Source organism: Streptomyces roseolilacinus (genome assembly GCF_014649335.1).
GTDB lineage: Bacteria > Actinomycetota > Actinomycetes > Streptomycetales > Streptomycetaceae > Streptomyces > Streptomyces roseolilacinus.
On sequence record NZ_BMSV01000007.1, the window covers coordinates 273,765 to 331,435 of the forward strand.

Annotated in this window: 46 protein-coding genes and 1 pseudogene (2 of these 47 cut by a window edge); 22 read left to right on the forward strand and 25 right to left on the reverse strand. The window is 74.6% G+C overall.

The genetic code is table 11. The features are described from left to right. Window positions 1-110, reverse strand: partial view of an SCO2278 family lipoprotein gene (locus tag IE106_RS18995; RefSeq protein ID WP_229840587.1) — the start only. It extends 808 nt beyond the left edge of the window; 110 of the gene's 918 nt are visible here — the first part of the coding sequence; its start codon is at window positions 108-110; its stop codon lies off the left edge, out of view. After that, a complete protein-coding gene (locus IE106_RS19000) occupies window positions 61-1,041 on the reverse strand; it encodes an FTR1 family protein (protein ID WP_189535583.1) in 981 nt (326 codons plus the stop codon). The genes IE106_RS18995 and IE106_RS19000 overlap by 50 nt, the downstream gene beginning before the upstream one ends. Window positions 1,042-1,173: 132 nt before the next feature. On the opposite strand from IE106_RS19000, the gene IE106_RS19005 reads away from it, so the two are divergent. Then, complete coding sequence (locus IE106_RS19005; protein WP_229840588.1) at window positions 1,174-1,839, forward strand: PhzF family phenazine biosynthesis protein; 666 nt, start codon at window positions 1,174-1,176, stop codon at window positions 1,837-1,839. Here the strand turns inward: IE106_RS19005 and IE106_RS19010 are convergent. Further along, complete coding sequence (locus tag IE106_RS19010) at window positions 1,829-2,500, reverse strand: biliverdin-producing heme oxygenase (RefSeq protein ID WP_189535587.1); 672 nt, start codon at window positions 2,498-2,500, stop codon at window positions 1,829-1,831. The two genes, IE106_RS19005 and IE106_RS19010, sit on opposite strands and share 11 nt — an antisense overlap. A gap of 151 nt (window positions 2,501-2,651) precedes the next feature. Next, window positions 2,652-3,509, reverse strand: a complete 858-nt coding sequence (gene map / locus IE106_RS19015) for a type I methionyl aminopeptidase (protein ID WP_189535590.1) — start codon at window positions 3,507-3,509, stop codon at window positions 2,652-2,654. Between the two features lie 58 nt (window positions 3,510-3,567). On the opposite strand from map, the gene IE106_RS19020 reads away from it, so the two are divergent. Then, window positions 3,568-3,804, forward strand: coding sequence for a hypothetical protein (locus tag IE106_RS19020; RefSeq protein ID WP_189535592.1), 237 nt, complete (start codon window positions 3,568-3,570; stop codon window positions 3,802-3,804). A 76-nt stretch (window positions 3,805-3,880) separates the two neighbouring features. On the opposite strand, the gene IE106_RS19025 is transcribed toward IE106_RS19020, so the two are convergent. Both IE106_RS19025 and IE106_RS19030 read right to left on the reverse strand, forming a co-directional pair. Next, window positions 3,881-5,149, reverse strand: a complete 1,269-nt coding sequence (locus tag IE106_RS19025; protein ID WP_189535594.1) for an MFS transporter — start codon at window positions 5,147-5,149, stop codon at window positions 3,881-3,883. Between the two features lie 44 nt (window positions 5,150-5,193). Then, the gene (locus IE106_RS19030) at window positions 5,194-5,802 is read right to left on the reverse strand and encodes a hypothetical protein (RefSeq protein WP_189535596.1); all 609 of its coding nucleotides are present in this window, start codon (window positions 5,800-5,802) and stop codon (window positions 5,194-5,196) included. 91 nt (window positions 5,803-5,893) lie between these two features. Between IE106_RS19030 and npdG the strand changes: the two genes are divergently transcribed. After that, window positions 5,894-6,610: an NADPH-dependent F420 reductase gene (npdG, locus tag IE106_RS19035; RefSeq protein WP_189535598.1), complete on the forward strand. Its 717-nt coding sequence runs from the start codon at window positions 5,894-5,896 to the stop codon at window positions 6,608-6,610. A gap of 69 nt (window positions 6,611-6,679) precedes the next feature. Further along, on the forward strand, window positions 6,680-6,850 hold the full coding sequence (locus IE106_RS19040) for a hypothetical protein (protein ID WP_189535599.1): 171 nt from the start codon (window positions 6,680-6,682) through the stop codon (window positions 6,848-6,850). Here IE106_RS19040 and IE106_RS19045 read toward each other — a convergent pair. After that, window positions 6,840-7,646, reverse strand: coding sequence for a site-2 protease family protein (locus IE106_RS19045; RefSeq protein ID WP_189535600.1), 807 nt, complete (start codon window positions 7,644-7,646; stop codon window positions 6,840-6,842). The genes IE106_RS19040 and IE106_RS19045 overlap by 11 nt on opposite strands. A gap of 248 nt (window positions 7,647-7,894) precedes the next feature. Then, window positions 7,895-8,782 (reverse strand): 3-methyl-2-oxobutanoate hydroxymethyltransferase, encoded by an 888-nt coding sequence (gene panB, locus IE106_RS19050; RefSeq protein ID WP_189535601.1) that lies wholly within the window; start codon window positions 8,780-8,782, stop codon window positions 7,895-7,897. Between the two features lie 142 nt (window positions 8,783-8,924). Between panB and IE106_RS19055 the strand changes: the two genes are divergently transcribed. The 3 genes from IE106_RS19055 (at window position 8,925) to IE106_RS19065 (ending at window position 12,579) form a co-directional block, all read left to right on the forward strand. Further along, window positions 8,925-10,565: an MFS transporter gene (locus tag IE106_RS19055; protein WP_373295961.1), complete on the forward strand. Its 1,641-nt coding sequence runs from the start codon at window positions 8,925-8,927 to the stop codon at window positions 10,563-10,565. 80 nt (window positions 10,566-10,645) lie between these two features. Then, a complete protein-coding gene (locus IE106_RS19060) occupies window positions 10,646-11,356 on the forward strand; it encodes a TetR/AcrR family transcriptional regulator (RefSeq protein WP_189535602.1) in 711 nt (236 codons plus the stop codon). Between the two features lie 275 nt (window positions 11,357-11,631). After that, entirely contained in the window at window positions 11,632-12,579 is a 948-nt protein-coding gene (locus IE106_RS19065; RefSeq protein ID WP_373295965.1) for an endonuclease/exonuclease/phosphatase family protein, read from the forward strand. A gap of 80 nt (window positions 12,580-12,659) precedes the next feature. Here the strand turns inward: IE106_RS19065 and IE106_RS19070 are convergent, their stop codons facing one another. Next, window positions 12,660-14,426 (reverse strand): NAD+ synthase, encoded by a 1,767-nt coding sequence (locus tag IE106_RS19070; protein WP_189535604.1) that lies wholly within the window; start codon window positions 14,424-14,426, stop codon window positions 12,660-12,662. Window positions 14,427-14,966: 540 nt separating this feature from the next. On the opposite strand from IE106_RS19070, the gene IE106_RS19075 reads away from it, so the two are divergent. Both IE106_RS19075 and IE106_RS19080 read left to right on the forward strand, forming a co-directional pair. Next, complete coding sequence (locus IE106_RS19075) at window positions 14,967-15,602, forward strand: DUF998 domain-containing protein (RefSeq protein ID WP_189535920.1); 636 nt, start codon at window positions 14,967-14,969, stop codon at window positions 15,600-15,602. 14 nt (window positions 15,603-15,616) lie between these two features. Further along, window positions 15,617-16,453, forward strand: a complete 837-nt coding sequence (locus IE106_RS19080) for an alpha/beta fold hydrolase (RefSeq protein ID WP_229840604.1) — start codon at window positions 15,617-15,619, stop codon at window positions 16,451-16,453. Window positions 16,454-16,481: 28 nt separating this feature from the next. Here IE106_RS19080 and IE106_RS19085 read toward each other — a convergent pair whose 3' ends face one another. The 5 genes from IE106_RS19085 to IE106_RS19105 form a co-directional block, all read right to left on the reverse strand. Then, on the reverse strand, window positions 16,482-16,901 hold the full coding sequence (locus IE106_RS19085; protein ID WP_189535606.1) for a CBS domain-containing protein: 420 nt from the start codon (window positions 16,899-16,901) through the stop codon (window positions 16,482-16,484). A 129-nt stretch (window positions 16,902-17,030) separates the two neighbouring features. Continuing rightward, the gene (locus IE106_RS19090; RefSeq protein ID WP_229840605.1) at window positions 17,031-17,726 is read right to left on the reverse strand and encodes a DUF305 domain-containing protein; all 696 of its coding nucleotides are present in this window, start codon (window positions 17,724-17,726) and stop codon (window positions 17,031-17,033) included. A 71-nt stretch (window positions 17,727-17,797) separates the two neighbouring features. Then, window positions 17,798-18,457 carry a thioredoxin-like domain-containing protein gene (locus tag IE106_RS19095; RefSeq protein ID WP_189535607.1) on the reverse strand — a complete coding sequence of 220 codons (660 nt, stop codon included), beginning with the start codon at window positions 18,455-18,457 and terminating at the stop codon, window positions 17,798-17,800. 92 nt (window positions 18,458-18,549) lie between these two features. After that, entirely contained in the window at window positions 18,550-18,990 is a 441-nt protein-coding gene (locus tag IE106_RS19100; RefSeq protein WP_189535608.1) for a hypothetical protein, read from the reverse strand. A 52-nt stretch (window positions 18,991-19,042) separates the two neighbouring features. Continuing rightward, the gene (locus IE106_RS19105; protein ID WP_189535609.1) at window positions 19,043-20,161 is read right to left on the reverse strand and encodes a PP2C family protein-serine/threonine phosphatase; all 1,119 of its coding nucleotides are present in this window, start codon (window positions 20,159-20,161) and stop codon (window positions 19,043-19,045) included. A gap of 148 nt (window positions 20,162-20,309) precedes the next feature. Here IE106_RS19105 and glnA2 point away from each other — a divergent pair, with 148 nt between their 5' ends. From glnA2 to IE106_RS19120, 3 genes are all read left to right on the forward strand, one after another. Beyond that, entirely contained in the window at window positions 20,310-21,671 is a 1,362-nt protein-coding gene (glnA2, locus tag IE106_RS19110; protein ID WP_189535610.1) for a gamma-glutamylpolyamine synthetase GlnA2, read from the forward strand. Window positions 21,672-21,796: 125 nt separating this feature from the next. Continuing rightward, window positions 21,797-22,342 (forward strand): dihydrofolate reductase family protein, encoded by a 546-nt coding sequence (locus IE106_RS19115; RefSeq protein ID WP_189535611.1) that lies wholly within the window; start codon window positions 21,797-21,799, stop codon window positions 22,340-22,342. An 88-nt stretch (window positions 22,343-22,430) separates the two neighbouring features. Then, window positions 22,431-25,418 carry a bifunctional [glutamine synthetase] adenylyltransferase/[glutamine synthetase]-adenylyl-L-tyrosine phosphorylase gene (locus tag IE106_RS19120; RefSeq protein ID WP_189535612.1) on the forward strand — a complete coding sequence of 996 codons (2,988 nt, stop codon included), beginning with the start codon at window positions 22,431-22,433 and terminating at the stop codon, window positions 25,416-25,418. An 18-nt stretch (window positions 25,419-25,436) separates the two neighbouring features. Here IE106_RS19120 and IE106_RS19125 read toward each other — a convergent pair whose 3' ends face one another. Genes IE106_RS19125 through IE106_RS19135 form a run of 3 tightly spaced genes read right to left on the reverse strand, consistent with a single transcriptional unit; the run spans window position 25,437 to window position 29,130 of the window. Next, window positions 25,437-26,342, reverse strand: a complete 906-nt coding sequence (locus IE106_RS19125) for a phosphatase PAP2 family protein (protein WP_189535613.1) — start codon at window positions 26,340-26,342, stop codon at window positions 25,437-25,439. 36 nt (window positions 26,343-26,378) lie between these two features. Continuing rightward, window positions 26,379-27,449, reverse strand: coding sequence for a LacI family DNA-binding transcriptional regulator (locus IE106_RS19130; protein WP_189535615.1), 1,071 nt, complete (start codon window positions 27,447-27,449; stop codon window positions 26,379-26,381). Window positions 27,450-27,474: 25 nt separating this feature from the next. Continuing rightward, window positions 27,475-29,130 carry a glycoside hydrolase family 13 protein gene (locus IE106_RS19135; RefSeq protein WP_189535617.1) on the reverse strand — a complete coding sequence of 552 codons (1,656 nt, stop codon included), beginning with the start codon at window positions 29,128-29,130 and terminating at the stop codon, window positions 27,475-27,477. Between the two features lie 341 nt (window positions 29,131-29,471). Here IE106_RS19135 and IE106_RS19140 point away from each other — a divergent pair, with 341 nt between their 5' ends. The 8 genes from IE106_RS19140 (at window position 29,472) to IE106_RS19175 (ending at window position 44,513) form a co-directional block, all read left to right on the forward strand. Continuing rightward, window positions 29,472-30,752, forward strand: a complete 1,281-nt coding sequence (locus IE106_RS19140) for an extracellular solute-binding protein (protein ID WP_189535619.1) — start codon at window positions 29,472-29,474, stop codon at window positions 30,750-30,752. An 83-nt stretch (window positions 30,753-30,835) separates the two neighbouring features. Then, window positions 30,836-31,822 (forward strand): carbohydrate ABC transporter permease, encoded by a 987-nt coding sequence (locus IE106_RS19145; protein WP_189535620.1) that lies wholly within the window; start codon window positions 30,836-30,838, stop codon window positions 31,820-31,822. Continuing rightward, window positions 31,819-32,766 (forward strand): sugar ABC transporter permease, encoded by a 948-nt coding sequence (locus tag IE106_RS19150; RefSeq protein WP_189535621.1) that lies wholly within the window; start codon window positions 31,819-31,821, stop codon window positions 32,764-32,766. The genes IE106_RS19145 and IE106_RS19150 overlap by 4 nt, the downstream gene beginning before the upstream one ends. Before the next feature lie 132 nt (window positions 32,767-32,898). After that, a complete protein-coding gene (locus IE106_RS19155) occupies window positions 32,899-34,551 on the forward strand; it encodes a glycoside hydrolase family 13 protein (protein ID WP_189535622.1) in 1,653 nt (550 codons plus the stop codon). Beyond that, window positions 34,539-35,606 carry a LacI family DNA-binding transcriptional regulator gene (locus tag IE106_RS19160; RefSeq protein WP_189535623.1) on the forward strand — a complete coding sequence of 356 codons (1,068 nt, stop codon included), beginning with the start codon at window positions 34,539-34,541 and terminating at the stop codon, window positions 35,604-35,606. Before IE106_RS19155 ends, IE106_RS19160 begins: the two co-directional genes overlap by 13 nt. 783 nt (window positions 35,607-36,389) lie before the next feature. Further along, window positions 36,390-38,093: a carbohydrate-binding module family 20 domain-containing protein gene (locus IE106_RS19165; protein WP_189535624.1), complete on the forward strand. Its 1,704-nt coding sequence runs from the start codon at window positions 36,390-36,392 to the stop codon at window positions 38,091-38,093. A 137-nt stretch (window positions 38,094-38,230) separates the two neighbouring features. Continuing rightward, complete coding sequence (pulA, locus tag IE106_RS19170) at window positions 38,231-43,600, forward strand: pullulanase-type alpha-1,6-glucosidase (protein ID WP_229840589.1); 5,370 nt, start codon at window positions 38,231-38,233, stop codon at window positions 43,598-43,600. A 562-nt stretch (window positions 43,601-44,162) separates the two neighbouring features. Continuing rightward, window positions 44,163-44,513: a 5-carboxymethyl-2-hydroxymuconate Delta-isomerase gene (locus IE106_RS19175; protein ID WP_189535625.1), complete on the forward strand. Its 351-nt coding sequence runs from the start codon at window positions 44,163-44,165 to the stop codon at window positions 44,511-44,513. Here the strand turns inward: IE106_RS19175 and IE106_RS19180 are convergent. Next, on the reverse strand, window positions 44,498-45,250 hold the full coding sequence (locus IE106_RS19180; RefSeq protein ID WP_189535627.1) for a TetR/AcrR family transcriptional regulator: 753 nt from the start codon (window positions 45,248-45,250) through the stop codon (window positions 44,498-44,500). The two genes, IE106_RS19175 and IE106_RS19180, sit on opposite strands and share 16 nt — an antisense overlap. A gap of 63 nt (window positions 45,251-45,313) precedes the next feature. Between IE106_RS19180 and IE106_RS19185 the strand changes: the two genes are divergently transcribed. Further along, window positions 45,314-45,685, forward strand: a complete 372-nt coding sequence (locus IE106_RS19185) for a hypothetical protein (protein ID WP_189535629.1) — start codon at window positions 45,314-45,316, stop codon at window positions 45,683-45,685. Between the two features lie 82 nt (window positions 45,686-45,767). Here the strand turns inward: IE106_RS19185 and IE106_RS19190 are convergent, their stop codons facing one another. Together IE106_RS19190 and IE106_RS19195 are read right to left on the reverse strand one after the other, a co-directional pair. Beyond that, window positions 45,768-46,769 carry a sensor histidine kinase gene (locus IE106_RS19190; protein ID WP_229840590.1) on the reverse strand — a complete coding sequence of 334 codons (1,002 nt, stop codon included), beginning with the start codon at window positions 46,767-46,769 and terminating at the stop codon, window positions 45,768-45,770. 128 nt (window positions 46,770-46,897) lie between these two features. Further along, window positions 46,898-47,629: a response regulator transcription factor gene (locus tag IE106_RS19195; protein ID WP_189535631.1), complete on the reverse strand. Its 732-nt coding sequence runs from the start codon at window positions 47,627-47,629 to the stop codon at window positions 46,898-46,900. A 234-nt stretch (window positions 47,630-47,863) separates the two neighbouring features. Between IE106_RS19195 and IE106_RS19200 the strand changes: the two genes are divergently transcribed. After that, window positions 47,864-50,104: an MMPL family transporter gene (locus IE106_RS19200; protein ID WP_189535633.1), complete on the forward strand. Its 2,241-nt coding sequence runs from the start codon at window positions 47,864-47,866 to the stop codon at window positions 50,102-50,104. Between the two features lie 22 nt (window positions 50,105-50,126). Here the strand turns inward: IE106_RS19200 and IE106_RS19205 are convergent. The 5 genes and pseudogenes from IE106_RS19205 to IE106_RS19225 form a co-directional block, all read right to left on the reverse strand. Continuing rightward, window positions 50,127-50,560, reverse strand: a pseudogene (locus IE106_RS19205) (transposase); the annotation flags it as partial. Between the two features lie 56 nt (window positions 50,561-50,616). Further along, window positions 50,617-52,608 carry a hypothetical protein gene (locus tag IE106_RS19210; protein WP_373295962.1) on the reverse strand — a complete coding sequence of 664 codons (1,992 nt, stop codon included), beginning with the start codon at window positions 52,606-52,608 and terminating at the stop codon, window positions 50,617-50,619. A gap of 2 nt (window positions 52,609-52,610) precedes the next feature. Continuing rightward, window positions 52,611-55,718, reverse strand: coding sequence for an alpha-N-acetylglucosaminidase (locus IE106_RS19215; protein WP_189535634.1), 3,108 nt, complete (start codon window positions 55,716-55,718; stop codon window positions 52,611-52,613). Window positions 55,719-55,905: 187 nt separating this feature from the next. Next, on the reverse strand, window positions 55,906-56,556 hold the full coding sequence (locus IE106_RS19220; RefSeq protein ID WP_189535636.1) for a response regulator transcription factor: 651 nt from the start codon (window positions 56,554-56,556) through the stop codon (window positions 55,906-55,908). Further along, window positions 56,541-57,671, reverse strand: partial view of a sensor histidine kinase gene (locus tag IE106_RS19225; protein ID WP_189535930.1) — the 3' portion only. The gene runs 120 nt beyond the window's last position; only the last 1,131 of its 1,251 coding nucleotides appear in the window; the start codon falls outside the window, past its right edge; its stop codon occupies window positions 56,541-56,543. The genes IE106_RS19220 and IE106_RS19225 overlap by 16 nt, the downstream gene beginning before the upstream one ends.

The window sequence follows — 57,671 nt, forward strand, 5'->3', positions numbered from 1 at the left end:
TCGTACGCCTTGTCGGCGGCGTTGTACGCCTCGGTGAAGTCCTTCAGCGCCTGCCGGGCCTCATCGCGGGTCGCCGTCGGTACGACCGCCAGCTCCCCGTGGACCGTCATGCAGCCGCTCGCCGCCAGCGTCAGCGCCGTCACCACCGCGACCGCCGCCAGCGGACGCCGCCCCCCGCGGACCCGCGCCCGACCCCGCTCCCTCACCAGTCCTCGCATCGGTTTTCTTCTGCTCCTCGACCCCGACCGGCACTGACCGACCGAACCCTACCGGGGCCAGGAGGAGCGTGAGCGCCGGGACCAGGTACAGGGCCCACGCCGCGACCTGGAGGACCGACGGGTCGGGCCGTACGTTGAGGACGCCCTCCAGCAGCGCCCCCGGCCAGCGGTCCGGCGACACCGCCCCGCCCAGGTCGGCCGCCCGCCCCGCGAGCACCCCGCCCAGCGGGCCCGCGTCCTGCAGGTCGCGCACGCCCTGCGCCAGCACCCCCGCCGCGACGACGAGCAGCGCACCGCCCGCCCAGGCGCGGAACCGGGCCGGAGGCAGCCGCCGCACGCCGAGGTGGGCGGCCCAGCCGAGGAGCGCGGCGACGGCGAGCCCCAGCAGCACCATCCCCAGCGGGCCCGCCGACCCGGCCTCGTCGCGCGCCGCCGACACGGCCGCCCACACGAACAGCGCCGTCGCCAGGCCCTCCCGCGCCACCACCAGGAACCCCGCCGCGCCCACGAGCCCGCCGCGCCTGCCGTGCGGCCCGAGCACCGTCAGGGCGACGCACCCGGCCGCCGCCACCGACAGGACGCCCCCGGCCGCCCTGCCCGCCTCCGGCGTCAACTCCCGCGCCCCGTACGTGAACGACCACCCGAGGAGCAGGGCCAGGGCCGCCGCCGCGGCCGCCCCGCCCCACAACGCCCGCCCGCCGCCCGCCCGGACGGGCGCCGCGCCGGCGGCGGCCCGGGCGCGACCGAGCCACGCGGCGAGCAGTCCGAGGAGCAGGGCGGCCTCCAAGCCGCCGCGCAGCCCTGCCAGATGGGAGCCGAGCACGGGGGAGCCTTTCGATCGGTCCGGCGGGCCGCCCGCCGGCTGCGTGCCTCGCGGCGGGCCCGCCCACCGTACCGACCGGTCCCCGCCCGCGGTCGGCCGCCCCGCGGCCCGGCGCCGTGCTTGAATGCCCCGGTGAACACTGCATACGACGTCCTGGCGGTCTTCTGCGGCCCCGACGGGCGGCACGGCAACCGGCTCGGCGTCGTACGCGAGGGGCGCGCCTGCCCCGACGAGGCGTCCCGGCAGGCACTCGCGAAGGAACTCGGCTACAGCGAGACGGTGTTCGTCGACGACCCCGAACGCGGCGCCCTCGACATCTACACGCCCGGCGTCCGCCTGCCCTTCGCCGGCCACCCCGTCGTCGGCGCCGCCTGGCTGCTCGACCTGGAGGTGCTCGACCTCTCGGTCGGCGAGGTGTGGGTGCGCCACGACGGGGAGTTCACCTGGATCGAGGCGCGCCCCGAGTGGGCGCCGCCGCGCACCCTGCGCCAGTACGGCTCCGCCGCGGAGGTGGAGGCGCTCGACGTGCCGCCGCCGGGGGAGTGGCTGTACGCCTGGGCGTGGGAGGAGGAGGCCGCGGGCAGGGTCCGCGCCCGCGCGTTCCCCGGACGCGGCGACGGCGTGGACGAGGACGAGGCGACGGGCGCGGCGGCGCTGCTGCTGACGGCGCTGCTGGGCCGGGCGCTGAACATCACGCAGGGCCGGGGCTCGCAGATCATGACGGCCCCGGGCCCCGACGGCGTGATCGAACTGGGCGGACGGGTCCGCGCCCTCGGCGCCGGACCGCTCACGCGCTGAGCGGGTACTCCTCGCCCAGCTCGCGGAAGACGGCCGTGTTGAACGCGAAGGCGCGCCGGCACTCGTCGACGATCCGCTGCCGCTCCAGGTCGTCGGCGTTCACCGAGTCCAGCAGCTCGCGGTAGGCGCGCTTGAACGCCGCCGGGTTGGTGATGGTGTCGAAGACGTAGAAGCGGACGCCGTCGCCCTTGCGCGCGAAGCCCCACTGGCGCTCCGCCCGGTCGCGGATGACCTGGCCGCCGGAGAGGTCGCCGAGGTAGCGCGTGTAGTGGTGGGCGACGTACCCCGCCGGCCAGGTGCGGGCGCACTCCTCGACGCGGGCGGCGTACGCGGCGGTCGACGGCAGCGGCGAGACGCCCGCCCGCCAGCCGGGGCCCAGCAGGTGGGCGAGGTCGCGCTCCAGCTCCCGGGTGCGGAACAGCTCGGGCCGTATGAAGGGGCCGGCGACCGGGTCGTCGGCCAGCCCGCCCGCGGTCTCCTCCAGCGCCCGGTACACGAACCACAGCTGCTCGGTGTAGCGGGTGAAGGCGTCCACCCCGAGGCGTCCGCCGAGCAGGTCGCTCATGAAGGTCGAGGTCTCGGCCTCCGTGTGCGCCTCGTGGGAGGCGGTGCGGATGAGCGTCGAGAAGGGGGTGGCGCTGGTGGTGGCGCTGACGTCCAAGGCGGGCCTCCGGGGACCGATGGGGCGGAAAGGCGCGTGGCGGACGGGCGGGCGGCGCCGGGGCGCCACCGCACCCGATCCCCCTGCTCGGGCTTGCCTGAGCCACTCGCTTTCCGACGGCCTGTCGGTAAAACGGTACCCCGCGGTGGCGTCAGGGCAACGTGAGGATCTCGGCCCCGGTGTCCGTCACCACGAGCGTGTGCTCGAACTGAGCGGTCCGCTTGCGGTCCTTCGTCACGACGGTCCAGCCGTCCTCCCACATGTCGTACTCGTGGGTGCCGAGCGTCAGCATCGGCTCGATCGTGAAGGTCATGCCGGGCTGCATCACGGTCGTGGCGTGCGGCGAGTCGTAGTGCGGGATGACCAGGCCGGAGTGGAACGACGAGTTGATCCCGTGCCCGGTGAAGTCCCGCACGACGCCGTAGCCGAAGCGCTTGGCGTACGACTCGATGACGCGCCCGATCACGTTGACCTGCCGGCCCGGCCTGACGGCCTTGACGGCCCGGTTGAGCGCCTCGCGGGTCCGCTCGACGAGCAGCCGCGACTCCTCGTCGACGTCGCCGCACAGGTAGGTGGCGTTGTTGTCGCCGTGGACGCCGTGGATGTACGCCGTGACGTCCAGGTTGACGATGTCGCCGTCCCGCAGGACGGTCGAGTCCGGGATGCCGTGGCAGATGACCTCGTTGACCGACGCGCACAGCGACTTGGGGAAGCCCCGGTAGCCCAGCGTCGAGGGGTAGGCCCCGTGGTCGCACATGTACTCGTGGGCGACGCGGTCCAGCTCGTCGGTGGTGACGCCGGGCGCGATGTGCCGGGCGGCCTCCTCCATCGCCCGCGCGGCGATGCGGCCCGCGACGCGCATCCGCTCGATCGTGTCGGAGTCCTGGACCTCGGGGCCGTCGTACGGCTTCGGCGCCGGCTTCCCCACGTACTCGGGACGCCGGATGGATCCGGGGACGGAACGGAGGGGGGACAGCTCCCCCGGGACGAGCAGCGACTGGCCAGACATGCAGCGAGTCTAACCAGGGCGGGCGGGGGCACCATGGCGGCAGAGGAAGGAGCGGGACATGGCCCTGTTCAAGAGGCGCACAGCGGGCAAACCGGGCGAATGGTACTACTGCCTGGAGCACCGGAAGGTGGAGGAGGGGCCGGAGTGCCCCGCGAAGGACCGGTTCGGCCCCTATCCGTCGCCGGAGGCGGCGGGGCACGCGATGGAGACCGCGCACGAGCGGAACGCCCGCTGGGAGAACGACCCCCGCTGGCACGACGCCCCCGGGGCGGGGCCGCGGTCCCCGGAGGACTAGCCCCCGCCCGCCTCCCCGCCCCCCGTCCGGCCGGGGCGGGGAGGCGGGCCGGTCCCGGGGCCGCGCGGGCGGCGGCCTACGGGGCCCCGGCCGCCCGCCGGCGCCGGGCGTCGGGGTCGGTCGTCGCGTCGTACGCCACGAGCCGCGGCAGCGCGGCGGCCAGCAGCCCCACCGCCGCGACGCACGCCAGCCCGCCGCCCCACACGGCCCCGCGGGTGCCGGTCCACCCGGCCATGGCCCCCGAGCGCACCTGCCCCAGTTGCGGGCCCACGCTGTACGACAGCACCTCGATCCCGGCCAGCCGCCCCCGCAGCCCGTCGGGGATCGTCTGGTTCCAGATCGTCGACCGGCCGAGGCCGCTGAGCATGTCGCCCGCGCCCGCGACCGCCAGGCACAGCAGCACCGCCCACACGTCGTCGAACCAGCCCGCCCCCGCGACGGCCAGCCCCCACCCGGCGGCGCCGAACACCACCATCAGCCCGTGCCGCCGCACCCGCGACGTCCACCCGCTCGTCAACGTGAGCACCACCGACCCCACGGACCCCGCCGCGTACATCAGCCCCAGCGACCACTTCGCGTCCAGCTCGTCCGCCAGGAACGGGAACAGCGTCGGCGGGTACGCCAGCAGCATCGCGGCGAGGTCGATCGCGTACGTGCCGAGCAGGACGGGCCGCGACCAGGCGTACCGCGCGCCCTCCGCGATGCCCCGCAGCGACGGCCGGCCCGCCCCGCCCGCGGGCGGGGCGGGGGAGAGGCGCAGGCACAGCGCCACGGACACGGCGAAGCAGCACACGGTCGTGGCGTACGCCGGGCCGTGGCCCGCGTACGCCACGACGAGCCCCGCCAGCGCGGGCCCGGCGACGGCCCCCAGCTGCCAGCGCAGCGCGTTGAGCGCGGCCGCCGCCAGGAGCTGGTCGTGCGGCACGATCCGGGCGATCAGCGCGTCCAGCGCGGGCCGCTGGAGCCCGGCCATCGCGGAGACGCCGGCCGCGACGACGTACAGCGGCCACAGCATCGGCCGCGGCAGCAGCGCGTTCAGCAGCAGGACGGCGGCGAGCAGCGCGAGCCCGGCCTCCGTGGCGAGGATCATCCGGCGCCGGTCGACCGCGTCGGCGAGCGCGCCCCCGTACAGGCCGAACACGACCAGCGGGACCAGCTCGACCGCGCCCATGGCGCCCACCGCGAACGGCGAGCCGGTGAGCTCCTTGATCTGCAGCGGCAGCGCGACCATCGCCGTGAAGCTGCCGAAGTAGGCGATGAGCCCCTGGACCCACAGCAGGCGGAAGTCGCGCGAGGACCGCCAGGGGGAGAGGTCGGGCAGCAGCGCGGACGGCTTCCATGTCACGAGGCGCCATGCTGCGCGCGGACCGGTGGCCCGGGCAACCGGTTTTACCAGCGCGCGGGCGGCGGCGACGTCAGGTGGTCGGCGAGCCGGGACAACCGGTCGCGCAGCCGGCCGCGGCCGCGCGGCGCGGGCAGGCTGTTCTCACCGGCCGCCGCGCTCACCAGGTGCTGCACCGTGTCCAGGTCGACGCCCTCGTCGCGCGCCGGGTCGACCGTGAGCGACTCGTGCGCCAGGCCGTGGACCTCCCGGTCGCCGCCGTCCAGCGACAGCACCGTCGCCCCGGCCCGCCGCGCCCCGTGCACCCGCTCCAGCAGGCCGCCGTCCGGCCGCCGGGGCGCCACGACCAGCAGCGTCGCGCCCCGCCCGGCCGCCTCCAGCCGGCCCAGCCCCACCGCCAGGTGCGCCGGGTCGGAGGGCTCCACCCGGTGCCGCACGAGGGTGGGCGACAGCTCCGGGAGGCCCGCCCACATCGCCTCGTCCACCAGGTGCGCGGCCAGGTGCCACGGCTCGTACTCCGCGGTGCCCACCAGCAGCAGCCCGCCGCCGTGCCGCACGACGGAGGACCGCAGCGCCCCGGCGAAGCCGCGTGCCGCCGCCGGCCACGCGGTCCCGGCGAGCACGTCACGGAGCAGGGCGACCCGTACCGCATCCATGACGCCGCATCCTGCCCGCCCCGGCCCGCCCGGCGCGGCGCTTCGCGGTCCCGTCACCCGTACGGGGGCGGTGGCACGTAGTGTCGGCACCATGAGTGAGACGGAGACCAAGAAGGCCGCCCGGGACCCCTGGGACCTGCCCGACGTGTCGGGCCTCGTCGTCGGCGTCCTCGGCGGCACCGGCGACCAGGGGCGCGGCCTCGCCTACCGGCTGGCCCGCGCCGGCCAGAAGGTGATCATCGGGTCGCGCGCCGCCGAGCGGGCCCGCGCGGCCGCCGCCGAGCTGGGCCTCGGCGTGGAGGGCGCCGACAACGCCGAGTGCGCCCGCCGCAGCGACGTCGTGATCGTCGCCGTGCCGTGGGAGGGCCACGCCGCGACGCTGCGGGCGCTGCGCGAGGACCTGCGCGGCAAGCTCGTCGTCGACTGCGTGAACCCGCTCGGCTTCGACAAGCAGGGCGCGTACGCGCTCAGGCCGGAGGAGGGCAGCGCCGCCCAGCAGGCCGCCGCGCTGCTCCCCGAGTCGCGGGTGACGGCGGCGTTCCACCACCTGTCGGCCGTGCTGCTCCAGGACGAGACGATCGACGAGATCGACACGGACGTGATGGTCCTCGGCGAGAAGCGCGCCGACACCGACCTCGTGCAGGCCCTCGCCGCCCGCATCCCCGGCATGCGGGGCGTCTTCGCCGGGCGGCTGCGGGGCGCCCACCAGGTCGAGTCGCTCGTCGCGAACCTGATCTCCGTCAACCGCCGCTACCGGGCCCACGCCGGCCTGCGCCTCACCGACGTCGAGGAGTCACCGGGCCGCTGAGCGGGCCACCGGGGCGCATGGGGGACACTGGACGGGCACCGCCCCCGCACCGGACAGGAGCCGACCCCCATGCCCCGCCTCGCCCTCTACACGCTCGCCGTGTGCGTCCTGGCCACCGTCGCGGCCGTGGTCTCGTTCGTCCAGGGCAGCCGGCTCGGCATCGTGTGGGTGCTGCTCGCCGGCGTCTCCTCCAACATGACCTGGTACTACTGGCGGCGCTCCCGCCAGGTCACCCCGTGACACCCGACAGGAACGCGCAGGCCGGATCGGTCTCCCGCCAGAAGCGGTAGAGGTCCCGCCCGCAGGACGACTCCGCCCCGGTGACGCCCAGCGCGCCGAGCACCCCGTCGACCAGGCCGAAGAACACCCCGTTGACCTCCGGGGCGAGCAGCAGCACGAACACGGCGAGCAGCCCGTACGGCGCGAACGGCTCGACCCGCCGCCGGGCCCGCTCCGACAGCCACGGCTCCACCACCCCGTACCCGTCGAGCCCCGGCACCGGCAGGGCGTTCAAGGCCGCCGCCGTCACCTGGAGCAGCGCCGTGAACGCCAGCGCGAACCGGAAGCCCGGCGGCACGCCGTCGAGGGCGCCCAGCCAGAACGGCGCCGTGCACACGAGCGCGAACAGCGCGTTGGTCAGCGGACCCGCCGCCGAGACCAGGCTGTGCCGCCACCGGCCCCGGATGCGGTGCCGCTCGACGAACACGGCCCCGCCCGGCAGCCCGATCCCGCCCGTCACCAGGAACAGCACCGGCAGCAGCACGCTCAGCACGGCGTGGGTGTACCTCAGCGGGTTCAGCGTCAGGTAGCCCTTCGCCGCCACGGACCGGTCGCCGCAGTGCAGCGCGGTCCGGGCGTGCGCGTACTCGTGCAGGCACAGCGACACGACCCACGCCCCGGTGACGAACAGGAACACCGCGACGGCGAGCCCGATCCCGCCGCCGGCGCGGCTCCACACCGCCCACCCGGCGGCCGCGGTGGCGGCGGCGATCCCGAGGAACACGGGGCTGATCCGGCGGGAGACGGCGACGGCCACGGGCGGACCCTCCTCGGTCGGGGACCACGACCGTACCGCCGTACGCCGCCGGGCGGACGGGGCCGGGGGCGCGGCGAGGGCGCGTGGACGGGGCCGAACGTGGGGCCGGGGCCGGACGCGGGGCCGGGGGCGCGGCGACGGTCCGTGGACGGGGCCGGGGGCGCCGTGACGGTCCGCCGGGGGGCCGGGGCGCGGCGGCGGCCCGCCGATGGGGGAAGTCGGCGGGCCGCCGTTCGTGCCGCGGTGGCTCAGTGGAAGGTGTGCTCCTCGGCGGGGAACGCCCCGCCGGCGACGTCCTCGGCGAACGCCTGCGCCGCGTCGCCCAGGGTGCGGCGCAGGTCGGCGTACTGCCGGGTGAAGCGCGGCACCCGGCCGCCGGTCATCCCGGTCATGTCCGTCCACACCAGGACCTGCGCGTCCGTGTCCGGCCCCGCGCCGATGCCGACCGTCGGGATGTGCAGGGAGCGGGTGACCTCGGCGGCCAGCTCGGCCGGCACGAGCTCCAGGACCACCGCGAACGCGCCCGCGTCCTGCGCCGCCTTGGCGTCCCGCAGCAGCCGGTGCGCGTCCTCGTCGGCGCGGCCCTGCACCCGGTAGCCCATGGTGTTCACGGACTGGGGGGTCAGGCCGAGGTGGGACATCACCGGGATGCCGGACTGCACCAGCGCCCGCGTCTGGGGCAGCGAGCGCTCGCCGCCCTCCAGCTTGACCGCGCCGACCCCGGACTCCTTCACCAGCCGCGTCGCCGACCGCAGGGCCTGTACGGGGCCCTCCTGGTACGAGCCGAACGGCAGGTCGCCGACGACGAGGGCGCGCTTGGTGCCCCGGACGACGGCGGCGGACAGGAGGGCCATCTCGTCCATCGTGACGGGCACGGTGGTCTCGTAGCCGAGGTGGCAGTTGCCCATGGAGTCGCCGACGAGGAGGACCGGGATGCCGGCCTCGTCGAAGACCGACGCCGTCATCGCGTCGTACGCGGTCAGCATGGGCCACTTCTCGCCGCGCTCCTTGGCGGCGGCGATGTCGTGGACGGTGATGCGGCGCGCGCCCTTCCCGCCGTACAGCGCCCTGGGGTGCTTGGCGCCCTGCTCCCCGCCGCTGTCGCCGGGCTGTTTCGGGGCAGGCTGAAGCGTCATGTGAAACGGCTCCTTCGTCATCTCGAGGCGCCCTGACGGCGTCCCCGGACCACGACCATGGTGGCACTTCGTGCCGGACGGGGGGAAGTGGGGGGAGCAATACGAGACGGCGCCGTATCGGAATCCGTCCTACGGTGGGTGCATGGACCGGTCCCCGCCCCCGCCGCACCCCCCGCGCCCCGCCCGCGACGGCGTACCGGGGCGGGCGCCGGAGGTGCCGCCGGACGTGCACCGGCGGCGCTGGGTGATCCTCGCGGTGATGATGCTGAGCCTGCTGTTCGTGGTGCTGGACAACTCGATCCTCAACGTGGCGGTGAAGACCGTCGCGAGCCCGCCGCCCGTCGGGATCGGCGCCACCCAGGGCCAGCTGGAGTGGGCCGTCAACGCGTACGCCCTGGTCTTCGCGGGACTGCTGTTCACGGCGGGGCTCCTCGGCGACCGGCTGGGCCGCCGCAGGACGCTGCTGTTCGGCACGGTGGTCTTCGGGATCGCCTCGGCGCTGGCCGCCTTCGCGGACTCGCCGGTGGAGCTGGTCGCGTACCGGGCCGTGATGGGGTTCGGGGCGGCGTTCGTGATGCCGGCGACGCTCGCCATCCTGATGAACGTCTTCGAGCGCGACGAGCAGCCGCGGGCCATCGGCGTGTGGGTCGGCGCGGTGGGCGTGGCGATCGCGGTCGGCCCGGTCCTGGGAGGGCTGCTGCTGGAGCACTTCTGGTGGGGGTCGATCTTCCTGGTGAACGTGCCGGTCGTGGCGGTCTCGCTGGCCGCCGTGGGGCTGCTGGTGCCGGAGTCCCGCGACCCCGCGCCCGGGCGGATCGACCCGGTCGGGGTGGGGCTGTCGATCGTCGGCCTGGTGCTGCTGGTGTTCGGCATCATCCGGGGCGGCGAGCTGGCCGACCTGACCGACCCGACCGTGCTGCTGCCCGTCGTGGGCGGGGTGCTGGTCCTGGCCGGGTTCGTCGTCCACGAACGGCGCAGCCCGCACCCGGCGCTCGACATGGCCTACTTCCGCAAGCCCGTCTTCTCGGCGGCCGTGGGCGGGATCGCGCTGGTCTTCTTCGCCCTGATGGGCGTGACCTTCGTCTCGGTGTTCTACCTGCAGAGCGTGCGCGGCTTCAGCCCGCTCCAGGCCGGGCTGATGCTCCTGCCGCTGGCGGTGACGCAGCTGCTGTTCGCCCCGCGTTCCCGGTTGGTGGTACGGCGGTTCGGGGCGCGCGCGGTGTGCGCGGCGGGGTTGCTGGTGGTGGCCGCGTGCCTGGCCGCGTTCGCCGGTTTCGACACGGGCACGCCGGTGTGGGCGGTGGAGCTGGTGCTGTTCGCCCAGGGCGCGGGCATGGCCCACGTCATGCCGCCCGTGACGGTCGCCGTGATGCAGGCCCTGCCGCGCGAGAAGGCCGGCTCGGGGTCGGCCGTCAACAACACGTTCCGGCAGATCGGCGGGGCGCTCGGGGTGGCCGTGCTCGGCTCGCTGCTGTCGGCCGTCTACCGGAGCCGCATCGAGGGGCACCTCGACGCGGTGCCGCCGGGCGCGCGGGCCGCGGCGGGCGAGTCCGTCGAGGCCACCCTCGCCGCCGCGAGCCGGCTCGGCCCGGCGGGGGAGGCGCTCGTCGCCCCGGCGCACGCGGCGTTCCTGGCGGCGATGCACGTGACGGCCCTGTGCGCGGCCGGTGTCGCCGCGCTGGGGGCGGCGGTGGTCGCCGCGTTCCTGCCGGGCCGCCCCCCGGCGGCGGGGGACCGGGAGCGGACGGCGGAGGGCGGCGCGCGAGAATCGGTCCCCCGATAGCCGTACGCACGCGGCAGCCGTACGCACGCGGCAGCCGTATGACGCGGCAGCCGTACGACCCGGCGAGAGGCGGCGCCACCATGCCCCCGCAGACCCCCGACCGACCCGCCCCGGACGTCGCCCCGGGCACCGCCCCGGGCACCGCCCCGGACGCTGCCCACGGCGACGGCAGCGGCGGCCCTGGCGGCGGCACGGGAGGGCGCGCGGCCGCCCGGCGGGGGCGGCCGCGCAGCGAGGCGGCCGAGCGGGCCGTCCTCGACGCGGTCGTACGCCTGCTGGAGGAGGGCGTCCCGCCGGCCGCGCTGTCCGTCGAGCGGATCGCCCGGACCGCCGGCGTCGGCAAGGCGACCGTCTACCGGCGCTGGTCCGGCAAGGAGGAGCTGCTCGTCGACCTGCTGCGGTCCGCCGGCCCGGCGCGGCCCGAACCGCCCGGCACCTCCGTGCGGGACGACCTGATCGCCCTCCTGGAGGCCGTCCGCCTGCGCGGCACCGCCCGGCGCTCGTCCGCCGCCCTCCACGCCCTCTTCGCCCAGCTCCACGGCTACCCGAAGCTCCGGGAGGCGTACCGCCGCACCGTGGTCGAGCCGCACCGCCGCGCCACCCTGGACGTGCTGCGGCGCGGCGTCGCCACCGGGGAGATCCGCCCGGACGCCGACGTGGAGCTGCTCGTCGACCTGCTCGTCGGGCCCCTCGTCCTGCGCGCCGCCATGGCCCCCGGCGCCGACCTCGACGAGGACCTCCCGGCCCTGGTCGTGGACACCGTCCTGGCCGGCGCCGCCGTCCGCCCCTGACCACCCGTCCGGCCCCCGGCGCCCATCCACGAGTGTGCGCGTTTCGTCACAACCCGCCCGGCGGCCGCGACCCCAGGAACCCGCCCGGGGAGCGCCGTCGTCCCTCAGGCAGTACGGCCGTGCGGTGACCAGCGGACGATCCCCTAGGGTCGGGGTCCGGCACGGGAAGCAACCGACAGGTACGTGAGGACGACGGAATGGTGCGGGTGGACGGCATGACGGAGACGGGGAACGGCGCCGCGGAGGAACGGCGCGCGGGGTCCCGGGTCCGCTCGGTGGTCGCCCGCTGGCGGCGCGACCCCGGCGTCTGGCGGCGCGGCGCCGTGCTGTCCGCGTGCGCGGTCCTCCTCGCGCTGCTGATGGTCCTGCACCGCCACATCCCCAACGACATCGGCAACCTCGGCAGCCTCATCGAGACGTTCCTGCCCTGGTTCGGCCTGCTCGTCCCGCTGCTGGCCGGCCTCGCGCTGCTGCGCCGCTCGGCCACCGCGCTGATCGCCGCCCTCCTCCCGGCCGTCGTGTGGCTGGACCTCTTCGGCGGGCTCGTCACGGACAAGAACGGCTCCGGCGGCGACCTCATGGTCGTCTCGCACAACGTGAACGCCGACAACCCGGACCCCGCGGGCACCGCCCGCGCCGTCGCCGCGTCGGGGGCGGACGTGCTGGCGCTGGTGGAGCTGAAGCCCGCGGTGGTGCCCCTCTACGAGGAGGCGCTGGCCGACGCGTACCCGTACCACTCGGTGCGCGGCACGGTCGGCCTGTGGAGCCGCCACCCGCTCGACGACAGCCGCCCCGTCGACATCCGGCTCGGCTGGACCCGCGCCATGCGCGCCACGGTGGCCGCGCCCGAGGGGCCCGTCGCGGTGTACGTCGCCCACCTGCCGTCCGTGCGGGTCAAGCTGCACGCCGGGTTCACCGCCAACCAGCGCGACCGCAGCGCCGACCGGCTCGGCGAGACCATCGCCGCCGAGCCCAACCGGCGGGTGGTCCTCCTCGGCGACCTCAACGGAACCATGAACGACCGGTCCCTGAACGCCGTCACGTCCCAGCTGCGCTCCACCCAGGGCGCCGCCGGCGACGGCATGGGCTTCAGCTGGCCGGCCGGCTTCCCGATGGCCCGCATCGACCAGATCCTGGTCCGGGGCGTCGAACCGGTCGCCTCCTGGTCCCTGCCGCGCACCGACAGCGACCACCTGCCGATCGCGGCCCGCGTCACGTTCTGACCGGCCGCGGCGCCCGGACGTGCGGAGGGGCCCCACCCGCGGGTGGGGCCCCTCCGCACGTCCGGGCGCCGGCGGCGCCGTCAGCCCCGGGTCGCCGTCGTCTCGTGCCACCGGTTGGTGAGGGGCAGCCGCCGATCCTTGCCGAAGCCCTTCGCGGAGATCTTCGTACCCGGCGGGTACTGGCGCCGCTTGTACTCGGCGGTGTCCACCATCCGCAGCGTCCGCGCCACCAGCTCCTCGTCGAAGCCCGCCGCGACGATCGCGTCCTTGCCCTGGTCCCGGTCCACGTACAGCTCCAGGATCCGGTCGAGCACGTCGTAGTCCGGCAGCGAGTCCGTGTCGACCTGGCCCGGGCGCAGTTCGGCGCTCGGCGGCTTGGAGAGGGAGGACTCCGGGATCGGCGGGGTCCGGCCGCGCTCCTCGGCGGCCCGGTTGCGCCACCTCGCCAGCCGGAACACCGCCGTCTTGTACACGTCCTTGATCGGCCCGTACGCGCCGACCGAGTCGCCGTACAGCGTCGAGTAGCCCACCGCCAGCTCGGACTTGTTGCCCGGCGCGAGGACGATGTGGCCCTCCTGGTTGGACAGGGCCATCAGCAGGGTGCCGCGCAGCCGGGACTGGAGGTTCTCCTCGGCGAGCCCGGTCAGCCCCAGCGATCCCATGTACGCGGCGAACATCGGCTCGATCGGCACGGTGCGGAAGTTCAGCCCGGTGCGGCGCGCCAGGTCGGCCGCGTCGCTCCTGGAGTGCTCCGACGAGTACCGCGACGGCATCGACACGCCGTACACGTTCCGCGCGCCCAGCGCGTCGCAGGCGATCGCGGCGACCAGCGCCGAGTCGATGCCGCCGGACAGCCCGACCAGCGCGGACCGGAAGCCGTTCTTCGCGGCGTACGCGCGCAGGCCCACGACGAGCGCCGTGTAGACCTCCTCGTCGTCGTCGAGGCGGTCCGCGTAACCGCCGGTCAGCTCCGGCTCGTACGCGGGCAGCGGCTCCCCGGACAGCACGACGCGTTCGACGCGCAGGCCGTCGTCGACGACGCCGGTGACCGGTTCGGCGGCCGCGGCCGGCAGGTCGAGGTCGAGGACGACGCTGCCCTCGGCGAACTGCGGGGCGCGGGCGACGACCTCGCCGGCCGCGTCGACGACGATCGAGTCGCCGTCGAAGACCAGCTCGTCCTGGCCGCCGATCATCGCCAGGTACGCGGTGGTGCAGCCGGCCTCCTGGGCGCGCTTGCGCACCAGCTCCAGCCGGGTGTCGTCCTTGTTCCGCTCGTACGGCGAGGCGTTGATCGACACCAGCAGCCCGGCGCCCGCGCTGCGGGCGGCCGGGACGCGGCCGCCGTCCTGCCACAGGTCCTCGCAGATCGCCAGCGCCACGTCCACCCCGCGGACCCGGACGACCGGCAGCGTGTCGCCCGGCACGAAGTAGCGGAACTCGTCGAAGACGCCGTAGTTCGGCAGGTGGTGCTTGGCGAAGGTCAGCGCCACCCCGCCGCCGTGCAGCACGGCGGCGGCGTTCTGCGGCGCGCCGGCGGGCTGCCCGTACCTCGGCTGGGCCCGCTCGCAGCGGTCCAGGTAGCCGACGACCACCGGCAGGTCCCCGAAGCCCTCGGCGGCGAGCCGGGCGGCGAGCGCGCGCAGCCGGGCGCGCGACGCCTCCACGAACGACGACCGCAGGGCGAGGTCCTCGACGGGGTACCCGGTCAGCGCCATCTCGGGGAACACGACGAGGTGCGCCCCCTGCTCGGCGGCGTGCCGGGTCCAGTGCACGATCGTCTCGGCGTTGCCGGCGAGGTCGCCGACGGTCGAGTCGACCTGGTTCAGGGCGAGGCGTAGTTGAGGCACGCCGCCCAGTCTAATCGTCAATTCGACGCGATGTCCTGGCGGGCGCCGCGGGGAGGTCCGCGCCGGAGCGGAGGCGGGCGCTCCGACCCGCCGTGGAAGCGGACGTTCCGCCCGGGCCGCGCCGCCCCGGCCGGGCCGGCCGGCACGAGACGCGCCGCGACCGCATCCAAACCGCCCCGCGGCGCGTCTTCACCGGTGTCAGGCGCCGGGGCACCGTGCGCGAGCCGGACGCCCGCAGGACCGGGGCGCCGGACCGCGGGCGGGCGCCGCCACCGAGCGCGCACCCGCACGCCCCGAAGGATGGCCCACGTGCGCATCGTCACGAGGCCGGGCGGCAGGGCGGCGGGCGGCGGGGACCTCCCGTGCCGCGCCGCCCCGTCCGCCCGCCGCCCGCACCCCCCGGCGGCCGCGTACCGGAGCCCGCCCCCCGGGGGCGCCCGGGCCGCGGGGCCCCGCCGCGGCGACGAGGCCCCGCCGCCCGCCCCCGGCGCGCGGGAGAGGCGCGGCGCGCCCGGGTGGCCGGTCGCCGTCCTCCTCGTCCTGGGCGCCCTCTCCTACAGCGCCTGGGTCGTCGAACTGCCGCTCGCCACCGGCCTGGACCCCACCCGGTCGTACGTCAGCGAACTGGCCGCCACCGACCAGCCGCTGGGCGCCCTGTTCCGCGCCACCGACCTGCTCGCGGGCGTCCTGCTGCTGGCCGCCGCGCTGCCCCCGCTGCTCGCGGCCGGGCGCCGGTTCTGGGCGGTCACCGGATGGGCGGCCCTGGCCGTGTTCGGCGCGGCCACCGCCGCCGACTCCCGGCTGCCGCTCAGCTGCGCGCCCACCGCCGACGCGGTGTGCCGGGCCCGCGAGGACGCCGGCCTGGTGCCGGCCACGCACGCCGCGCACGCCGTGAGCTCCGGCCTCGCGATGGCGGGCGCCGTCACGGCGGTCGTCGCGCTGACCGTCGCCGCCCGCCGCTACGGCTGGTGGCCGCCCCTCGCCCGTACCGGGCCGGTCCTCGTCGCGCTGGAGCTGGCCGCCACGGCCTGGACGCTCGCCGCGGTCGCCGCGTTCGAGGCGGGGCGCGGCCACGGGGCGCTGGGCGCCGGCCAGCGCGTGCAGCTGCTGCTGGTGGCGGTCTGGCTGCTCCTGCTGGCCCGGTCGCTGCCGCGCCGCGCGGGACGGCGCCGGTGAACCGCTTCGTCCGGGTGGGGGGCGTGCCCCACCACGTGGCCGTCGAGGGCTCGGGGCCGGTGTGCGTGCTGAGCGCCGGGCTGGCGCTGTGCTGGTTCGACTGGGACCCGGTGGTACCGCTGCTCGCGCCGCACCGCACGGTCGTCCGCTTCGACCGGCCCGGCCACGGGCTGAGCGGCCCGGCCGGGGCGGCGCCGACCGCGCGGGGCGAGGCGGACCGGATCGCGGCCCTGCTGGACGCGCTGGGGATGGGCGGCGAACGGGTGACCGTGGTCGGGCACTCCCTCGCCGGGTTCCACGCGGAGGCGTTCGCCCGGCTGCACCCGGCGCGGACGGCGGCGCTGGTCCTGGCCGACGCGTCCGTGGAGGAGCACGCGCGCGCCCCGGCCCCGCGCACCGCCGCGCTCCACACCGCCCTGGCCCGCGCCGCGGGAGCCCTGCTCACCGCCGCGGGCGCCCCCGCCGCGCTCGGCCCCCGCGCCCGCCGCGCGCTGGTCCGCCTTTCCCGCGCCGGGTACGCGCCCGACCCGGCCGGCCGCGCACCGGTACGCCGCTGCTACCGCACCCGCCGCGTCCTGGACGGCGCCCTCCTGGAGAACGCGCACTACCGGGCCGTCGCCGCCGGGCTCCTCGCCCTGCGCGCCCGCCACCCGCTGCCCGCCGGGCTCCCCGTCACGGTGCTGGCCGCCCCGGACTCCCCGGACGGCACCGACCGCTGGACGGCCCGCCAACGGGCCCTCGCCGACGCGCTGGATGCCCCCCTGACCCTCGTCCGGGGGGCGGGCCACCTGATGATGCTGGACCGCCCCGGCGCGATCGCCGGGGCGGTCCTCCACCCGCCGGCCCGGTGAGGCCGGGCGGGGCCGTGCACGGTCCGCGTCAGGACCGCGCGTACACGCCCTGGGCGAACTCGGCGACCTTGTCCTGCGGCAGGTGCCGGGCGAGGTCGGCCTCGCTGATGATGCCGACCAGCCGCTTGTTCTCGATGACCGGCAGGCGCTTGATCCGGTGGCTCTGCATCTCGCGCAGCACCTCGTTCACGTCCGCGCCCGCGTCGATCCAGCGGGGGGTGCCCTCCGCCACGTCGCCGCACGTCACACGGGACGGGTCGCGGCCCGCCGCGACGCACTTGAGGACGATGTCGCGGTCCGTGACGATGCCGCAGAGCCGCTCGTTCTCGTCGGCGATGGGCAGCGCGCCCACGTTGTGCTCGCGCATCAGCTGCGCGGCGCGGTCCAGGGTCTCGTGGGCGGGGATCCAGTGGGCCCCCGGGTGCATGATGTCTCGGGCGGTGGTCATGGGGTGCGTTCCTCCGTAAGGGCATGCGTGGTCTCCCCGAGCCCCTTCATTCTGGACGCGCCCACCCGCCCCCGCGACCGCTGCGACCCCGGACGGCGGGCCGCAGCGGTCGGGCACGGGCCCGGCGGGTCAGCCGCGCGGCTTCGCCCCGCGCTTCGCCAGCAGGTCGGCCATCAGGCCGATCTCCGACCGCTGCGCGTCGACCATGCCCTGGGCGAGGCTCCGCTGCACGCCGACGCGGCAGGCGTCGGCGCAGCCCTGCGCCATGGCGACGCCGCCCTCGTGGTGGTCGGTCATCAGCTGGAGGTACAGCACCTCGGCGGCGACACCGCTCGCCGAACGCAGCCGCTCCAGCTCGGCCTTGGTGGCCATGCCCGGCATGAGCGCCCCGCCGGCGGTGGCGGCCGGGCCGCTGTGCGCCCCGCCGCCGTGCGCGTCCCCGTGGCCGCCGCCGTACGCCCCGCCGGGGTCCGTGCCGTGGCCCCGCGCCATCCAGGCCATCGGCTCCCGGTCCGGCGCCGTCTTCGGCAGGCCCCACAGGTCCAGCCAGCCCAGCATCATGCCGCGCTGGTTGGCCTGCGTGTTGGCGATGTCGTACGCCAGACGGCGCACCTCCTCGTCCCGCGTGCGGTCCCGCACGATGAACGACATCTCCACCGCCTGCTGGTGGTGCACCGACATGTCCCGCGCGAACCCGGCGTCCGCCGAGCCGTCGCCCGGCACGGCCGCCGCCGGCCGCCCGGCGTCCCGGCCCAGCGCCGTGACCGTGGCCCAGCCCGCGAACAGCAGCGCCAGCACCACCGCCCCCGCCGCCGGCCAGACCAGCCGGCCCGGCCGGGTGCGGGCGGCCGGCTCCGCGCCGGCCTCCCGGTCCGCGCCCTCCGGCTCCGCGGGGGTCACCGCTTCGCCGTCCCGTTCATCCCGCCGGTGCACGCCGCACCCGGCTCGGGCGTCTGCGGGCCCTGCACGTACCGGGCGAGGAACTGGTTCACGCGCGGGTCGTCGGCGCCGTCCACGGTGACCTGCTTGCCCCACGCCGACAGCATGATCGCGCCCGCCTGGTCCGCGACCGGGCTCATCATCGTGTACGGCGTCCGGGCGACCTTCTTCTCCAGCGCCTCGACGGCGTCCTTCGGGGCCTTGTCGTTGTACGTCACCCACACCGCGCCGTGCTCCAGCGAGTGGACCGCGTTCACCTCGGGGACGGGCTCCTCGTAGACGGCGCCGTCGCAGTCCATCCACACCTGGTGGTGGTCGCCGCCCACCGGCGGCTTCATCGGGTACGCGACGGTCTGCGTGACGTGGTCGCGGCCCAGCTTCTTCGCGTCCCACGACTTCTCGTCCGCGATGGGGGCCCTGGCCGCGGCCTCCTGCTGCTGCTTCTCCTGCGACTCCTCGTCGAGCACGTACGCGCCGAAGCCGACGAGACCGGCGACGACGGCGGCGCTCAGCGTCAGTGTGAGGACGCGGGTGCGGCGCTCGCGGGCCAGCTCGGCCCTGCGCATCTGCTCTATCCGGGCCCGGCGGTCGGGGGACGAGGAACGGTTGGGGGTCATGACGGATCGTTTCCTTGCTGCGAGAGCGCTCCCGGGCGGGAGCGGGAGGGAACCTGGCGGCGGGACGGCGCGCGGACGCGCCGTGCGGCCCGTCAGGTCCGCAGCACCTGCAGGACGTGGAGGTCGGGGGCCCTGGGCGGGGCCCGGGGGCCGTCGGGCCGCACCGCGCCCGGCGCGGGGGCGAACGGGGCGAGCCCGTCCGCGTGCGACGGCGGGTCCGGGGGCGGGACGGTCAGCACCGCCGGGGTGAGCGGGGGGAAGAGGTCGCAGTCGCGGTCGTCGTAGGGGCAGCCGAACCGGCTCGCGGTCGCCGCCGCCGGGTCGAACGGCAGCGGGTCCGCCACCGCGCGCGCCGACGCGTGCCCGTCGCGGGCGGCGCCGCCCGGACCGGCGTGCCCGTCCCGGCCGGAGTGCCCGGCGGGACCGGAGCACAGCAACAGCGCGGCGAGGAGCGTCGCCACGGCGCTCACCAGGGCCATGGGACGCACGATGCGCGCGGGACGCGCGATGCGTATGAGCCGCAGGCCCTCCATGGGCGTGATGGTAATCGGCCACCCCCCTGCGTACGCCAGGGGGAGCGGGCGCTCAGTCGGCGGGACTCACCCGCAGGGCGAGGAGCGCCACGTCGTCGACGATCTCGCCGGTGTACCCCGACACGTCCCGCCACACCGCCCGCACCAGCGCCACGGGGTCGAGTTCCGGCCGGATCCGCTCGGTGAGCGGGTAGAACTCCCCGGCCGCGTCACGGGCCTCCGTCACCCCGTCCGTGTGCGCCAGCAGCACGCACGACGGTTCCAGCGGCACGCTCGCCGGGGTCGGGGCGGACGGCCCCGTCAGGCCCAGCCCGAGCGGCGGACCCGGCTCCACCTCGACCTCCCGCACCCCGTTCCCCGTCACCAGGAGCGGCGGGGGGTGGCCGCAGCTCAGCACCCGCGCCTCGACCCTCCGGCCCGGCCCGCCGTCCCCGCCCGGCCCGCCGGGCCCGCCGTCGTCCGGCGCGTCGCGGGGGAACTCCACCAGCACGGCCGTCGCGAACAGCTCCGTGTCCTCCTGCCGCGAGGAGTCCACCACCAGCCGCCGGTCCAGCCGCGCGGCCACCCCCGTCAGCTCCGGCTCGTCCAGCACCGCCTCCCGGAACGTGCCGAGCAGCGCCGCCACCGTCGAGACCGCCGACAGCCCGTGCCCCTTCACGTCCGCCACGACCGCACGCACCCCGTACGGACCGGGCTGCACGTCGTACAGGTCCCCGCCGACCAGCGCCGTCCGCACCGCCGCCCGGTACAGCGCCCCGCACCGCACCGGCCCCACCCGCGGCGGCAGCGGCGGCAGCACCGCGTACTGGGCGGCCTCCGCGACCGTGCGCACCGTCACCAGCTGGGCCTCGCGCCGGGCGCGCGCCCACGCCAGCAGCACGCTCACCCCGCCGATCAGCCCGAACGCCAGCAGGTCGCCGCCGGTGGCGTGCACCGCGCGGGCGTAGGGGAGGACCAGCGCCAGCATGACCACGACTGCCGCCAGCGACGTGCCGAGCACCCCGTACGCCAGCGACGCCAGCGGCGCCACCACGGCGAGCGCGAAGCCCAGCTGCACCGTCTCGGGCGTCAGGACCTGCGCCGCGAGCACGGCCAGCAGCAGCCCCCAGGGCACCGCGCGCAGCCAGCGCGGAGGACGGACACCGGGCAGTTCCCTCGGGACACGGTCCATGGCCCCAGTCTGCGGGAACTCCCCGCCGCCCGCCCTGCGCGGCACCTGACGTTACGTACGCCACACCCGGCCGGGCACTATGGGTTCGCAACGCGCACGAAACCGTGTGGTGGCATGCTGGCCCTGATCAGCGAGGATGGGTGTGGAAATGGACAAGCAGCAGGAATTTGTGCTCCGAACCCTGGAGGAGCGCGACATCCGCTTCGTGCGCCTGTGGTTCACCGACGTGCTCGGCTTCCTCAAGTCGGTCGCCGTCGCCCCCGCCGAACTGGAGCAGGCGTTCGACGAGGGCATCGGCTTCGACGGCTCGGCCATCGAGGGCTTCGCGCGCGTGTACGAGTCCGACATGATCGCCAAGCCGGACCCGGCCACCTTCCAGATCCTCCCCTGGCGCGCCGAGGCCCCCGGTACGGCCCGGATGTTCTGCGACATCCTCATGCCCGACGGCTCCCCGTCCTTCGCCGACCCCCGCTACGTCCTCAAGCGCATCCTCGCGAAGACCTCCGACCTCGGCTTCACCTTCTACACCCACCCCGAGATCGAGTTCTTCCTGCTCAAGGACAAGCCCGTCGACGGCAGGCGGCCCACCCCCGCCGACAACTCCGGCTACTTCGACCACACCCCGCAGAACGTCGGCATGGACTTCCGCCGGCAGGCCATCACGATGCTGGAGTCCATGGGCATCTCCGTGGAGTTCTCCCACCACGAGGGCGCCCCCGGCCAGCAGGAGATCGACCTGCGCTACGCCGACGCCCTGTCGACGGCCGACAACATCATGACGTTCCGCCTGGTCATGAAGCAGGTGGCGCTGGAGCAGGGCGTCCAGGCGACCTTCATGCCGAAGCCGTTCTCGGAGTACCCCGGCTCCGGCATGCACACCCACCTCTCCCTCTTCGAGGGCGACCGCAACGCGTTCTACGAGTCCGGCGCCGAGTACCAGCTGTCCAAGGTCGGCCGCTCCTTCATCGCGGGCCTCCTGCGCCACGCCGCGGAGATCTCCGCCGTCACCAACCAGTGGGTCAACTCCTACAAGCGCATCTGGGGCGGCTCCACCCGCACCGCCGGATCGGGCGGCGAGGCCCCCTCGTACATCTGCTGGGGCCACAACAACCGCTCCGCGCTGATCCGCGTCCCCATGTACAAGCCCGGCAAGACCGGCTCCTCCCGCATCGAGGTCCGCTCCCTCGACGCCGGCTGCAACCCGTACCTCTCCTACGCCCTCCTCCTCGCCGCGGGCCTGCGCGGCATCGAGGAGAACTACGAGCTCGGCCCCGGCGCCGACGACGACGTGTGGGCCCTCTCCGACGGCGAGCGCCGCGCGATGGGCATCGAACCGCTCCCGCAGAACCTGGGCGAGGCGATCTCCCTGATGGAGCGCAGCGAGCTGGTCGCGGAGACCCTGGGCGAGCACGTCTTCGACTTCTTCCTGCGCAACAAGAAGCAGGAGTGGGAGGAGTACCGCTCCGAGGTCACCGCCTTCGAGCTGCGCAAGAACCTGCCGGTGCTGTAACCGCGGGCCACCGCGCCTCCCGCCACGCGGCCCCGGCCCGGCGCTCCACACCCCCCGGGCCGCCCCCGGGCCGTCCGGCGCGGTCCCGCGGTGCGGCGGGGGGCCGGGAGGGCGAGCATGGGGGGATGAGCAAGGTCTTCGTGAGCCTCGGCGTGTCCCTGGACGGCTTCGTCGCCGGGCCGCACGCCGGGCCCGACAACCCCCTCGGGGACGGCGGGGAGCGACTCCACGCGTGGCGGTACGCCGCCGGGGACCCCGACCGCGCCGGGGCGTACGTCATGGGCCGCCGCACGTTCGACGGGGGCGAGCGGGCGTGGCCCGACCCGCCGCCCCTCCGGGCGCCCGTCTTCGTCCTCACCACCAGCGCCCGCGACGCGCGGGTCGGTGAGGGCACCGTCTTCACGTACGTCACGGACGGCATCCACGCCGCCCTCGACCAGGCGCGCGCCGCGGCCCGCGGCGGGGACGTGCGGGTCTCCGGCGGGGCGCACACCGCGCGCCAGTACCTGAACGCGGGCCTCGTCGACGAGTTGGAGCTGCACGTCGTCCCGCTGCTGCTGGGCGGCGGCGTCCGCCTCTTCGACGGCGTCGACCCCGCGCTGCGGCTGGCGAAGGACCGGGTCGTCGACGCCCCGGACGTCACGCACGTGCGGTACCGGATCCTCCACTGACCGGCGCGCGGACGGACGCCGGGCGCATGCGCGCGGCCGGGGCGAATAGGCTCGGGCCGAGCGTGGACGCGTGGAGGGAGAGGCCGACATGACGACGGCGCCGGGGCGTAGGAGCAGCACCTTCACACGGCTGCTGCGGCACGGCTTCACCGACGCGTCCGCCGCCGAGCGGCTGCTCGACGGCCCCGCCCTGGCCCCGGTCCGCTCCGACCCCGTCCTCCTCGACGCCCTCGGGGCGACCGCCGACCCGGACCTCGCCCTGCGCGGCCTGGTGCGGCTCGCGGAGGCGCAGCCCGACGGGCCGCAGGAGCTGCTGTCCACGCTGGTCTCCGCCAAGCCGCTGCGCGACCGGCTCCTCGGCGTGCTCGGCGCGTCCGAGGCGCTCGGCGACCACCTGGCGCGCCACCCGCTGGACTGGCGGGCCCTCGTCACGTACGAGGCGGCCGACCTGCACCCGGGGGTCGCGGAGTTCGAGCGCGACCTCGCCGCCGCCACCGACCCGGTGTCCCTGCGCGTCGCCTACCGCCGCAGCCTGCTGGGCATAGCCGCCCGCGACGTGTGCGGCACCACCGACGTCGCCCAGACCGCCGCCGAGCTGGCCGACCTCGCCACGGCGACGCTCCGCGCGGCGCTCGCCCTCGCCCGCGCCGCCGCCCCCGAGGACGCCGCGCGGTGCCGGCTCGCGGTCATCGCGATGGGCAAGTGCGGCGGCCACGAGCTGAACTACGTCTCCGACGTGGACGTGATCTTCGTGGCGGAGGCCGCGGACGGTGCCGACGAGCGGGAGGCGCTCCAGGCCGCCACCCGCCTCGCCTCCCACCTGATGCGGATCTGCTCGGAGACCACCGTCGAGGGCTCGATCTGGCCCGTCGACGCCAACCTCCGCCCCGAGGGCCGCAACGGCCCCCTCGTCCGCACCCTCTCCAGCCACGTCGCCTACTACCAGCGCTGGGCGAAGACCTGGGAGTTCCAGGCGCTGCTCAAGGCCCGCCCGGTCGCCGGCGACACCGAACTGGGCACCGCGTACGTCGAGGCGCTGTCCCCGATGGTCTGGCAGGCCGCCGAACGGGAGAACTTCGTCACCGACGTGCAGCGGATGCGCCGCCGCGTCGTCGACAACATCCCGCCCGCCCACCTGGAGCGGGAACTCAAACTGGGTCCGGGCGGCCTGCGCGACGTGGAGTTCGCCGTCCAGCTCCTCCAGCTCGTCCACGGCCGCAGCGACGTGACGCTGCGCAGCGGCACGACCCTCGCCGCGCTCTCCGCCCTCGCCGCCGGCGGCTACGTCGGCCGGGCCGACGCCGCCCAGCTCGACGCGGCGTACCGGTTCCTGCGCGCCATGGAGCACCGCATCCAGCTGTACCGGCTGCGCCGCACGCACCTGGTCCCGGAGGGCGAGGAGGACCTGCGCCGCCTGGGCCGCTCCCTCGGCCTGCGCACGGACCCCGTCGCGGAGCTGAACCGGGAGTGGCGGCGGCACGCGTCCGTCGTGCGGCGCCTCCACGAGAAGCTGTTCTACCGGCCGCTGCTCGACGCCGTCGCCCAGCTCGCCCCCGGCGAGATCCGGCTCAGCCCCGAGGCGGCCGGGCAGCGGCTCGAGGCGCTCGGGTACGCCGACCCGGCGGCCGCCCTGCGCCACCTGGAGGCCCTGTCGTCCGGGGTGAGCCGCAAGGCCGCCATCCAGCGCACCCTGCTGCCGGTGCTACTGGGCTGGTTCGCCGACTCCGCCGACCCCGACGCCGGCCTGCTCGGCTTCCGGAAGGTGTCGGACGCGCTCGGCGCCACCCCCTGGTACCTGCGGCTGCTGCGCGACGAGGGCGCCGCCGCGGAGAACCTGGCCCGCGTCCTGTCCGCCGGCCGCCTCGCCCCGGACCTGCTGCTGCGCGCCCCCGAGGCGGTGGCGATCCTCGGCGCCCGGGAGGGCCTGGAGCCGCGCGGCCGCCGCCACCTGGAGCCGGAGATCCTCGCGGCGGTCGGCCGCGCCGACACCCCGGAGCAGGCGGTGGCCGCGGCCCGCGGGGTCCGCCGCCGGGAGCTGTTCCGCACGGCCGCCGCCGACATCATCGCGTCGTACGGGACGGAGGAGGCCCCGGCCCACGCGGACGCGGGCGCGCTGGTGGACCGGGTGGGGCAGGCCGTCACGGACCTCAACGCGGCGACCGTCGCGGGCGCCCTGCGCGCCGCCGTGCGCGCCGAGTGGGGCGACAGGCTCCCCACCCGCTTCGCGGTCATCGGCATGGGCCGGTTCGGCGGCCACGAGCTGGGCTACGGGTCGGACGCCGACGTGCTGTTCGTCCACGAACCGCGCGACGGCGTCGACGAGCAGGAGGCGGCCGGCGCCGCGAACCGGGTCGTCGCCGAGATGCGCCGGCTGCTGCAACTGCCGACCGCCGACCCGCCGTTGCCGATCGACGCCGACCTGCGCCCGGAGGGCCGCAGCGGGCCCCTGGTACGCACCCTGAGGTCGTACGAGGCGTACTACCGGCGCTGGTCGCTCGGGTGGGAGAGCCAGGCCCTGCTGCGGGCCGAGCCGATGGCGGGCGACCTCGACCTGGGCCGCCGGTTCATCGAGCTGATCGACCCGCTCCGGTACCCGGCGAAGGGCCTGGACGAGGCGGCCGTCCGCGAGATCCGCCGCCTGAAGGCCCGGATGGAGAACGAGCGGCTGCCGCGCGGCGCGGACCGCACCCTGCACACGAAGCTGGGCCGGGGCGGCCTGTCCGACGTGGAGTGGACGGTGCAGCTGATGCAGCTGCGGCACGCCCACGAGGTGCCGGGCCTGCGGACGACCCGGACGCGCGCGGCGCTCGCCGCGGCCCGCGAGGCGGGGCTGATCGACGAGCGGGACGCGCGGACCCTCGACGAGGCGTGGGTGCTGGCCACCCGCGTCCGCAACGGCGTGATGCTGGTGCGGGGCCGCGCCGGGGACACGTTCCCGGCGGACGCGCGGGAACTGGCCGCCGTGGGCCGCTACCTGGGGTACGGGCCCGGTCACGCGGGGGAGATGGTGGACGACTACCGGCGGACGACGCGCCGCGCCCGGGCCGTGGTGGACGAGCTGTTCTACGGGGGCTGAGCCGCGGGCCCGCCCGCCCTACGGCGCGTGGGCCGCGCCCACCGCGGGCGCCGCCGGGTCCCCGGAACCGCCCGCGGCGAGGGCGGGCACGGCGACCGGCCCCGCGTCGGCGTCCTCCCGCAGGGTGCGCCTGCGCACGTGGCGCGGCAGCCGGTGCGGCAGCGTGCCGTACCAGACGTACACGAGGCCGAGGCCGAAGCCGAGGCAGAGGACGCCGCCCACGGCGTCCAGCCAGAAGTGGTTGGCGGTCGCGACGATCACGACCAGGGTGGCCGCCGGGTACAGCAGGCCCAGGATCCGCGCCCACGGTGCCTTGGCGAGGGCGAATATCGCCAGTCCGCACCACAGGGACCAGCCGATGTGCATCGACGGCATCGCGGCGTACTGGTTCGACATGTGCTTCAGGTCGCCCGAGGCCATGGAACCCCAGGTCTGGTGGACCAGCACCGTGTCGATGAAGTTCTCGCTCTCCATCAACCGGGGGGGAGCGAGCGGGTACAGGTAGTAGCCGAGCAGGGCCACGGCGGTGGTGGAGAACAGGATCATGCGGATCGCCGCGTAACGGCCCGGGTGCCAGCGGTAGAGCCACACGAGCACGCCGATGGTCACGATGAAGTGCAGCGTCGCGTAGTAGTAGTTCATCGACACGATGAGCCAGCCCACCGAGTCCACCGCGTGGTTGACCGTCTTCTCGAAGGCCAGGCCCAGGCTGTGCTCGGCGCGCCAGATCCAGTCGGCGTTGCGCAGCGCCTGCGCCTTCTGTTCCGGTACCGCGTTGCGAATGAGCGAGTACACGCCGTAACTGACCGCGAGGAGCAGGATCTCGACCCAGATACGCGGATGGCGCGGTGAACGCAGCCGGTGCCACGCGGCCGGGCGTCCTGCCGAACGGCCTTCCGACGTGGTCAAAATCCTGTCACTCATGAGCGGAGAGTCTGCCAGAAAGCACCTGGAGGTCGATCATCCTTCAATCGGATTCTCGCCGCCATCCGTCCGCCTTTCGGAGGACCGCTGACCCCGAGGTCCCGCGGCCGTCGAACCGCGCACGACCAACTCGGGCATGAAGACGAACTCGCTGTGGGGGGCGGGCGTCCCGCCGATCTCCTCCAGCAGCGCCCGCACCGCCGCCTGCCCCATCGCCTGCACCGGCTGCCGGATCGTGGTCAGGGGCGGGTCGGTGAAGGCTATGAGGGGGGAGTCGTCGAAGCCGACGACCGACACGTCCCCGGGCACCTGCAGGCCCCGCTGCCGGGCGGCCCGGATCGCGCCGAGCGCCATCATGTCGCTGGCGCACACGATCGCCGAGCAGCCCCGCTCGATGAGCGCGCCCGCCGCCGCCTGCCCGCCCTCCAGCGTGTACAGGGAGTGCTGGATCAGCTCCTCGGTCTGCTCCGGGGAGAAGCCGAGCCGCTCCCGCATCCCGGCGTGGAAGCCCTCGATCTTGCGCAGGACGGGCACGAACCGCTTCGGCCCGACCGCGAGGCCGATCCGGGTGTGGCCCAGGGAGGCGAGGTGGGTGACGGCGAGCTTCATCGCGGCCCGGTCGTCGGGCGAGACGAACGGCGCCCGGACGTGCGGGGAGAAGCCGTTGAGCAGGACGAACGGGACGCCCTTGCCGCGCAGCTGGTCGTACCGCTGCGTGTCGGCGGTCGTGTCGGCGTGCAGGCCGGAGACGAAGATGATGCCGGAGACGCCGCGCTCGACGAGCATCTCGGTCAGCTCGTCCTCGGTGGACCCGCCCGGCGTCTGCGTGGCGAGGACCGGGGTGTATCCCTGGCGGGTGAGGGCCTGGCCGATGACCTGGGCCAGCGCCGGGAAGATCGGGTTGTCCAGCTCGGGCGTGATGAGTCCCACGAGTCCGGCGCTGCGCTGGCGCAGCCGCACCGGCCGCTCGTAGCCGAGGACGTCCAGCGCGGCCAGCACGGACTGGCGGGTGGCCGCGGCCACCCCGGGCTTGCCGTTGAGCACCCGGCTGACTGTGGCTTCGCTGACCCCCGCCTGGGCTGCGATGTCGGCTAGCCGTGCGGTCATGTGGTGGGACTGTACCGGGCGCACGTCAGATTGCCCACCAGGAGCAGGAGTCGGGGGCGACGGTGACGGTGCCGGCGGGGCCCCGCGGACCGTCCTCCGGCACGGGGTCCTCCTCCGCGGCGGCGGACAGCAGGAGCCGCCCGCCGGGCCCGCCGGGACGGGGGATCCCCACCGCGCGGTCCGTGGTGTTGGCGACGCACACCACGCCGCCGCCCTCCGCGGTCCGCCGGAACGCGAGGACCCCGCGCGGTGCGGGAAGCCACTCCACCGCCCCGCCCGCGCCCAGGGCGGGGTGCTCGCGGCGCACGGCCAGGGCGGTCCGGTACAGCTCCAGCGTCGACGCCGGGTCCCCGGTCTGGGCCGCGACCGACAGCGCGCCCCACCCCTCGGGCTGCGGCAGCCAGCTCCCGCCCGGCCCGAACCCGTACGACGGGCCGTCCCGCGTCCACGGGATCGGCACCCGGCAGCCGTCGCGCAGCCCGTCCTGGCCCTCGCCGCGGCGGAACGCCGGGTCCTGGCGCAGCCCGTCCGGCAGGTCCGTCACCTCCGGCAGCCCCAGCTCCTCGCCCTGGTAGAGGTAGACGGACCCGGGCAGCGCCAGCGTCAGCAGCGCCGCCGCCCGCGCCCTGCGCAGGCCGCCGAGCCGCGTGGTGTGCCGCACCACGTCGTGGTTGGACAGCACCCAGGTCGCGGGGGCGCCCACCGACCCGGTCGCGCGCAGCGACTCGTCGATCACCCTGCGCAGCGCGTCCGCGTCCCACGGGCACTGCAGGTAGGGGAAGTTGAACGCCTGGTGCAGCTCGTCGGGGCGTACGTACAGGGCGAGCCGCTCCGGCGTCGGCGCCCACGCCTCGGCGACCGCGATGCGCCGCCCCTCGTAGGAGTCCAGGAGGCGCCGCCAGCCGCGGTGGATCTCGTGGACGCCGTCCTGGTCGAAGAAGGGCAGCCGCTGCGCGCCGATCAGCCGGGCCTGCTCGCGGCTGCCGACGTCGGGCAGCCCCGGCGCCTTCACCATCCCGTGCGCGACGTCCACGCGGAACCCGTCGACCCCCAGGTCCAGCCAGAACCGCAGCACGGAGGCGAACTCGGCCCACACCTCCTCGCACTCCCAGTTCAGGTCCGGCTGCTGCGGGGCGAACAGGTGCAGGTACCAGGAGCCGTCCGGCACCCGCGTCCAGGCCGGGCCGCCGAAGACGGACTCCCAGTCGTTGGGCGGCAGCGACCCGTCCGGGCCCTTGCCGGGGTGGAAGTGGTACCGGTCCCGGCCGGTGCCCGCGAGGGCCTCCTGGAACCAGGGGTGCCGGTCCGACGTGTGGTTGGGGACGACGTCGACGATCACCCGCAGGCCCAGCCCGTGCGCCGCCCGGACCAGGTCGTCCGCGTCGGCCAGGTCCCCGAAGACCGGGTCGACCGCGCGGTGGTCCGCCACGTCGTAGCCGCCGTCCGCCTGCGGCGAGGCGTAGAACGGGGTGAGCCACACCGCGTCCGCGCCCAGCCGCGCCAGGTGCGGCAGCCGCTCCCGCGCGCCGCGCAGGTCCCCGATCCCGTCGCCGTCGCTGTCGGCGAAGGAGCGGACGTACACCTGGTAGATGACGGCGTCCCGCCACCAGTCGGGGCGGTCGGGCGGGGCGGGGCGCCGGCCCCGCGGCGTCCGGGCCGGTGTGGTCAGCTCGTGGGCCATGGGCGCGGGTGCCTCTCGTCCGGAACGCGACCTCCTGCAAGCGGTGTGAAAAGGCTTGCAGACCCTTGCGGCGCCCCGCAAGACCGGCCGCGGGGGCGCGTGGAAGCGGCGCGAGGGCGCCCGCGCCTGGTGTGTCAAGCGATGCGACGGCAACTGTAGGGACACGTGGATGTAACGATCCCCTGGCCTTGCAGAAATTTGCCGCAAGGTCTTTCGGCTCGTTTTCATCCCTGTTACGTTCCTGGCAACCCGGCGCGCCCGCGAAGGAGCGGTCGGCAGGTGGCAAGTCATCGCAAGATCTTCCGCCTCGGTCTTCCCCGGGATCAGTTGAAGGAGTTCACATGCGGCGTGGCATAGCGGCCACCGCGCTGGTCGCGAGCCTGGCCCTCGCGGCGACGGCCTGCGGCGGCGACAGTGAGGACACGGCGGCGACCGGCGGCCCGGTCACCATCACCTGGTGGGACACCTCGGATGCCACGAACGAGGCGCCGACCTACAAGAAGCTGATCGAGAAGTTCGAGGCCGCCCACAAGGACGTCAAGGTCAAGTACCAGAACGTCCCGTTCGCCGAGGCCGAGCAGAAGTACAAGACCGCCGCCCAGGCCGGCAACGCCCCCGACGTGCTGCGCGCCGACGTCGGCTGGACCGCCGGCCTCGCCGAGAACCAGTACCTCGCCCCGCTCGACGGCACGCCCGCCACCAAGGAGATCGACTCCTTCAACCAGGGCCTGGTCGACGGCGCCAAGGTCAACGGGAAGCTCTACGGCGTCCCGCAGGTCACCGACGCCCTCGCGCTCCTCTACAACAAGGAGGTCTTCGCGAAGGCCGGCGTCCAGCCGCCGAAGACCTGGGCCGAGCTGTCCACCGCGGCGAAGACCATCAAGCAGAAGACCGGCGTCGACGGCATCTACCTCAACCCGGACAGCTACTTCGCCCTGCCGTTCCTCTACGGCGAGGGCGGCATGATGGTCGACACCGACACCAAGAAGATCACCGTCGACGACGAGGCCGGCAAGAAGGCCGTCCAGACCGCCGTCGACATGATCAAGAGCGGTGTCGCCGTCAAGCCGGACTTCACCGACGGCTACAACAACATGCAGGCCGCCTTCAAGGACGGCAAGGTCGCCATGGTCGTCAACGGCCCGTGGTCCACGGCCGACGACCTCACCGGCAAGGCGTTCAAGAACAAGGACAACCTGGGCGTCGCCCCGGTCCCGTCCGGCTCCTCCGGCAAGGCCGGCACGCCCACCGGCGGCCACAACCTCGTCGTCTACAACGGCGCCGACGCCCCCCACAAGGCGGCCGCCCAGAAGTTCGTGGCGTTCATGACCTCCGCCGCGTCGCAGGAGTTCGCCGCCACCGAGACCGGCGTCCTGCCGACCCGTGACGACGCCTACACCGTCAAGGTCGTCGCCGACCCGATCCGCGCCTCCTTCAAGAACGTGCTGGCCGACTCCACCGCGCGTCCCGCCGTCGCCGGCGTGAGCGACATGTTCACCGAGTGGACCAAGCAGTACATCGAGACCCTCAAGGGCAACACCACCGTCGAGAAGGGCCTCGACACCACCGCCGAGAAGTGGAAGACCAACATCAACTCCCTCAAGGAGTACTCGGTCGACTGAGCCCCTTCGGCCCGGACCGGCACCGCGAGGACGCGGACGCCGGTCCGGGCCGGACCCGTACGCACTGAGGGAAAACAACTTCCATGAAGACAGCCACCGCAGATCCCGCCACGGCCGCGCGGCCTGCCCGGACCGGGCTGCTCACCCGCATGAAGCGTCTCTACGACCGGCACTGGTACGCCTGGGCCATGGTGCTGCCGGTGGTGCTGGTCATCGGCGTGCTGATCGCCTACCCGCTGGTCCAGGGCGTCTACCTGTCGTTCACCGACGCCAACGAGCTCAACGTCGCCAAGCAGCTCGGCGCGACCGAGATCCCGGCCACCTACCAGTTCGTCGGCCTCGACAACTACTGGCGGGTGCTGTCCGGCGCCGACGGCGAGTTCTACCCCAAGCTCCTGTGGACCGTGGTGTGGACCGTGTCCTGCGTGTTCTTCCACTACACGATCGGCCTGGGCCTGGCCCTGCTGCTCAACCGCAAGCTCAAGGGCCGCTCCCTGTACCGCGTGCTGCTCATCCTGCCGTGGGCGGTGCCCCCCTTCGTCGCCACCTACATCTGGCGCATGATGTACAACTCCGAGTCCGGCGTCTTCAACGCCATGCTCGGGAAGCTGGGCATCGGCCCCGTCGACTGGCTCGGCGACACCTTCATGCAGAAGGTCGCCGTCATCGGCGTCAACGTCTGGCTCGGCGTGCCGTTCATGATGGTCGCCGTCCTCGGCGGCCTCCAGGCCATCTCCAGCGAGCAGTACGAAGCCGCCGAGATGGACGGCGCCAGCCCCTGGCAGCGGTTCCGCCACGTCACCCTGCCGGGCCTGCGCCCGGTCAGCGCCACGGTGATCATGCTGGGCACCATCTGGACGTTCAACATGTTCCCGATCATCTACCTGATGCTCGGCGAGGCGAACGCCCTGCACAGCGAGATCCTCGTGACCTACGCCTACCGGCTCGCCTTCGGCTCCGTGCGCGACTACGCGGGCGCCGCCACGTACGGGATCCTCATCCTCTCCATGCTCCTCGTCTTCGCCGTCTTCTACCGCCGGATCCTCGACCGTCAGGAGGCCGCCCGATGAGCACGGCGACCGAACCCCGGAAGAACGCCCCCGCGGCCCGCGCCGCGGCCGGCCCGGCCGGCACCGCCGGCGCCGGCGCCGGCGCCGGCGGCACCCGCCCCCGCAAGGTCCGCGGCCGCCACGAGCGCTCCCCGCTGGCCTCGGCCGGACTGCACGGCGCGCTGATCGCCGCCAGCCTCGTCGCGGTCTTCCCGATCGTGTACATGGTCTTCATCTCGCTGCGCGGCCGGGACGGCTGGACCAGGCCCACCAGCGCCGAGGGTGGCCTGGAGATCAGCAACTACGCGTACGTGCTGAGCGAGACCGAGTTCCCGCGCTGGTTCGCCAACTCGCTGCTCGTCGCCGCCGGCACCACGCTCATCGGCGTCTTCGTCGCGGCCTCCACCGGCTACGCCATCTCCCGGATGCGCTTCCCCGGCCACAAGTCGCTGATGTGGGTGCTGCTCGTCACGCAGATGTTCCCCGTCGCGGTGCTGATCGTCGCCCTGTACAACATCCTCGGCGACATGGGCCTGCTCGACTCGTACATCGGCCTGGTCCTCACCTACTGCTCGGTGTCGGTGCCGTTCTGCGCCTGGATGATGAAGGGCTACTTCGACACGATCCCGCACGAGATCGACGAGGCCGGCCGGGTCGACGGGCTCACCCCCTTCGGCACCTTCTACCGGCTGATCCTGCCGCTGGCGAAGCCCGGCCTCGCCGTCACCGCGTTCTACTCCTTCATCACCGCGTGGGGCGAGGTCGCCTTCGCCCGCGCCTTCCTCTCCACCGACTCGATGCTCACCCTGTCGGTCGGCCTGCAGAGCTTCATCGGCCAGCACAAGGCCGAGTGGGGCTACCTCACGGCCTCCGCGGTGATCATCTCGATCCCGGCGGGCCTGGTGTTCCTCCTGGTCCAGCGCAACCTCGTCGCCGGCCTCACGGCGGGCGGCACCAAGGGCTGAGCACCGCCCGGACCCGTCCCCACCGGGACCCGTCCGACCCGCCCGCGCCCCCAGACGGCGGTGCCGGGTCCGGCCCGACAGCCCCGTCGCCGGACCCGGCACCGCCCCCATCCCACTCCACCCAGGGAAGACATGACCCAGCACCTTGCCGCCCCCGCCGCCCCGACCACCGGCACGGACACCGGCTGGTGGAGAGAAGCGGTGATCTACCAGGTCTACCCGCGCAGCTTCGCCGACGGCAACGGCGACGGCATGGGCGACCTGGAGGGTGTCCGCAGCCGCCTGCCGTACCTGAAGGAGCTCGGCGTCGACGCCGTCTGGCTGAGCCCCTTCTACGCGTCGCCGCAGGCCGACGCCGGGTACGACGTCGCCGACTACCGGGCCATCGACCCGATGTTCGGCACCCTCCTCGACGCCGACGCCCTCGTCCGCGAGGCCCACGACCTGGGCCTGCGCATCATCGTCGACCTCGTCCCCAACCACTCCTCCGACCAGCACGAGTGGTTCCAGCGCGCCCTGCGCGAGGGCCCCGGCTCCCCGCTGCGCGAGCGCTACCACTTCCGCCCCGGCAAGGGCGAGAACGGCGAACTCCCGCCCAACGACTGGGAGTCCATCTTCGGCGGCCCCGCCTGGACCCGGGTCGAGGACGGCGAGTGGTACCTCCACCTGTTCGCTCCCGAGCAGCCCGACTTCAACTGGGACCACCCGGCCGTCCAGGACGAGTTCCGCTCCATCCTGCGGTTCTGGCTCGACATGGGCGTCGACGGCTTCCGCGTCGACGTCGCCCACGGCCTCGTCAAGGCGCCCGGCCTGCCCGACATCGGCGCCCACGACCAGCTGAAGCTCCTCGGCAACGACGTGATGCCGTTCTTCGACCAGGACGGCGTCCACGAGGTCTACCGCAGCTGGCGCAAGGTCCTGGAGGAGTACGACGGCGAGCGCGTCCTCGTCGCCGAGGCCTGGACCCCCACCGTCGAGCGCACCGCCAACTACGTGCGTCCCGACGAGATGCATCAGGCGTTCAACTTCCAGTACCTGGGCACCCACTGGGACGCCGCCGAGCTGCGCCGGGTCATCGACGCGTCCCTCGCCGCGATGCGCCCCGTCGGCGCCCCCGCCACCTGGGTGCTCTCCAACCACGACGTCACCCGGCACGCCACCCGCTTCGCCAACCCGCCCGGCCTCGGCACCCAGCTGCGCGAGCCCGGCGACCGTGAGCTGGGCCTGCGCCGCGCCCGCGCGGCGACCCTGCTGATGCTGGCCCTGCCCGGCTCCGCGTACGTCTACCAGGGCGAGGAGCTCGGCCTGCCCGACGTCACCGACCTGCCGGACGAGGTCCGCCAGGACCCGTCGTTCTTCCGCGCCACCGGCCAGGACGGCTTCCGCGACGGCTGCCGCGTCCCGATCCCGTGGACCGTCGAGGGCAGCTCGTACGGCTTCGGCTCCGGCGGCAGCTGGCTGCCGCAGCCCGCCACCTGGGGCACCCTGAGCGTCGAGGCGCAGACCGGCGTGGCCGGCTCCACCCTGGAGCTGTACCGCACCGCCCTGCGCGTCCGCCGCGAGCAGCCGGGCCTCGGCGCGGGCGAGGCGGTGGAGTGGCTGGAGTCGCCCGAGGGCGTCCTGGCGTTCCGCCGCGAGGGGTTCGTGTGCACCGCGAACACCACCGGCGAGCCGGTCCGCATCGACGTGCCCGGCCGGATGCTGCTCTCCAACGAGCAGGTGCGCACCAGCGTGGACGGCACGGCCGAACTGCCCGCCGACACGACCGTCTGGTGGGCGGTGTGACCGTTCCCCTGTCGCGGGGCGCCGGCGACCTGGCCGCCGGCGCCCCGCGGCTCGCGGACATCGCGGCCCAGGCGGGGGTGAGCGAGGCGACCGTCAGCCGGGTCCTCAACGGCAAGGCGGGCGTCGCGGGACCCACCCGCCACCGCGTGCTCGCCGCGCTCGACGTGCTCGGCTACGAGCGCCCGGTACGGCTCCGGCAGCGCAGCGCGGGCCTCATCGGGCTGCTCATCCCCGAGCTGACCAACCCCATCTTCCCGGCGTTCGCCCAGGTGATCGAGCAGGTCCTGGCCGGCTACGGGTACACGCCGGTGCTGTGCACGCAGATGCCGGGCGGAGCCACCGAGGACGAGCTGGTCGAGCAGTTGGAGGAGCGCGGCGTCACCGGCATCGTGTTCCTGTCCGGGCTGCACGCCGACACGAGCGCCGACCCCTCCCGCTACGAGCGGCTCGCCGCGCGCGGCGTCCCCTTCGTCCTCATCAACGGCTTCAACGAGCGCATCGACGCGCACTTCGTCTCCCCCGACGACCGGACCGCGGCCCGCATGGCCGTGCGCCACCTGGTGGAGCTGGGCCACGAGCGCATCGGCCTCGCCATCGGCCCCACCCGGTACGTGCCCTCCCGCCGCAAGGCCGAGGGGTTCGTCACCGCGCTGCACCGGATGCTGGGCGTGGAGCGCGAACGGGCCGAGGCGTACGTCCAGCCGACCCTGTTCGGCGTGGAGGGCGGCCACGCGGCGGCGAGCGTCCTGCTCGACCAGGGCTGCACGGGCATCGTGTGCGGCAGCGACCTGATGGCCCTCGGCGCGATCCGCGCGGTCCGCGCCCGCGGGCTCGACGTGCCGTCGGACGTGTCGGTGGTCGGCTTCGACGACTCGCCGCTGATCGCCTTCACGGACCCGCCGCTGACGACCGTGCGGCAGCCGGTGCGGGCGATGGCGACGGCGGCGGTGGACGCGCTGCTGGAGGAGATCGAGGGGAACCCGGTACAGCGCACGGAGTTCGTCTTCCAGCCGGAACTGGTGGTCCGCGGCTCCACCTCGGCCCCGCCGAGGTAGCGGGGGCGGCGCCCCCACCCCACCCGCACCGCCGCGGCCCCGGGCCGCGGCGGTGCGCGTGCCGGGGGCCGTGGAGCCGGACGGGCGCGTCCGGAGCGCCGGCGACGTGAAGTCCGTGAGGGGGAGGTGCCGGACGGGGGGGGTACGCCGCCCACGGGCCCCCGGTGCGGGGCGGGTTCGCCGGTCGTCCCGTCCGGCGGCGGAACGGCAGGACGGCGGTGCGGAAGGGCGACCGGACGGCGGGGCGGCGGTCGAGGCGTGGAGCGGGGCGCCCCCGGCCCCCGCACGCGGGGAGCGGGACACGGGGCCCGGGGCGTACCCGGGCCGGCGCCCCACCGTCGGGGGCGCCGTGGAGGACGGGTGCGTCACGCGGCGGAAGGGTCGAGGAGGCCCGGGGCGTGCCCTGGGCGGGGCGGCGGGGTCCTGATCGGGCCCCGGGCCTCCCGGTTCGTGACCGGCCCGGCCGGCCGGGCGCGTGGGGCCCCGCCGGGTCGGCCGGACCCCCGGCCGACCGGACCGGAGACGCGGTTGAACGTAACACCACTGCAATGCCTTGCGAAAGACCTTGCAGCCCTCCGGGCGCGCTGGTTTCCGTGTCGTGACCCGGAAGTGAGCGGAGTGTGTCAGGGGGGTTGACCTTGCGGCGGGGGGCTCGTACGGTCACGTCCGAAAACTGTTGCTGCCGTCTTGCAGCAAGAAGATTCAACCGGCCTTGCGGGCATGGCGCGTTGCCGTACGAGGCTGCCCCCACAGCATCCGCACCTCCCTTCCCCAGGAGGAAACATGGCCAGAAGAACCGTGGCCGCCGCACTCGCCCTCGTGGCGGGAGCCGCAGTCGGCGTCACGGCGCCGAGCCAGACCGCCCAGGCCGCCGCCCCCGGAGACAAGGACGTCACCGCGGTGATGTTCGAGTGGAAGTTCGCGTCGGTCGCCAAGGCGTGCACCGACACGCTCGGCCCGGCCGGGTACGGCTACGTCCAGGTCTCGCCCCCGCAGGAGCGCATCCAGGGCTCCCCGTGGTGGACGGCGTACCAGCCCGTCAGCTACCGCATCGCCGGCCCCCTCGGCGACCGCGCCGCCTTCAAGAGCATGATCGACACCTGTCACGCCGCGGGCGTCAAGGTCGTCGCCGACACGGTCATCAACCACATGACCGCCGGCAGCGGCACCGGGACCGGCGGCTCGTCGTACACGAAGTACGACTACCCCGGCACCTACTCCGCGACCGACTTCGACAACTGCACCTCGCAGATCACCAACTACCAGGACCGCTGGAACGTCCAGCAGTGCGAGCTGGTCGGCCTCGCGGACCTGGACACCGGCGAGGAGTACGTCCGCGGCCGCATCGCCGCCTACATGAACGACCTGCTGTCGCTGGGCGTCGACGGCTTCCGCGTCGACGCCGCCAAGCACATGCCGGCCGCCGACCTGGCGAACATCAAGTCCCGGCTGACCAACCCGAACGCCTACTGGAAGCAGGAGGCGATACACGGCGCCGGCGAGGCCGTCTCCCCGAGCGAGTACCTCGGCAACGGCGACGTGCAGGAGTTCCGCTACGCCCGCGACCTCAAGCGCGTCTTCACCGGCGAGAAGCTCGCCCACCTGAAGAACTTCGGCGAGGCGTGGGGCTACATGGCCTCCGGCCAGTCCGGCGTCTTCGTCGACAACCACGACACCGAGCGCGGCGGCGACACCCTGAACTACAAGGACGGCGCCGACTACACCCTCGCCAGCGTGTTCATGCTCGCCTGGCCCTACGGCTCCCCGGACGTCCACTCCGGCTACGAGTGGTCCCACAAGGACGCCGGCGCGCCCAACGGCGGCCAGGTCAACGCCTGCTACAGCGACGGCTGGAAGTGCCAGCACGCCTGGACCGAGATCAAGTCGATGGTCGCCTTCCGGAACACGGCCCGCGGTCAGGGCGTCGTGAACTGGTGGGACAACGGCAACAACGCCATCGCCTTCGGCCGCGGCACCAAGGCGTTCGTCGCGATCAACCACGAGGCCGGCCCGCTCACCCAGACGTTCCAGACGTCGCTGCCCGCCGGCACGTACTGCGACGTCCAGAGCAACAAGCCCGTCACGGTCGACGGCTCCGGCCGGTTCACCGCCACGCTCGGCGCCGACACGGCGCTCGCCCTCCACGCCGGCGCCACGACCTGCGGCGGCTCCACCACCCCCGCCCCGGCACCCACCAGCGGCGCGTCGTTCCAGGTGACGGCCACCACCTCGCCGGGCCAGAACATCTACGTCACCGGCAACCAGTCCGCCCTCGGCAACTGGAACACCGGCAGCGCCCTCAAGCTCGACCCGGCCGCCTACCCCGTGTGGAAGCTCGACGTGACCCTGCCCGCGGGCACCACGTTCGAGTACAAGTACGTCCGCAAGGACGCCGCCGGGAACGTCACCTGGGAGAGCGGCGCCAACCGCGTCGCCACCGTCCCCGCCGGCGGGAAGGTGACGCTGAACGACACCTGGCGCAGCTGACCCGCACCACCGAGCCCCGCACCCGGCCCGGGTGCGGGGCCTTCTCTCTCCCGTACGACCCTCACCGAGGAGAACCCGCCTTGACACGCCTGAGCCTCCCGGCACGCCGCCGGTGGCGACGCCCGACGCGCAGATCGGTGGCCGCCCTCGCGGCGGCGACCCTCGCCGCGCTCGCCGTCCCCGCCACCACCCCGGCCGGCGCCGCGCCCCGGCCCCCCGAGCCCCCGTCCGACCGGCGGCTCGCCGCCGAACCCGCACGGCACGACCTGACCCGCGAGCAGTTCTACTTCGTCCTGCCCGACCGGTTCGCCAACGGGGACCGGGGCAACGACCGCGGCGGACTGACCGGGACCCGGCTCACCACCGGCTACGACCCCACCGACAAGGGCTTCTACCAGGGCGGCGACCTCAAGGGCCTCACCGAGCGGCTCGACTACATCAAGGGCCTGGGCACCACCGCGATCTGGCTCGCCCCGATCTTCAAGAACCAGCCCGTGCAGGGCGAGGGCGAGAACGCCTCCGCCGGCTACCACGGCTACTGGATCACCGACTTCACCCAGGTCGACCCGCACTTCGGCACCAACGCCGACCTGGAGCGGCTCATCGACCGAGCCCACGCCAAGGGCATGAAGGTCTTCTTCGACGTCATCACCAACCACACCGCCGACGTCGTCGACTACGAGGAGAAGTCCTACGGGTACCTCTCCAAGGGCGCCTTCCCCTACCTGACGAAGGACGGCCGGCCCTTCGACGACGCCGACTACGCCGACGGCACGCGCCGCTTCCCGAGGACCGGCCCCGGCTCCTTCCCGCGCACACCCGTCGTCGCCGCGGACAAGAAGGACGCCAAGGTCCCCGCCTGGCTCAACGACCCGTCGATGTACCACAACCGGGGCGACTCGACCTTCGCCGGCGAGTCCTCCACCCACGGCGACTTCGTCGGCCTGGACGACCTGTGGACCGAGCGTCCCGAGGTCGTCCGGGGCATGGAGGAGATCTACCAGCGCTGGGTGCGCGACTTCGACATCGACGGCTTCCGCATCGACACGGTCAAGCACGTCAACAGCGAGTTCTGGACCCAGTGGGCCACCGCCCTCGACGCGTACGCCGCCGAGCGCGGCCGCGACGACTTCTTCATGTTCGGCGAGGTGTACTCCTCCGACACCTCCGTCACCTCGCACTACGTGCGCGAGGGCCGCCTCGACGCCACCCTGGACTTCCCGCTCCAGGAGGCCGCCCGCCAGTACGCCTCGCAGGGCGGCTCCGCGGCGAAGCTCGCCGCGCTGTTCGCCGACGACCACAAGTACACGACCGACAAGGCCAACGCCTACGAGTCGGTCAACTTCCTCGGCAACCACGACATGGGCCGCTTCGGCGCGTTCCTCAAGCAGGACAACGCCCGGGCGTCCGACGCCGAACTGCTCAAGCGGTACACCCTCGCCAACGAGCTGATGTTCCTCAGCCGCGGCAACACCGTCGTCTACGCGGGCGACGAGCAGGGCTTCACCGGCCCCGGCGGCGACAAGGACGCCCGCCAGCCCCTCTTCGCCTCCCGCACCGCCGACTACCTGGACGACGACCGGATCGGCACCGACCGCACCCACGCCGACGACGCGTACGACACCGGGCACCCGCTGTACCGGCAGATCGCCGCGCTCGCGAAGCTCCGCAAGGCCCACCCGGCGCTCGCCGACGGCGTGCAGATCGAGCGGCACGCCGACCGGGGCACGGGCGTGTACGCGTTCTCCCGCATCGACGCGAAGGCCCGCACCGAGTACGTCGTCGCCGTCAACAACGCCACCGAGGCGAGGACCGTCGCGCCGGCCACCGGCTCGCCCGGCACCGCCTTCCACCCCGTCCACGGCGACACGGCCGCGGTGACCAGCGGTGACGACGGGAAGATCACCGTCACCGTCCCCGCGCTCTCCGCCGTCGTCCTCAAGGCCGCCAAGCCCCTCGCCGTCCCGGCGGCCGCGCCGTCCGTCGAGCTGAGGGCCCCCGCCGCGGGCGCCTACGGCACCGTCCAGGTCACCGCGGAGGTCGCCGGCGGACAGCTGAACCGGGTCGTCTTCGCCGCCCAGCAGGGCACCGGGAAGTGGCAGGTCCTCGGCACCGCCGACCACGCCCCCTACACGGTCAGCCACAAGATCACCGCCCCGGCCGGCACCCCGGTCCGCTACAAGGCCGTGGTCGTCGACCCCCGCGGCCGCACCGCGAGCGACCTCGCCGCCACCACCGCGGGCCAGACACCCCCGACCCCGGCCCCGACCGCCACCCAGCGCGACTACGCGATCGTCCACTACAAGCGCGCGGACGGCGACTACGCGAACTGGCGCCTCCACGCCTGGGGCGACATCGCCGAGGGCGAGGCCAAGCCCTGGCCCGAAGGCCACGCCTTCACCGGCCGCGACGCCTACGGCGCCTTCGCCCGGGTCAAGCTGAAGCCGGGCGCCTCCACCGTCGGATACCTCGTCATCGACGAGAACGGCGACAAGGACGTCTCCACCGACCGCGCCATCGACCTGTCGAAGACCGGCGAGGTGTGGATCGAGCAGGGCAAGGAGACCGCCCTCGACCAGCCGCCCGCCGGCGCCTACCCGCCGCAGGACACCACCAAGGCCGTCCTGCACTACCACCGCCCCGACGGCGCCTACGACGGCTGGGGCCTGCACGTCTGGACCGGCGCCGCCACCCCCACCGACTGGTCCAAGCCGATCCTGCCCACCCGCACCGACCCGTACGGAGCGGTCTACGAGGTCCCCCTCGCCCAGGGCGCCACGTCACTGAGCTACATCCTCCACAAGGGCGACGAGAAGGACCTGCCCACCGACCAGTCCCTCGACCTCACCGCCGACGGCCACGAGGTGTGGATGCTGAGCGGACAGCAGAAGTACCTCCTCCCGCAGCCCAAGGGCGGCGGCGCCGCCCTGGACCTCACCAAGTCCACCGCCGTCTGGATCGACGAGACCACCGTCGCCTGGAACGCCTCGCCCGCCGCGGCCTCCAGCCAGCTCGTGTACTCGCCCACCGGCTCCCTCGCCGTCGAGGGCGGCGCCCTCACCGGCGAGGACCGCGCCCACTGGCTCCGCCTGGACCGCACGGCGCTCACCGACGCGCAGAAGGCCGCGTTCCCGCACCTGGCGAAGCACACCGCGTACTCCGTCGACCCGCGCGACCGCGACCGGATCCGCACCGCCCTGCGCGGCCAGCTCGTCGCCACCCAGCGCGCCGCCAACGGCGCCCTGCTCACCGCGACCGGCGTGCAGACCGCGGGCGTCCTCGACGACCTGTACGGCGAGAAGGCCAGGACCAGCGCGCTCGGCCCGGTCTTCCGCGGCGGCACCCCCACCCTCTCCGTGTGGGCGCCCACCGCGCAGACCGTCGCCCTCGAACTCGACGGCCGCACCGTCCGCATGAGGCGCGACGACACGACCGGCGTCTGGTCCGTGAAGGGCTCCGCGTCCTGGACCGGCAAGCCCTACCGGTACGTCGTGCGGGTGTGGGCGCCCAGCGTCCGCGAGATCGTCACCAACAAGGTCACCGACCCCTACTCGACCGCCCTCACCACCGACTCGGCGCGCAGCCTCGTCGTCGACCTGTCCGCCCCCCGGCTCGCCCCCCGGGGCTGGGCCGCGCTGAGGAAGCCGGCCGCCGTCCCGCTGCGCGACGCGCAGATCCAGGAACTGCACGTCCGCGACTTCTCCGCCGCCGACCCCACCGCGAAGCACCCCGGCGGCTACCTCGCCTTCACCGACCGCGACTCGGCCGGCATGAAGCACCTGACGAAGCTCGCCCGCAGCGGCACCTCGTACGTCCACCTGCTCCCCGCCTTCGACATCGGCACCATCCCCGAGAGGAAGACCGACCAGACCACCCCCGACTGCGACCTGAAGGCGTACGCCGCCGACTCCGACGCACAGCAGAAGTGCGTCACCGCGGCCGCCGCGAAGGACGCCTTCAACTGGGGCTACGACCCCCTCCACTACACCGTGCCCGAAGGCTCGTACGCCTCCGACCCCGAAGGCACCCGCCGCACCGTCGAGTTCCGGCGGATGGTCCAGTCCCTCAACGGCGCCGGCCTGCGCACCGTGATGGACGTCGTCTACAACCACACCGTCGCCGCCGGCCAGGACGACAAGTCCGTCCTCGACCGGATCGTGCCCGGCTACTACCAGCGGCTCCTCGCCGACGGGACCGTCGCCACCTCCACCTGCTGCGCCAACACCGCGCCCGAGAACACCATGATGGGCAAGCTCGTCGTGGACTCCGTCGTCACCTGGGCGAAGCAGTACAAGGTCGACGGCTTCCGCTTCGACCTCATGGGCCACCACCCGAAGGAGAACATCCTCGCCGTCCGCGAGGCGCTCGACGCCCTGACCGTCGAGAAGGACGGCGTCGACGGCAAGAAGATCGTCCTGTACGGCGAGGGCTGGAACTTCGGCGAGGTCGCCGACGACGCCCGCTTCGTCCAGGCCACGCAGAAGAACATGGCCGGCACCGGCATCGCCACCTTCTCCGACCGGGCCCGCGACGCGGTCCGCGGCGGCGGCCCCTTCGACGCCGACCCCGGCGTCCAGGGCTTCGCCTCCGGCCTGTACACCGACCCCAACAACTCCACCGCCAACGGCACCCCGGCCGAACAGAAGGCCCGCCTCCTGCACTACCAGGACCTGATCAAGGTCGGCCTCAGCGGCAACCTCGCGGACTACACCTTCACCGACACCTCCGGGAAGCGCGTCAAGGGCTCCCAGGTCGACTACAACGGCGCCCCCGCCGGCTACGCCGCCGCCCCCGGCGACGCCCTCGCCTACGCGGACGCCCACGACAACGAGACCCTCTACGACGCGCTGGCGTTCAAACTCCCGGCCGGCACCTCCCCGGACGACCGGGCCAGGATGCAGGTCCTCGCCATGGCGACCGCCGCGCTCTCCCAGGGCCCCGCCCTGTCCCAGGCCGGCACCGACCTCCTGCGCTCCAAGTCCCTGGACCGCAACTCGTACGACAGCGGCGACTGGTTCAACGCCCTCCACTGGGACTGCCGCCTCGGCAACGGCTTCGGACGCGGACTGCCGCCCGCCGCCGACAACCAGGACAAGTGGGCGTACGCGCGGCCACTGCTGTCCTCGCCGTCCCTGAAAGCCGGATGCGCGCAGATCGACGGCGCCTCGGCCGCCTACCGGGACCTGCTGAAGATCCGCACCACGGAGCAGGCGTTCAGCCTCGCCACCGCGGACCGGGTCCAGTCGGCCCTGTCGTTCCCGCTGTCCGGGCAGGACGAGACACCCGGCGTCATCACCATGCGCCTCGGCGACCTGGTCGTGGTCTTCAACGCCACGCCCGAGCAGCGGAAGCAGACCGTCCCCGCCCTCTCCGGCAAGGGCTACGCCCTGCACCCGGTGCAGGCCGGCGGCGCGGACACCACGGTGAGGACGGCCGCGTACGACACGGCCACGGGCACCTTCACGGTCCCGGCGCGGTCGGTGGCGGTTTTTAAGGCTCGTTTTTAGGGCTCGTTGCGCCTCCGGGGCGCTTTGTGCGGGTGTCGGGAAGTCGACCGTGCTCGGCCCCTCGTTCCTCGGGGCCTGCGCGCGCTCGTCTTCCCGACACCCGCGCGCCCCTTCGGCTCCACGAGCGGTACAGGAGGACACCCTCCCCCTCCCCGGCACAGGGGGTGACCCCGCACGGAGAGTGCTTCCACCGCCTCGACACCCGCGCGCCCCTTCGGCTCTCCCTTTCTTCCGGGCTCGTTGCGCCTCCGGGGCGCTGTGGGCGGGTGTCGAGGCGGTGAACGTGCTCGGCCCCTCGTTCCTCGGGGCGCTGCGCGCGATCACCGCCTCGACACCCGCGCGCCCCTTCGGCTCCGCGAGCGGCCCGTGTGGGCACCCGCCCCCTCCCCAGGGGTGGGCGGGGGCCGGGCCCTGTGAGTCGGTTTTGCGGGGGTGCCCCCTCCTCGGGCCCCCTGGGCACCCGTACGCCCCTCCGGACCGCTCACGGTCCGGAGGGGCGTACGTCGTCCCGGTATCCGGGCGGCGCTTGTGCGGGTGGGGCGGGGCGGGTGAAGGTGGGGCCATGCCGCAGATCACCGTCGACTACTCCGCCACCCTCGACGACGCCTTCGACCGGAAGGGCTACGTCAGGGCCCTGCACCCCGTCGTCGTCGACACCGTCGCCGCCCGCACCGAGGGGTGCAAGTCCCGCACCCGCCGCGCCGACGACTTCACCGTCGGGGACGGGACGGCCGACTCCGCCGTCGTCCACGTGGAGATCGCCCTGCTCCCGGGCCGCGCCGACGAGGCCAAGGCCCGCCTCGCCGAAGCGGCCGCCGCCCTCGCGCGGGACTTCCTGAAGCCCGTCGACGGACTCGCCGTGCACGTCTCCGCGGAGGTCCGCGACCTCGACGCGTCCTACCGCAAGGCCTGAGCCGGCACGGCCGGCGTGCCCGCGACGAGCGTCACGAGCCGCCCGACGAGGTCACCGAACGGCCCGTCGGCGGGCTCGTCCGCGAGCATGCCGGCCACGAACCCCGCCATCTCCTCGTCGTACGCGGCGCTCACCGCGACCAGCGCCCCGAAGTTGTGCACCAGCTGCCGCTCCAGCTCGGCGCGCGGGACGCGCCGCCCGTCCAGCCAGATCAGCGCCGTCGACTCGGCCAGCGCCACCCACGACCGCACCACCAGGTCGAGCCGCGCGGGCGGCCGCCCGCGCACCCCGAGGTGCGCCATGACGTGGTCGTACGCCGCCTGCCGCACCCCGTCGATCACCGTGTGCGTGGCCGACACCGCGCCGGCCGGGCGGGCCGCCCCCGAGGGGCAGGCGGGACCGCCGCGCATCAACGCCGCGAAACCGGGCCCGTGCTCCTCGACGAAGTCGAAGAAACGGCCCATCACCCGCAGCAGCCGCGCGCCGACCGGCCCCTCCCGAGGCTCCACGAAACGGCTCGCCAACTCGTCCGCCGCCCGCCGCAACGCCGCCTCGTACAGGCTCTGCTTGCCGGGGAAGTAGTGGTAGACGAGCGGCCGGGAGATTCCCGCCGCCGCCGCGATCTCGTCGATGGACACCTCTTCGGGGGAGCGGTGGCCGAACAGCTCCAGCGCCACCCCGATCAGCTGCTGCCTGCGCTCCTCGACGCCCATCCGTCTGCGTACCCCGGTCGTCATGCGGACAGCCTAACGGCCGCCCTTCGAACAGCGGCGGTCGTGCGGTCCGTTACGCTCCGGGACATGACCACAGCGGACCAGGACCCCCCCGGCACGCCGGACGCCCCGGACGCCCCGGACACCCCGGAGGCGGCGGAGACGGAGCCCGCCGGTGACGACGCGCCCGAGCAGCCCCACGACGGCCTGACCCCCCGCCAGGCGCGCCGGCTGCGGGTCGTCGTCGCGACGGTCGTGCTGGTCACCCTCGCCGTCGTCCTCGCGCTGCGCCTGGCGAGCCGGACGTCGGTCCTCGTCGTCGGCGTGTACGGACTGGCGATGATCCTGTGCGGCGTGGTGATCGAGCTCAGCCGCCACGGCCGCACCCGCCTGGGCACCTGGCTCCTCGGCACGGGCCTCCTCGCCGCCCTCGCCGCCGACTGGCTCCTGCTGCCCTAGGCGGTGTCTTCAAATGGTCATCGCTCCGTGAATCACGGTGTCGTGACCTGTCGTCATGAATGACGACCGAAGCGAACCAGGGTCACAGGCCCGCGGTATCAGTGCGAGGGAACACGATCTCCACGCGGGTCCCCCGGCCAGGTGCGCTGTCAAGGTGGATCCGGGCGTGGTGGAGTTCCGTGACCGCGGCGACGATGGACAGGCCCAGGCCGCTGCCGCCGTGGGCTCGGCTTCGCCCCTTGTCTGCTCGGTAGAACCGGTCGAAGACGTGCGGGAGGGAGTGCTCGGGAATGCCCGGTCCGTCGTCTTGGACCATGAGTACGGGGTGGCCGTCAGCAAGGCGCAGCCGGATGGAGCAGGACGCTTCGGGGGGACAGTGCATGCGGATGTTGCCCAGCAGATTGGCCAGCATTCCGCGCAGTTGCGCCTCGTCGCCGAGCACCGTGACCCCGGACTGGATGTCGACCGTGTGCGGCCGGCGAGGCTCGACCGCCGCGGCGTCGCGGCAGGAGTCTGCGACGACGCGGCTGAGGTCGACCGGCTCCGGTTCGGCATGGGCGTACTCGTCGAAGCGGGCCAGCATGAGCAGCGCCTCCACCAGTCCGGACATCCGGTGCACCTCCGACAGCATCCGTTCCATCGCCTCGTCGACCGCGGCTTTGTCGGGGAGCGCCCCGTGTCGGTAGAGCTCGGCGTACCCGCGCAGGGACTGCAACGGTGTGCGCAGCTCGTGCGAAGCGTCGGCCACGAACTGGCGCATGCGCTCCTCGGACGCCTTGCGGGCGTCGAGGGCTTCCTGGATCTCGTCCAGCATTCTGTCCAAGGCGTGGGCGAGGCGGCCGACTTCCGTGGCCGGTGCCGTCGGGGCCGCGCTGACGCGCTGGCTCAGCTCGCCCGCGGTGATGGCGTCCGCCACGTCGGCGGCGTCCTTGAGCGGGCCCAGCTCACGTCGTACCACGACGGTGCTGACCGTGGCGATCGTGAAGAGACCGGCCAGTTCGGTGGTCACGATCACCACGGGATCCTGGGTGAGGGACCAGGCGGCCGCCGTGGCCGCCATGGCCAGCGCGCACAGGACGGTCACCAGGACGCTGATCCGCGTACGCAGAGGCCAGTGCCGGGGACGATTCCACGTATCGCTGCTCGGGGACGCGGGATCCTCCGAGCCCTTCGCCCCACGGCCGGGGCCTGGCGGCCGCGAGTGGTGTCCGTTCAACGGGGCTCCCGGATGCTGTAGCCGATCCCGCGCTGCGTGTGGATCAACGGGGGCCCGAGGCGGTCGATCTTGCGGCGCAGGTAACTGATGTAGGTGGCGACGACGGTGTCGTCTCCGTTGAAGTCGTAGGACCATACGTGGGCCAGGAGCTGGGCGCGGGGCACCACTCGCCCGCGGTGCAGCATGAGGTAGCGCAGGAGACGGAATTCGGTCGGGGACAGCTCCACGGGCGTGCCGCCCCGGTGGACGGTGTGGGCCGCGGGGTCGAGTTCCAGGTCGGCCACGCGCAGTACCGGGTCGGAGAGCTGCCGGGGCCTGGTGCGGCGCAGTACGGCCTGGACCCGGGCGGCGACCTCGTCGAGCCCGAACGGCTTGGTGATGTAGTCGTCGCCTCCGGCGGTAAGTCCTCTGACCAGGTCCTTTCTTGTGTCGCGTGCGGTGAGGAAGACCACGGCGTGCGGAAGCCCGTCCTGGCGCAGCCGGCGCATGACCTCGAATCCGTCCCCGTCCGGGAGCATCACGTCCAGCAGGATGAGTTCCGGGAGGAACGCCCGCGCCGCGGTGACCGCCTCGTGGACCGTTGCCGCGGTGCGGACCTCGTAACCGAGGAACTTCAGGAACCTGCCGACGGTGTCCAGGATCGCCGGTTCGTCGTCGACCACCAGGAGACGGCCCTGCGCTGCCGGACCGGTCCCCGCGTCCGGGGAGGTGTCTGGGGCGCCTGTCATCGAAGTCCTCGACCTCTTTCTCTTTCGTTCCCCTCTCCGATCATGACCGAGCAGCGAGTCGGGTTCCATGGGAGTTGTATGTGAACAAGGCCCGCCAGAGGCATCGACCGGCGGGTCCGCCCCGAGGCCGGTCTAGCGTGGAACGAGCCTCTCACCAGGCACGGCGTCCGGTTCACAGGCAGTGGGCCGACCGGACGCCCTCGTCCTCCGTGTTCGTTTCCGAGGAGCTTCTGCATGTCCGCATTCCTCTACCGGCTCGGCCGGTTCTGCTACCGGCGAAGGGGCGCCGTCATCGGTGCCTGGCTGGGTGTCCTGGTGGTCGCGGGGGTGTCGGCGTTTGCCCTGATGAAGCCGTTCACCTCGGCCACCGCCATTCCGGGCACCGAGGCGCAGCGCGCCCTGGACGTGATGGAGAGGGAGTTTCCCTCCGCTGGTGAGGAGCACGTGACCGGCACGATCGTCTTCCGGGCGCCGGACGGCCGGAAGATCACTGCCGGGCAGGCGAAGCAGGACGTCGCCAGGGCCGTGGAGGAGGCCGACCGCGCCCCTGGCGTGGTAGCGGTCACCGCCCCCTCAGCCGAGGCCGGCAACGTCTCAGCCGACGGCCGGACAGGCATCGCCGAGATCGTCTTCGTCGCCGAGAAGGCCGATGGCATCCCCGCCGAGACGAAGCAGAGCCTCGAGAAGGCCGCCACCGAGGCCCGCTCGGCGGGACTGACCGTCGAACTCGGGGGAGCGGCCTTCAACACCCTGCCCCCCGTCATGGGGCCGACCGAGGTCGTCGGTGTCCTGATCGCCCTGGCCGTGCTGGTCCTCGTGTTCCGCACCCTGCGCGGCGCCATCGTCCCGGTGGCCACCGCCCTGGTCGGCGTGCTGTCCCTGCTGGCCCTGACCAGCGTGATCACGATGGACAGCACGTCGATCATCCTTGCCGTGATGCTCGGCCTGGCCGTCGGCATCGACTACGCCCTGTTCATCGTCTCCCGCCACCAGACGCAGGTACGTCAGGGCATGGGCCCGGAGGAGTCCGCCGGTCTCGCCACCGGGACCGCCGGTGGTGCCGTCGTCTTCGCCGGTGCCACGGTCGTCGTCGCCCTCGCCGCCCTGGCGATCGTCGACGTCCCCTTCCTGACCGTCATGGGCCTCGGTGCCGCCGCCACTGTCGTCGTGTCGGTCCTGATCGCCGTCACGCTCCTGCCCGCGGTGCTCGGGCTGATGGGCGGCCGCATCGCCACGAGCACGGTGCCCGTGCTGGCCCGGCGGTCCCGGAGCGGTACCCGACGCACGGACGGAAGCCGCACCCCGGGAGAGCGGTGGGCGGCCGGAGCGGCTCGCCGCCCCTGGCTGGTCCTGGTCGTCTGTGTGCTGGGCCTGGGTGTCCTGGCAGCCCCCGCTGCCGATCTGCGCCTGGGACTGAGCGCCACGAACGACCCCCACAGCTCTGCCGCGCGGGCTCAGAAGATGATCGATGAGGGATTCGGGCCCGGCCACGGCGGCGGCCTCGTCGTTCTCGCCCAGGGTGAGAACAAGGCCATCGTGACGTCCGCGGCACGGGAACTGGCGGACCGGATCGAAGGACTGCCGGGCGTGGCGGCGGTCTCCCCGGTGGTACCGGCGGCCTCCGGGAAGGCCGCGCTGGTGAACGTCACACCGTCCAGCAGCCCCGGATCCGAGGAGACCACCCGGCTGCTCAAGGAGATCCGCGAGGTCCGCGGCGGCGTCGAGACGAGCACCGGCACGCAGGTGGACGTCACCGGTACGACCGCGGTGAACATCGACGTCGTCGACAAACTCTCCGCGGCGCTCCCCCTTTACTGCCTGGTGGTGATGGGCCTCGCCCTGATCCTGCTGACCCTGGTCTTCCGGGCCGTCGCGGTGCCGCTGAAGGCAGCACTGGGCTTCCTCCTCTCCCTGGGCGCCTCCCTGGGCGTGCTGGTGGCGGTCTTCCAGTGGGGCTGGCTCGCCGGCCTGCTGGGCGTCGCGGAGACCGGGCCCGTCCTGAGCTTCCTGCCGATGCTGCTGGTCGGCATCCTGTTCGGCCTCGCCATGGACTACGAAGTCTTCCTCGTCTCCCGCATGCGCGAGGAGTACGCGCGCGGAACGGCACCCACCGAGGCGATGATCCGCGGCTTCGGCCACAGCGCCAAGGTCGTCACCGCCGCGGCCGCGATCATGATCGCTGTCTTCGGCGGGTTCGTCTTCGCCGAGATGCAGGTCATCAAGGGCATGGGACTCGCTCTCGCGGTCGGCGTCCTCATGGACGCCTTCGTCGTCCGGATGACCCTCGTCCCCGCTGTGATGGCGCTGCTCGGGCGCAAGGCGTGGTGGCTGCCGCGCTTCCTCGGCCGCGTCCTGCCCGACGTGGACATCGAGGGCGGGCGGCTCATGAGGCACAAGGCCGCTTCACGGCCCGAACCGACGGCCGTGGAGGCCCAGCCGGTCGGCGAGGTGAGCGCCGGAACCCGCCTGACCTAGAGGCTGCGGTGGACTGCCACGCCCACATCAGGAGTGATGCGAGGGTGACGGCCGCTTCGTGGGACTGGGCGGTCTCGTCGTACCGAGCGGCGATGCCACGCCACTGCTTCAGGCGGTCGAAGCACCGTTCCACGTCGTCGCGGTGCTGGTAGACCTCGCGGTCGAAGGCCGGCGGGCGACCCCGCGGCTGCCGCGCCGGGCCCGGTTGCGGGCCTGGCCGGCCCGCAGCATCCGGCCGAGCGTCCCGTCCACCGCCCACCCGCGAAAACGCGTGTGCAGCGTGGCTCACGGACCGTGACGCTCCGGCACGTCCCGCCAGGCGACACCGGTGCGGAACTTCCCCACGATCCCGTTCGGGACCCTGCGGTCGTCCAGCCGCTTCCGCCCCCGCATCGAGCCGGGCGGCAACGGCCGGACGAACTCCCACCCGGCATCCGACAGTTCATGGCGACGTATCACGGCACCATGCTCCACCAGCAATGATCATTCGAAGGCGCCGCCCAGCGGGACGCTCAGCGCAGGGCGTCGATCCGCGTCCCGTCCTCCAGCCTGCCGGTCAGCTCCACCCGCGTGCCCCGCTCCGCCTCGACCGCCAGCAGCCGCCCCTCGGCACCCTCCTCGACGCCCCCGGACGTGGCCAGCGACGCCACCTGCGGACTGCCCGCCGCCAGCACGTACCACCGGTCGCCCGGACCCTTCCACAACACCCCGGCCAGCACGTGCGGTTCGCGCGTGCCGCAGGTCGGCGAGTCCTCGACCCGCGCCGCGATCGCCCCGGCCGACGGCGGCTCGCCCGGCCCGGTGTCCGGCGCGGGCGCCTGGAACTGCGCCAGCACCCTGCTGCCCGGCCCCCGCCACGTCTCCGCGCGCGTGCACAGCCACACCGCCGTCCCGGTGCCCGGACCGGGCAGCTCCTGCTCGGCGAACCGCCACGAGTTCACCGACCGCACGCCCAGCGCCCGCATCGTCGGCAGCAGGCACGCCGTACGCGCCCACTCCCGCCGCGCGTCCCGGCCCGCCACGTCCGCGGGCTTCACCGGCGGGCCCGACGTGAGCCGCACCGGGGTCAGCTCGCCCAGGTCCGTCAGGACCCGCGTCGCCACCCCGTCCCGCACCTCCAGCACGTCCCACGACCGGCAGTCCCTCGCCGTGGCCGGGCTCTGCATCGGCGCGGTCACCCCGGCCGCGTCCCGCTCCAGCGGCCGCGTGCCCCCGTCCGGCACCAGCAGGTCCCGCACGGCCACGTCCCGCACCCACGGCGCCGTCAGGTAGCGCACGTTGGCGTACGTACGCCCCACCACCAGGGCCGACGACGCCGCCGTGTCCGCCCCGTCGGTACGGGCGAAGTCCAGCGCCGCCCCGTCCGTGCCGTCCTCCGGCTCCGCGTACCGCACCGCCCGCAGCCCGTCGTGGAACAGCACCACCCGCGCGCCGTCCACCTCGCCCGCGAACAGCAGCTGCGGCGGGCCCATCGGCGGCCCCGGCATCGTGCTCGGCGTCACCGACGCCCGCACCCGCGAACCGGGCCGCGCCCACACCGCGAGCGCCCGCCGCAGCAGCGCCTCGTCGTCGACCAGCCCACCCCGCGCCGGCCACACCGAGAAGTCCGTACGGGACGAGCGCTGCCACGCGGCCGGCGCGACCCGCCGCAGCTTCGCCGGGTCCAGCGCCGCCTCCGACACCGGGTTGCGCGCGTACGGCGGCGCCGCCGCGCCGTCCGGCCCCCAGCCCCCGCCCGGCAGCCCCAGCAGCGCCCCGCACACCACCGCCGCCACGCCCGCCGCGAGCGCCGCCTTCACGTGCTGCCGCCGCCGCATCAGGTCCGTGGGCCGCGCCTGGAGCGAACACGGGTCGAACTCCGGGGACTCCAGCAGCGCCGTGCCGCCCGCCCCGCCGGCCGCCTCGATCCGGTCCGCCTCCGCCAGGGCGGCCTTCGGGTCCGCGACGCGGGCCGCGGCCAGCATCCGCCGCACCTCCGCGTCGCCCTGCCGCTCCAGGCAGCGCAGCACGTACGCGGCCCGCCCGGCACCCGACAGGGCCGCCATCCGCTGGTCCAGCGCCAGTTCGTCGGCGCCGCCCGACCGGGGGAACAGCCGCAGCCCCCACACGACCGGCAGCAGCGGCGGCAGTTGCGCCCGCTTCGGCCGCGCCCGGCGCCAGAGCGGCAGGCCGGCCTCCAGGGCCTGCCGCAGCACCCGCCCGCGCAGGTACGCGTACCCCGGGTCCACGGCGTCCTCCGGGCGCCGCTGCACCGGCACCGCCGCCTCGCCGCCCCCCGCCGTGCGGCGCCGGGGCAGCGACCGCTGGACCAGCGCGTGCGCGGTGAGGACGCGCCGGTGCCGGCCGAGGGACGGCGGCAGCACCAGGTAGGCGATGCGGACCAGCCGTGGATAGTGCTCGACGAGCGCCGCCTCGGCCTGCTCCACGTCGACGGGAGCGACGGCGGAGGCCGCGCCGCCCGACTCCGCGGCTTTTCGGGTGTGCTGGGCTTCCTGGGTGCTCACGTTCAGCGCAACGAGTGACGGTGGGGTTGGTCACCTCCCGCCCCCCGCGCCCCCCACCCCGCGAGCCCGTCGAACACCGCCGTGCCGCGCGCCCCGCTCCCGCCGTGCGCGGCCGTCATGAACACCCCGGCGTCCTGCACGGCGGACGCCCCCGCGGCCGGCGCCGTCGCGACGGTGCGCCACGTCGCGCCGCCGTCCGCCGAACACGCCCCGGTGAACGCGCCCGCCGACCGCGACAGCCGCAGCACCACCGGCGCCGCCACCCCCACCAGCTGCCGGTACGTGTCGAGGGCGCCGTCGCCGTCGGCGTCCCACGCGAGCACCACGCCCCGCGCCGGCGTCACCGCCAGGTACACGAACCCCGGCGCCCCCGGCACGGCCAGCGCGTCGCGCACGGCGATCCCGGCGCGCGCCCACGGCCCCGTCGCCGTCTGCGCCTCCACCCGCACCCGGAGCGCCCCGCCCTCCGCGAGGGCGCCCTCCCGGTAGAACGCGCCGAACTCCGCGACGCGCCGCCACAGGTCCCGGCCCCCGCCGTTGACCGCGAACCGCCCGCCCAGCCGCCCGAAGACCGCGTCGTTCGCCGAGTGGGTGCGCCACCCGTCGCCGAGCGGCCCCGCCACGTACAGCTCGCCCCGCCGCACCGCCGTCACCGGCGGCTCGCCCTCGGGGCCGTACGTGGCGCGCACCGTGTACGGCAGCGGCTCGACCGGGTCGGTGAGCGGCCGGGCGGGCGCGGTGATCCGCCAGGACGCGGTGGCCGAACCGGCGGCGGGGACGGGCCCGGCGCGCCGGTCCGCCGCGCCGCCGGCCGCCGGGACGTCGAGGGTCAGGCCGACGGGGCCGGTGCCGCGCAGGCCGCTGGTGTTGCGGAACGTCACGGTCACCTCGGCGCCGCCGCCCGGCGCGAGCGCCGGCGGGTCGCAGGCGACGGTGACGGCCCCCTGGTACGGGGCGCGCGCGAGCACGTCGCGGACGCGCCGGGCGGTGCGGTACGGGTCGCCGGACGGCCGCAGCGGGTACGGCCGCGTGCCCCGGCTCCAGGCGTCCTCGGCGGCGTACCAGTCGGCCGGCCGGGGCTCGCGGCCCTCGGCGAGCGCGTCCTGCAGCTCCTCCAGGTACGCCCGCCAGCGCGGCAGGTACACGTCCGCGATCAGCCCCGACCAGTCCCGGTTGGCGTAGCCCGCGAGCCGCCCGCCGTCCGCCGCCGCCCGGTCCGCCCACGACGTGACGAGGACCCGCGCCGTGCGCTCCAGGCCCTCGCGGCGGGCCTCCGCCAGCCACGGGCCCAGCAGGAACGCCCGGTGCGCGCCCGCCACCTCGTCCGCCAGCCGCATCAGCCGCAGCCACAGCCCGGACAGGGTCCGCAGCGCCGCCCGGTCCTTCGCCGCGTACGCCGCGTCCAGCTGCCCGATCAGCTGCCGGGAGCGGTTGGCGAGCGCCTGCCGGGCCACGTCCGTCAGGTCGTGGCGGTACGCGTCGGAGCGGCGCAGCTCCTCCCGGACGCCGAGCAGCGCGGTGAGCGCCCCGTCGAAGGCCGCCGGGTCGAAGGCGGGGGAGCGGGTCGCGTGGTGCGCCCCGGAGCGCGCCGACAGGGACGGCCGGGCGGCGAACACCGAGTCGTGCGGCCGCCCGTCGTCGCTGGTGAGCCGGTACGCCGTGGCGCGCAGGCAGGCGAACGCGGCGCGGGCCGAGGCGTCGGGGCCGCCGTAGCGCAGGTCGGCGTAGCGCGCGAACCACCGCGCGCGGTCCACGGGCTCCTGCCGCCAGGCCAGTTCGGAGAACAGCTCGAAGGCGGCCGGGTCCCGCTCGGCGGCCTCCGGCATGTAGGCGGTGCCGGCGAGCGCCGAGCCGGGCCGGTCGCGCCACGCGGTGAACCGCTCGGCCCACCGGTGCGTCGCGGCGCCGAGCGTGGTGCGGCCGCCGAAGTTGGGGATCGTGCCGAACGCGTAGGGCGCGCCGCCCCAGTCCCGCTCCCGGTCGGTGACCGCCTCCAGGTCGGACAGCCCGTCGACGACGAGGAGCCGCGACCGGTCGAGGGCGTCGAGCAGTTCGCGGCGCGGGTTGCCCTGCCAGCCGAGGACCACCCAGGTCGCCCGGGGGAGGGCCGCGCGCAGGGCCGCCTCGACGGCGCGGGCGGCGTCCGGGACGGGCACGTCGCCGGGGTCGCCGCCCTCGTGGAGCAGGTCCATCTTGACGTGCCGGACCTCCCCGAACAGCTCCCGCTGGTGGCGGTAGTAGGCGGCGGCGACCCGGCGGAACGCGTCGGTGCGCGGGTCCAGCCAGCCGGGGCGGGGCAGCCCGGCCCAGGTGCCCTGCGGGATCGTGCGGGCCCCGGGGACGCGGTCGGCGAAACCGTCCGGGACGGTGCCGAAGTAGCCCGGCAGGACGGGGGACATGCCCAGTTCCCGCAGCCGCTCCGCGATGCGGCGGCCGAGCGCCGCCCGGCGGGCGAGGAGGTCGGGGGAGGGCGGCCCGCCGTACCCGCTCAGGTTCTGCAGCAGCCACCAGGGCTGGTGCGACGGCGCGGGGATCCAGGCCCGCGCCTCGGCGTCGGTGTGGCCGAACTCCCGCAGCAGCCGGTGGTACACCGCCTCCGTGCCGGTGGTGACCAGCACCTCGTTGCAGCCGTGCAGGGCCAGCACGTCGATCAGCCGCTCCCAGCGCGGCCAGTCGGCGTACGGGGCGGTGTAGCCGTCGTGGGTGTCGTTGAGGACGAACCGGTGCGGGACGGTGGCGCGGCGGGCGAGCGGCGCGGGCGGGGCGGGCAGGACGCGGGGCGGCACGGGCCGGCCACCGCCCCAGGGGACGTGCGTCCCGCACGCGTACTTCAGGTACCAGTGGACGCCGGTGAGCAGCGCGACGGGGCCGGTCCCGGCGACCCGGACGCGTCCCCGCGCGCCGGTGACGCGGAACCGCTCGGGGCCGGAGGACAGCGGGACGAGGTCGAACCGGTCGGCGTGGGCGGCGGGCAGGACGCGGTGGAGGGCGGCGCGGGCGGCGGCCGCGGGATCGGGGTGCGGCGGGGCCGCGGCCGCGGGGGCGTGCCCGGCGAGGGCGGCGGCCGCTCCGGCCGCTCCGGCGGTCCCGATCAGGTCACGGCGGGACATTCTGGATGGTTCGGGCACCGGCGCAGGCTACCCGGGGCTCGCCCCCGGGGCGGGGGAGCGAAACGGCACCGCGGCCGGATGCGCGCGGAGCGAACTCGTACGGCCGCGTCCGTGACGGCCCGGCCCCGTCCGCCGCCCCGGCGCCCGCACGGACGGGCGGCGCGGGACGTCCGGCCGCGCGCGGGGCTCAGGTCCGGTCGAGGTACGCCAGCACGGCGAGGACCCGGCGGTTGTCGTCGTCCGACACCTTCAGGTCCAGCTTGGCGAAGATGTTGGAGGTGTGCTTCGCGACGGCCCGCTCGGTGACGAGGAGCTGCGCGGCGATGGCCGTGTTGGACCTGCCCTGCGCCATCAGCTCCAGCACCTCCAGCTCGCGCGGCGTGAGCCGGCCCAGCGGCTCGTCCCGCGCCCGGCCCCGGTCCAGCAGCTGCGAGATGACCTGCGGGTCCATCGCCGTGCCGCCGGCCGCCACCCGCCGCACCGCGTCGACGAACCGGTCCGCGTCGAACACCCGGTCCTTCAGCAGGTAGCCGACGCCGCCGTCGCCGTCCGCCAGCAACTCCCGCGCGTACAGCCGCTCGACGTGCTGCGACAGCACCAGCACCGGCAGCCCCGGCCGGGCGCGGCGGGCGGCGAGGGCGCACTGCAGGCCCTCGTCGGTGTGCGACGGCGGCAGCCGGACGTCGACGACCGCGACGTCCGGCTCCAGCTCCGCGAGGGCCCGGGACAGTTCGGGGCCGGTCGCGACGGCGGCGAGCATCTCGCAGCCGTACGCCTCCAGCAACCGCACCAGCCCGTCCCGCAGCAGGAACAGGTCTTCCGCTAGGACGACACGCACGGGATCTCCATCGTCACCACGGTCGGGCCGCCGACGGGGCTGCTGACGGCCAGGACGCCGTCGAAGGCACCGAGCCGGCGCTCGACCCCGCCCAGCCCGGAGCCGCCCCCGGCCGCCCCCGCCCCGGCGCCGCCGATCCCGTCGTCGGTGACGGTGACGCTCAGCATGACGCCGGTGTACCGGACGTCGATCCACACGCGGTCCGCCCGCGCGTGCTTGACCACGTTGGTGAGGACCTCGCTGACCGCGAAGTACGCCGCCGACTCCACCGGCGGCTCCACCCGGCCCGGCAGGTCCACCGTCACCTCGGCGGGGAGCGGCAGCCGCAGCGCGAGGGCCCGGACGGCGTCGCCCAGGCCGCGCTCGGCGAGGACGGGCGGGTGGATGCCCCGCACCAGGTCGCGCAGTTCGGCCAGGGCGGCGGCCGAGTCCTCCCGCGCCTTCGCCAGCAGCGCCTTCGCCCGCGCCGGGTCCTTCTCGACGAGCGCCTCGATCGTGCCGAGGTCCATGCCCATGGCGACCAGCCGCGCCTGCGCCCCGTCGTGCAGGTCCCGTTCGATGCGGCGCAGTTCGGTGGCCGAGGCGTCGACGGCGTCGTGCCGGGTCTCGGTGAGCCGGTCGATCCGCTCGTGCAGCTCCGCCTCCGGCGGCCGGCCCAGCAGCGCCTTCGTCAGCGTGAAGTGGCCGCGCAGCAGCACCGGGCCGAAGCGCAGCCCCACCGCGAGGAGGACCAGCCCGAGCCCGCCCGCCGCCATCCCGGTGCCCAGGCCGTCCACCGGCACGAAGGCGTACCAGTACGGGTCGGCACCCCCGTCGAACGCCCGCCACAGGCCCGCCGCCAGCACCAGGCCCTCCACGCCGTACGCGAGGACCAGCGCGGGGGCGAGCGCGGTGAGGAACCCGGCGGACGGGTCCGTGAGCAGCCACAGCACGTCCCGCCAGGTCGCCGGGTCCTTCAGCAGGTGCGCGCAGCGCTCCGCCCGGCCGACGAGCCCGCCGCGCGCGTCGGCCGGCGGCGGACGGTACGCCTCCGGGATCCGCACCCCCGCCCAGCGGGCCGCCAGCGCCCGCCGCGCGCGGGCGTGGGCCCGCACCAGCGCCAGCACCGAGGGCGT

What these genes read in the sequence shown, in the direction of transcription:
- map (WP_189535590.1), bottom strand. Translation starts at nt 3,509, where the DNA reads ATGTCTGGCCAGTCGCTGCTCGTCCCGGGGGAGCTGTCCCCCCTCCGT.
- IE106_RS19020 (WP_189535592.1), top strand. Translation starts at nt 3,568, where the DNA reads ATGGCCCTGTTCAAGAGGCGCACAGCGGGCAAACCGGGCGAATGGTAC.
- IE106_RS19030 (WP_189535596.1), bottom strand. Translation starts at nt 5,802, where the DNA reads ATGGATGCGGTACGGGTCGCCCTGCTCCGTGACGTGCTCGCCGGGACC.
- npdG (WP_189535598.1), top strand. Translation starts at nt 5,894, where the DNA reads ATGAGTGAGACGGAGACCAAGAAGGCCGCCCGGGACCCCTGGGACCTG.
- IE106_RS19040 (WP_189535599.1), top strand. Translation starts at nt 6,680, where the DNA reads ATGCCCCGCCTCGCCCTCTACACGCTCGCCGTGTGCGTCCTGGCCACC.
- panB (WP_189535601.1), bottom strand. Translation starts at nt 8,782, where the DNA reads ATGACGCTTCAGCCTGCCCCGAAACAGCCCGGCGACAGCGGCGGGGAG.
- IE106_RS19055 (WP_373295961.1), top strand. Translation starts at nt 8,925, where the DNA reads ATGGACCGGTCCCCGCCCCCGCCGCACCCCCCGCGCCCCGCCCGCGAC.
- IE106_RS19060 (WP_189535602.1), top strand. Translation starts at nt 10,646, where the DNA reads ATGCCCCCGCAGACCCCCGACCGACCCGCCCCGGACGTCGCCCCGGGC.
- IE106_RS19085 (WP_189535606.1), bottom strand. Translation starts at nt 16,901, where the DNA reads ATGACCACCGCCCGAGACATCATGCACCCGGGGGCCCACTGGATCCCC.
- IE106_RS19095 (WP_189535607.1), bottom strand. Translation starts at nt 18,457, where the DNA reads ATGACCCCCAACCGTTCCTCGTCCCCCGACCGCCGGGCCCGGATAGAG.
- IE106_RS19100 (WP_189535608.1), bottom strand. Translation starts at nt 18,990, where the DNA reads ATGGAGGGCCTGCGGCTCATACGCATCGCGCGTCCCGCGCGCATCGTG.
- IE106_RS19105 (WP_189535609.1), bottom strand. Translation starts at nt 20,161, where the DNA reads ATGGACCGTGTCCCGAGGGAACTGCCCGGTGTCCGTCCTCCGCGCTGG.
- glnA2 (WP_189535610.1), top strand. Translation starts at nt 20,310, where the DNA reads ATGGACAAGCAGCAGGAATTTGTGCTCCGAACCCTGGAGGAGCGCGAC.
- IE106_RS19115 (WP_189535611.1), top strand. Translation starts at nt 21,797, where the DNA reads ATGAGCAAGGTCTTCGTGAGCCTCGGCGTGTCCCTGGACGGCTTCGTC.
- IE106_RS19120 (WP_189535612.1), top strand. Translation starts at nt 22,431, where the DNA reads ATGACGACGGCGCCGGGGCGTAGGAGCAGCACCTTCACACGGCTGCTG.
- IE106_RS19125 (WP_189535613.1), bottom strand. Translation starts at nt 26,342, where the DNA reads ATGAGTGACAGGATTTTGACCACGTCGGAAGGCCGTTCGGCAGGACGC.
- IE106_RS19130 (WP_189535615.1), bottom strand. Translation starts at nt 27,449, where the DNA reads ATGACCGCACGGCTAGCCGACATCGCAGCCCAGGCGGGGGTCAGCGAA.
- IE106_RS19135 (WP_189535617.1), bottom strand. Translation starts at nt 29,130, where the DNA reads ATGGCCCACGAGCTGACCACACCGGCCCGGACGCCGCGGGGCCGGCGC.
- IE106_RS19140 (WP_189535619.1), top strand. Translation starts at nt 29,472, where the DNA reads ATGCGGCGTGGCATAGCGGCCACCGCGCTGGTCGCGAGCCTGGCCCTC.
- IE106_RS19145 (WP_189535620.1), top strand. Translation starts at nt 30,836, where the DNA reads ATGAAGACAGCCACCGCAGATCCCGCCACGGCCGCGCGGCCTGCCCGG.
- IE106_RS19150 (WP_189535621.1), top strand. Translation starts at nt 31,819, where the DNA reads ATGAGCACGGCGACCGAACCCCGGAAGAACGCCCCCGCGGCCCGCGCC.
- IE106_RS19155 (WP_189535622.1), top strand. Translation starts at nt 32,899, where the DNA reads ATGACCCAGCACCTTGCCGCCCCCGCCGCCCCGACCACCGGCACGGAC.
- IE106_RS19165 (WP_189535624.1), top strand. Translation starts at nt 36,390, where the DNA reads ATGGCCAGAAGAACCGTGGCCGCCGCACTCGCCCTCGTGGCGGGAGCC.
- IE106_RS19175 (WP_189535625.1), top strand. Translation starts at nt 44,163, where the DNA reads ATGCCGCAGATCACCGTCGACTACTCCGCCACCCTCGACGACGCCTTC.
- IE106_RS19180 (WP_189535627.1), bottom strand. Translation starts at nt 45,250, where the DNA reads ATGACGACCGGGGTACGCAGACGGATGGGCGTCGAGGAGCGCAGGCAG.
- IE106_RS19185 (WP_189535629.1), top strand. Translation starts at nt 45,314, where the DNA reads ATGACCACAGCGGACCAGGACCCCCCCGGCACGCCGGACGCCCCGGAC.
- IE106_RS19195 (WP_189535631.1), bottom strand. Translation starts at nt 47,629, where the DNA reads ATGACAGGCGCCCCAGACACCTCCCCGGACGCGGGGACCGGTCCGGCA.
- IE106_RS19200 (WP_189535633.1), top strand. Translation starts at nt 47,864, where the DNA reads ATGTCCGCATTCCTCTACCGGCTCGGCCGGTTCTGCTACCGGCGAAGG.
- IE106_RS19215 (WP_189535634.1), bottom strand. Translation starts at nt 55,718, where the DNA reads ATGTCCCGCCGTGACCTGATCGGGACCGCCGGAGCGGCCGGAGCGGCC.